The following is a 57507-nucleotide window of genomic DNA, read 5'->3' as shown; positions in this document are numbered from 1 at the left end:
CGTCATGGCGATCCCCGGCGACAACCGAAGGTGGGCTCAATCGCCGGACGACTGCCCTCGGCGTGGAACCTGGGGCGACATCGCGGCCTCGGCCTCCGCTCTGGCGTCGCTCACCGCGGCGGCAGCCTGCTTCCCGGCCTCGTCGGCGGCCGCCGCGGCGTCGAGTGAAACCGTCGAGCCTGCGTCGAGTTCCGGAACCCGGCCTGCCCGCGAGGTGTCGTCGGCGTCGACGGTGCCATCTTCCTGGGGTCGCTCGGGTTGCGGAGAGGCCGCCGTCGACTGATCACCGAACGCACGGGTGACGGTCCGAACCGCCTCGGTCAGCTCTCCCGGGATCACCCAGAACGTGTTGTTGTCACTGCTCGCCAGGTGCGGGAGCGTCTCCAGGTACTTGTAGGCCAGGACCTTCGGGTCGGCGTTGTTGCGATGCACGGCCTGGAAGACGAGCTCCACCGCCTTCGCCTCGCCGTCGGCCCGCAGGATCATGGCCTGTTGCGTGCCCTGTGCCTCCAGGATGTCCTTCTGCTTCGTGCCTTCCGCGGTGAGGATCTTGGCCTGCCGCTCCCCTTCGGCGTGCAGGATGGCCGCGCGCTTGTCGCGCTCGGCCCGCATCTGCTTCTCCATCGCCTCCTTGATGGTGTGCGGTGGATCGATGGCCTTGATCTCGACACGGTTGACGCGGATGCCCCACTTGCCGGTGGCGTCGTCGAGGACGGCGCGGAGCCGGGAGTTGATCTCCTCACGCGAGGTGAGCGTCTCCTCCAGGTCCATGCTGCCGATGACGTTGCGCAGCGTGGTCACGGTGAGCTGGTCGATCGCCTGCAGGTAGTCGGCGACCTCGTAGGCCGCCGCCCGCGGGTCCGTGATCTGGTAGTAGAGCACGGTGTCGATGTTCACCACGAGATTGTCCTCGGTGATCACGGGCCTGGGGTCGGAAGAATAGACCTGCTCGCGCACATCGAGTTTGGTGTTGACGCGGTCCGCCACCGGCAGAACCAGGTTCAGGCCGGGTTGTAGCGTCCGGCGGTACCGGCCGAACCGCTCGATGTTGTAGCGGCGCGCCTGCGGAACGATCCGCACGGCGGAGGCCACGAGGAAGACAACAACGATGGCCGCCACAAGTATGGGGATGACAACTGGATCCACAGTGCCTCCGTCGCTATGTGTTCAGCCGTTCACGGAAGGAGCTCACGGGGGTAGACGATGGCCGTGGCACCCTCGATCTCCATGACGTCCACCAGCGCTCCCGCCGGGATGACCAGACTCTCGTCGAGGGCTCGGGCGGACCACTCCTCGCCGGAGAGTCTGATCAGACCGCGGGTCGCCGTGACCTCCTGCATGACCTCGGCCCGCTTGCCGATCAGCGCGTCACTGCCCTCGCGGGTGAGGGGCTGCTGTTCCATGTGTCGCAGCGCAACAGGACGGACGAGGACGAAACCCGCTGCCGCCGCCAGTGCGAGAGCCACGAACTGGCCGAGAAGGCCGACACCGACGCCCGCGACCACAGCGGCGACCAACGCTGCGCCCGCCAGCAACCCGAAGACCAGTGTCAGGGTGAAGAACTCCGCGACACCCAGCGCCGCGGCAGTGAGCAGCCATACGAACCACGGCATCGAATCGCCCTCCTCTTGGGGCCCTCTTTACCAAGCTACCCCCCGTGACGCCGAGCGGAACAGTCAGGCGAGCCGCAGTCCGCCGAAGGCCGAACGACTGCCGTGATCACGCACGTCGTGAAGACGATCAGGGATCACGCATCCGTCAAGGCCACGACAACGGAACAGCTGGGGCGGTGACGCAGGGAGCGGCACCCGCACGTGCCCCACTCACATAGGCGGTCGTACAGCAGGTCGCACCAAGCCCCGGGACGAAGAGAGTGTCGGCCTGGACGAACCCCTCCATGGCCCCGGCGAAGGCCCGCGGCATCGGCGAGACGAGGCGTCCGGCCGCGGGCCGACCGACAGTCCGCGCGACGGCGCCCACAGCTGGGACTGCCTGGTACTCCCCGCCGTCCACAACCCGCGACGCGCATGGCACGTCAGAACAGCCGCCGCCACCAGGGGAGGGGCTGCACCAGACGTCCCTGGGTGCCCCACCTTGGGTGATCAAGCGCGGGGGCGGGGCGGGCCGAATGCATCGTGCCCACCGCCTGTGAGTCCAGGGAAGGCAGGGACGAGTGGTAGTCGATCACAGGCAGCCCGTCCGGCGGAAGTCGTGGCGGAGCCGGGGGGTACACGACCGTCGGTGGGTAACACCCGGACCGGACCGCCTCACCGCATCGAGGCAGACAGACGTGTCGTGCTCCCCTGCGACCGAACCACTGGTGCTTACTTGAGGGCATGCTCAGCGGAGTTCGCGCCCTTGTCCTCCCCGCCTCACAGCGCCGCTCGCTGGACGAGCTGACGCAGGACCTGGACCTGTCCTCGGGGGACACCAGGTCCAAGCGCTCGGCCTTCTGGACAATGCTGACGCTGTCGTCACTCATCGCGGCCGCCGGGGTCCTGACGGATTCGACCGCCACTGTGATCGGTGCGATGATCATCGCACCGCTGTCCACGCCGATCATGGGCATCGCTCTGGGCTCGGTGCAACGCCGGCGGATCGGAGCGGTCAGGGTCGTCCTGGCCGCCTGCGCGGTGGTGATCGCGGTCGGCGTGCTCTTCACCCTGGTGCTCCCCGACAACTACGACCTGCTCTCCAACAGTCAGATCTCGTCACGGACGTCACCGGGACTGATGGACCTGGTCGCCGCCCTGGCCACCGGCTTCGCCGGCGCGGTGGCGCTCGCCCGACGAGACGTCGCCGCCGTACTGCCCGGGGTCGCGATCGCCATCTCCCTCGTCCCCCCACTGGTCGTGGCCGGAGTCTGTCTGGGGCAACTGGCGGGATCACTCGCCCTGGGAGCGCTGCTCCTGTTCGTGTCCAACTTCTTCGCCCTGGTCTTCGGCGGCATGACGATCTTCGCCGCCCTCGGCTACGGCACTCAGGCCGACAAGGCCGCCGAACGGCCCACGCGCCGTACCTATGCCGCCATGGGCCTGCTGTTCGTAGTCGTGTTCGTACCGCTGGCGGTCAACACCGCGCTCACGCTCCTGATCAACTCCTGGACCAACCAGGCCAAGAGCACGGCGGAACAGTGGCTCGACGACACTCCGGGGGCGTCCGTCACCAGTGTCGACATGGCGTCCCGGACGATGTACATCCATGTCCGCGCGCCTGGAGACCTCCCGCCGGTGAAAGCTCTTCTCGCCCGTCTGGAGGGACGGATCCCGGACGGCATCCCGATCGTCGTGGACACCGCCCGGGGCCGGCGCATCGACGCTGGAAAGGTCGGCGGCTGAGCGTCGTACGACACTCGGGGCCACCCCGGCGGGAGCACCGCCGACGTACCGAGCGCTTCGGCCGACCCGCCGCGGCCGGTCCGCCGTTGACTCGGATTCAATTGCCCTGGTGGTCGGCCACACGATCGTACGGAGGGCAGGACGCCGGCCCCTCATGTTTCCCGGACGGACCCGCCTCAGGTGCCGACGCTGATCAGCCCTCGTGCCCCAAGAGCGCCGACCGAGATGAGCCGGCCAGGGATCCGGACCGACACGGGGATCGACGTCGATGTTCTGAAGGGGGTCGCCCCCTGCCGCATGCGGGCAGTTCAGGCTCGCAGCCACAGACGTCCAGGGCAACGCCGATGTCGCCGATCGGCGTCACGGCTCCACCAGATCGGCGGCGAGTTCGGTTCGCCAGTGGACGGACATCCGCTGGTGAAGGATCTTGGCGGCCGCGACGGGGATCGGCAGCTGTATGAACGCCCGTAGTGCCTGAGTCGCGTTCTCCCGTACGGCCCAAGCGCTGAGGTCCTGCTGGGTGAGGTGTCCGGGATCCCCGCGCCACGCGGGCTGCACCATCTGGCGGGCCACCCAGGTCTCTGCGGCCAGGGTGCGCATCCGCATGTCCAGAGGATCGTCGTGGGTGAGCGAAACGGTCTTGCCGCGGCGGATGGTCTCCAGGGCCGCCGTCACCTCCTCGTACGTGTCGACGCGGGTCTCCGCCGCCAGCCGGACCAACTGTGCCGTGACCGCTCTGCGCAGCCGGTGCGGCGGGGTGCGTTCGACGAGCTCCGCCAGGTCGAAGCCCCGTACCCGGGACACGGGTCGGCACTCGTCCTCACGGAAGTCGTCCAGGACCGGCAGCAGCAGGGCGCTGCTCAGCTCCGTGGCCGTGTCGTCCTCGGGGCGGTAGGTGATGCCGAAGTCCTTCGCCAGGTCACTCAGGAGGCGGGCGTACGCCGCAGTGGATCCTGGCCAGGGGTCCACACCGTGGTGTCGGGCCGTCTGTCCTCCGGGCAGCCGGACGTGGTCCTCACGCGGCGACTGGACGCTGCGTGCGGCTTCCGGGCGCTCTGCCCCGTCCGCGGTGACGGTGACACACGCCTCCGGCCCGCGCTTGGTCAGGGCCACCGCGCGGGTGCCGGCGGACAGCAGCCGCAGTACCTCCGGCCGGGTGAACTGGGCGGCGCCGGTCTCCTGCGTGGCATAGGCCCACCCACCCACGGCACCTACCCGCACCAGCGGCCGGTACGCCGCCCAGGGTGAGTCCGCCGTCTGTCGCGCTCGCTGCCGGTTGCGCGGCCGGACCGTGGCGGGGACGGCGTCCAGCCGACACAACAGCTCGGCCGGGGTGACGCCCTCCACGAAGACCACGTCCGGCTGGTCCGGAGGCGGTTGCGGGTGGGTGTGGGCGATACGGACGAAGGCGACGATGCCGGTTGCTCCTCCGTGCGCCGGTCCGGTGGGAACGATGTCGGGTGCGGCAGCGGCAGGAGGCTCCTGTTCCGGTTCGGCGGCCGCGGCGGCCAGGGCCAGCGGGGACACCGGGTCCGGGATGACGGACACCTCGTCCTCCCAGAGCAGCACGCCATCCACGGCCAGGGGCACGCGGCCGTTGAACATACGGCTGTTCTCCAGGGCGTCCGCGAAGTCGGCCAGCACGTGCCGGAGCGACGGCCATGGAGTGAAGGAAGGGGCGTCCTCGTCGAAGTAGCGGCCCACGCGACCGCGGTTCGGTCCGGCGCGGCAGGTGAGAAACAGCCCGTCGGAAGACTGCCAGCCGATGCCCAGCGTGATCAGCAGCCACTCCTGGCGCCAGAAGACCGCCAGCTCCTCTTCCTCGTCCTCTACCTCGGCCATACCGGCGCCGACATCGCGCAGGAACGTCGTGCTCCTCACGATGTCGGCGACGCCGGAGGGCGGCCCGTAGTACGCCAGTACCGGCGCTCCCTCCTGCAGTTCCACTCCGTCGTGACAGCGCAGCGACGCCACCAGGTCGGCGGGGAAGTCGACCTGGAGCGCGCGCTCGGCGGCTTCGATCTCCTCCGTGGATGCCGGAGGGCACAGCCGGGCGTGGCTGAGGGGAGCGTGCCGGGCCAGCCAGAGGTCGATGCGGGCCCAGGACTCTTCGACGGCGGGGATGCTCATGGGACCGGACCCTACGGCTCGCCACTGACAAGCCGTAGGGCGCGAACTCGCCCAGTGCCGCCCAGGTCCTTCCATACCCGCACCGGATTGTCAGAGGTGCCTGGCACACTGCGGAGCCATGTCCTCGAACGATCGTTTTCGCACCACGACTCCTCGCGCGCTGCGCGACCCCGTCACCCTGAGTACCCGCCTGGAGGCCGTCCCCACGGAACCGCGCACGCGTCCCCTCAACGAGTGGGTGGAGAAGCTGCGCGAGCGACTGGGCGACGGTGAGTCCGTGCCGTGGTTCGACCCCGCTTCCGGAGGAGTCGAGGCCCGCAGCCTGTTCCTGCTGGAGGCACCGGGCCAGAAGTCCGTCGGCGAGGAGGCCGGGCTGCGCCGGACGGGCAGCGGCATCATCTCCGTGGACAACGACGACCAGACGGCGCAGAACTGCTGGACGCTCCGCTCCGAGTCCGGTCTGCCGTACCAGGAGTCCCTGCACTGGAACATCGTGCCGTGGTATCTGGGCAGCGCCGATCGCATCGCCGCGCCCGGACAGACGGAGATACAGCGCGCGGCGCCCTTCCTGCACGAGGTGATCTCGCTGCTCCCCGCACTGGAAGTGGTCGTGCCGATGGGCCGCAAGGCGCAGGCCGGCTGGGCGGCGTACCAGGCGCGGTACGCGCCCCAGGTGCACACGCTTCCCACCTGGCATCCCAGCCCTCGGGTGTTCGCCTCCAGGCCGGCTGCCCGCGACGAGATCCTGGAGGTGCTGCGCCGGGCGGCGAAGCTGCTGGGCACCGCCTGATCGTCGGGGCGGCGCGGCCCCTCCTGGCCGCGCCGCCCGCCATGTCATGTCCGGGGTGTCAGGTCAGGGGCGAGCTCCCTTCCTTCCCGCGTTCGTCGCGCCCGCCGTCGTCTGCGGAAGGCGAGGACTCCCCCGCTCGCCACCCCGACTATCGCCGCCACGAGAGCGGCTGTCGCGGTGGTGGGGTCGAGCCCCGCCACGGTGTCCGACCTGTCCACGGCGCCGGGTGCCGGCAGGTCGAGGTCGGCGCACTCGGACGGCGGCTCGGCCGGCCCGGTCCCGTCCACCGCTTCGAACTGGAACGCGCTGGACTGAGTGTCACCGTCTGCGGCGGTGATCCGGTAGCTGAGGGTGATCACCCCCGTGGGCAACGGGGTGACCGCTGCGCAGGCGGTTCCGCCTCCGGTCACGATCGGCTGCCCGACCGCGAGAGCCGTACCGTCCGGGCCGACCAGACCGATCTCGGGCGCGGCGCCCGACTTCAGGTCGCTGAACGTCAGGGCCACGACATCGGTCCCGGTGGCGACCCTGGCGCCCGGCGCCGGGGTGGCGTCCTTCAGCGCGGTGTGGGCGTGGACCGGCGCGCCGCCGCACAGCAGCAGAGCACCCGCGCAGCCGAGCGGGCCCGCCGCCCTCAGAAGTCGAAGTCCGCGCATGTGATCCGGTTGTCCATCGCTTCGGTGGGGTGGACGACGACGGCGACCGCGCCCTCTTCCGTCTTGCGGGAGTTGTTCACGGTCGTCATGCCCTTCCCGGACTTGTCGGCGGTGAACATCAGGTGGATCTCGTTCGGGGGCGTGGTGGCGCCGCCCTTCTCGAACTGGAAGTGCTCCCCGCCGTTCTCTGCCGAGCAGTGCTGGGCGTGCAGGTGGGCCATGTAGGAGGCACCGGGTTCGAGGCCGGTCAGGGACACGGTCACGGTGGTGCCCTTCGAGCCCTGTGCCAGCCAGGCGGTGCCCTCGACGTCGTCCAGGCCGGGCGGGCGGGTGTCGAGCAGCTTGAAGGCGCCCTTCACCACCGTTGCTCCGGGGATCTTGTCGGCCGGAGTGGCGGAGGGATCCCCCATCGCCATGTCGGACATACCGTCCATGCCGTGGGCGGAGGACGAGGGCGAGGGCGAGGATCCGGTCTTCGCGGAGGCTTGGTCGGACGACGCGCCGCCGCAGCCCGACAACAGGAGGGCGGTGGTGGTCAGCACGGCGCCGACCACGGCGAGGCGAGGTCGCCGGTGGGCGGACAGGGGCGGCCTCGGACCGCTGGACGCGGGCGCGGAGATGTCATGAAGCATGAGTGGAAACTCCCGATCGGTGGGCGGGCCACGGTCCCTCGCGCGGACGCGGCTGCGTCGACGGCCGTCGAGCAGGCACGCGTCGGGCAGAGGAGACACATGGACCGGAGCGAACGGGCCGACACCGCGAACTGGCATGTCGGCCACGCGTCTGCCCCGGCCCTGTCCTGTCCCGCGAACGGAAGGGAAATCAGCCGAGAGGCAGACGGAGAACTACGGATCCGATGCCCGGCGGCGGCCCTCTGCGCACCACCGCATGTCTCAACAGGGCGGGGCTGCTTCGCGATGTCTCCGCCCAGTCCTCGCATGCCCACGGCGTGGGCGCCCGGAGTTCCAGTGCGGGGTGGGCGAGCACACCACAGATCCGCCGCAGCGGCGTGAAGAGCAGGGCGGCGAGGGCCCGGCTCACCTGATGGGCCGCTGCCTCGCCCCGCCAGAGCCACAATCCGCACACCAGCGCGGCCAGTAGATGCGCCAGGAGCATCCCGATTGAGCCCTGTCCGAGGACGGTCGCGTGGAGCATCGAGCCGGCGGACGTGCCCGCCGTCCCGGGATGATGCATGACCGGACCGGAAGCCGAATGACCCATGTCCATGACCAGCCCGGAACGCGAGAACATCCGCGCGTCCATGACTGGCACATGACCGGCCGTCCCCACACCGCCGGGCCCTCGGGTGAGTGCGTGGGCCAGGTCGAACACCAGGTGCAGCAGCGCTTGAGCGGCGACGGTGACCCCGACCACAACGGCTGCACGACGCTCCCGGGCGGTCAGCCACCAGCCCTGGGCAGCCGTCAGGGCGAGCCCCGAGCCGACCGCCCACCACGGCAGGACGTCACCGGACATCAGCGCGTGTCCCAGCGCCGTGGTCGCCACACAGACGGCCGCGAAGACACCGGACCGCAGCAGGCGCAGGACACCGGGGCTCTCCACACGCCATACCGAGCGGCCTCCCCGGCACGCTGCGCCGCGGTGGCACGTGCGGTACATCCGGCAACTCCTCGAACCGATGGGCTTCTGGTTCCATACGAACGAGACTCCGGTCCCGTTCACGCCGGTGCGCGACACACGGCGAATCGTCCGTGTGTACGTCTACGAGGCAGAGTTGTACGCTGCAAAGGTGGTTGGGGACAAGTATTTCTTCGGGCAGTACGAGCTGGACACCACTCGGATCCAGCTCCGGCGATCAGGTGAGCCGGTCCATGTGGAACCGCGTGCTCTGGACCTGTTGTGTCATCTCGTCCGGCACCGGGACCGGGTGGTGCCGAAGAACGAACTGCTGGACGAGGTGTGGGGGGACCGCTTCGTCAGCGAGGCCGCCCTCACCACGGCGCTGCGGACCGCGCGTCTGGCCGTCGGCGACACCGGCAGTGCGCAGCGGGTGATCCGCACCGTGCACCGGCGCGGCTACCAGTTCATTGCACCGGTGACGGCCGGGGAGCCCGACTCGGGCCGAGGACCCGTGGTGGTGGGCACCACGGCCGACGGTCCCGGCGACGCCGCCCATCAGACGATCCGGTTCTGCCGGACCGACGACGGCGCGCGCATCGCGTACGCCTCCGTGGGTTCGGGCCCGCCCTTGCTCAAGGCGGCCAACTGGATGACCCATCTCGACCTCGAGTGGACGACCCCGCTCTGGTCGCACTGGCTCAGCGGCCTCGCGCGCGGGCGCCGGCTGATCCGCTACGACGAACGGGGCTGCGGCCTCTCCGACTGGGTGGTTCCGGGGTTCTCGTTCGACCACTGGGTGGACGACCTCGAAACCGTGGTGGAGGCGACGGGGCTCGACCGCTTTCCGCTGCTCGGCGTGTCACAAGGTGCTGCGGTGGCGGTCGCCTACGCCGTACGCCATCCGGAACGGGTCAGCCGGCTGATCCTCGCCGGGGCCTACGCCCAAGGACGACAGGTCCGGGCGCAGGGTGAGGACGAGGCGCAGGAGGCGGCTCTCGACCTGGATCTGGCACGGGTGGGGTGGATACACCAGGACCCCAGATTCCTCCGGGTCTTCGCCTCCCAGTTCCTGCCCGAGGGCACACCGGCGGACTGGGAGGCGTTCACCGCGTTCCAACGCCAGACGACCTCGCCCGCCAACGGGGTGCGCTTCCTTGAGGAGTTCGCCCGTATCGACGTGTCCGACATCGCCCATCGGGTGACCTGCCCGACGTTGATCGTCCACTCCCGCGACGACGAGCGTGTGCCGGTGTCACAGGCCAGTGAGCTGGCCGCGCTCATTCCCGACAGCCGGCTTGTCCTGCTCAAGAGCCGCAATCACCTCCTCACGGCCTTCGAGCCGGCCTGGGACGAGTTCCTCGCCCACGTCGACGCCTTCCTGGCCGAGTGATCCCGAACGGTCCGCTGAGGGCGGCGCCCTCATGTCCCCCTCAGGAAAGCCTCAGACCTCCGTCAAGCATCGGCCCGGTGGCCGGCCCGATGCTTGAGAGGTGCCGGGCGGACCGGGAGCGGCAAGAGCCCGCGACGGCCCGGCGCTCACCTCAGACACGGGACACGAAAGAGAAGGACGGACCATGCGCATCACCAACACCAGGATGTCCGGCACGACGCGGACTCGTCGGGGGCTGGCGCTGCTGATCGCCTCGGGAGCCGGGCTCGGCTCCCTGCTGCTGGGCACGGTTCCCGCACAGGCGAACGACACCACCAAGCAGGTCTCGGCCGACGGCCAGTCGGTCGTGTTCGCCACGAGCGACAGCAGCCGCAACGTCAGCGGCAGCGTCGAGTTCACCGTGAACGCCGACGGCAACTGGCAGATCACGGGAACCGGGCACAACTCCAACCTCCTGGTCCGCACGATCCACTGGACCTGCGACCTGACCTGGGACGCGGCGGAGGTCTCGCACGCGACCGGGAAGAAGGCCGTGCCCGGCAAGAAGACCCGCACCGTCAGCTCGGCCGCGTACGACCCGGACATCCAGGCGGACTTCGCCGACATCGCCGACCACGGCAGGGCCGACTGCGACATCGTGATCGGCTGACCGGAACGGCCTGGCAAGACCGCCGGACACGATGAGATGACGAGGGCCGCCCGGTCTCACACCGGGCGGCCCTTCGCGCGTGCCGGACGACGGCGGCGGGAGCTGCCCTCCGGACTAGTCGGCGAGGAAGGTGTCGAGATGGGAGAGGAAGGTGGGCCAGGCGGGATCGGCCGCGGTGAACAGGTGGTTGCGGCCTTCGAGAAGGATCAGCCGGCTGTCGGGGATCAGAGAGGCCAGTTCCAGGGCCTGGGAGACCGGGACGCGCGCGTCGTCGCGGGAGTGAATGATCAGCGTGGGGCAGGTCACGCGATGGGCTATGTGGGAGACGTCGATACGGGCGAACTCCTCAATGAAACGGAGCCCGTTGGCCGGCGAGGTCGTCTGGCGTTGGTAGGCGGCGAACGCGTCCCACTCCGCGGGCGTGGAGTCGGCGAGGAACTGCGAGGCGAAGTAGCGCAGGAAACTGCTGTCCTGGGAACGCCATCCGGCGCGGGCGATGTTCAGGTCCACTTCCGCGGCGTCGCGCTCGGCGTCGCTCCGGGCCCGGATCAGCTGTCCCCGGGCGTAGGCCGCGGTGAGCACCAGTCGGCTGACCCGCTCGGGATGGCGCGCGGCGTAGGCGACCGCCACGGCGCCGCCCTGTGACACCCCGAGGAGGGGGAAGCGGTCGAGGCCAGCGGCACAGACCACGGAGTCGAGGTCGTCGACCAGGTCGTCGAGGGTGAAGCCGACCAGCTCCCATTCGGAGAGCCCGCAGCCCCTCTCGTCGTAACGGATGAGCTGTCGACCGCGGGTGAGGCCGTCGAACCAGTGGGCCCACATCGGGGTGGTCCGGTCGAGGTCGAGGTGGGTCATCCAGTTGGCGGTCTTCACCAGGGGCGGACCGTCGCCGGTGGTGGCGTAGGCGATGCGGGTGCCGTCGACGGACCGGCAGAACCGAATGACCTCGTGGTCCGCCTCTGTCGCCGTCGTGCCCGACACGGCGACGGGCGCGGCGGGCGGAGCGGCGGAGGCGACCGTGGCCTGCCCGACGAACTGGTAACCGCGCCGTCGCACCGTGCGGATGAGGTCCTGCCGTGCGCCGGTGTCGCCGATCGCCTGGCGGGCGGTGCGCAGGCAGGTGGCGAGTGCGGCCTCGCTGACGGCGCGGCCGCGCCCCATGAGGCCGATGAGCTCCGGCGTGGGCACGACGCGGTCGCGGTGCCGGACAAGATGGCAGAGCAGATCCACCGCTTGGGGCTCGACGCGGACCTGCTGTCCGTCGTGGCTGAGCCGACGGCGATCCGTGTCCAACTCGTACTGTCCGAAGAGATAAACCGCGCCGTCCACACCACAGACTGTATATCCGGCGTCTGTCCGCACGGGAGCAGGCCGCGCGGTTCAAATCGCCTGTGAGCCAGCGCTGTTGGGGTACAAAAAACACCACCCAGCCATCACCGCACCGACTCACGCTCCCGCAACCGGCGCCGCAGGATCTTGCCGGAAGCCGCCTTCGGCACAGCCTCGATGAACTCGACCCGGCGGACCCTCTTGTACGGAGCGACCTGGCCCTCGACGTAGGCCATCACCTCGTCGGAGGTGACCGACGCCCCGGGTGCCGGCACCACGAACGCCTTGGGGACCTCGTTGCCCTCCTCGTCGCTGACGCCGATCACCGCGGCGTCGGCGATGCCTGGGTGGTTCACCAGAAGCGCCTCGATCTCGGCCGGCGCCACCTGGTAACCCTTGTACTTGATCAGTTCCTTGACCCGGTCGACGATGAACCAGTTGCCGTCCTCGTCGACCCGGCCGATGTCACCGGTGTGCAGCCAGCCGTCGGCGTCGATCAACGCGTCTGTCTCCTCCGGCCGGCCGAAGTACCCCTTCATCACCTGCGGACCCCGGATCCACACCTCACCCGGTTCGCCGACCGCCACATCCAGCCCCGAGATCGGGTCGACCAGTCGCGCCTGGGTCGACGGCAGCAGGTGCCCCACGCAGGCGACGGGCTCGTCGAGGTTGCCGTCGGCATGGAGGTGCGAGGCGGGGGACAGCTCGGTCATGCCGTACGCCTGCCCCACCTCCACTCCCAGCCGGGCCACCACCGCCGACTGAACTCCGGCGTCGAGCGGCGCCGCGGCGCAGATGACACGCCGCAGATGCGACAGGTCCAGGTTCCCGACCGCGGGGTGCTTGGCCAGCGCCAGCATCACCGGCGGGGCCACGTACGCGTGGGTGATCCGGTCGCGCTCCAGACTCGTCAGGAACGCGTCCAGATCGAACCGCGCGTGCACGTACACCGTCGCACCGCGGTGGAGCGCGTTGTTGACCAACGCGGTCAGCCCGAAGATGTGGAAGAACGGCAGTATCGCGATGACGCGGTCGTTCTCCTCGATCCGGTGCAGGGCGTTCATCTGCACGAGGTTGGTGCACAGGTTGCGATGGGTCAGCATCACGCCCTTGGGCACACCCGTCGTGCCGCTCGAGTAAGGCAGCACGGCGACGTCCGTGGCCGGATCGATTTCGAAGGCGGGCACGACGCCGTCACCGACCAGTCCCAGCACCGGAGGGTGGCCGTCCGCCTTGTCACAGACCAGGATCTCGATCTCCCGGCCGGTCTGCCGCCGGACCAGTTCGACCGCGTCCCGCGCGGTCTCGATCAGCGCCGACACACTGACCATCAGCCGAGCCCCGGCGTCGATCAACTGCTTGGCGATCTCGGCCGGCAGGGCCAGCGGCGACAGCGTGGTCACCGTCCCGCCTGCAGCGGTGGTGGCGTAGAGCACCACCGGGAACAGGATCGTGTTCGGCGAATGCAGCGCCACCACATCCCCCTTGCCGATGCCCGCGGCGGCGAAGCCCGCAGCGAGCCCGCGGACCAGGGCGGCCAACTCGCCATAGGTGAGCGTCCGTCCGCTGGAGGCGTCCACCAGGGCGGGCCGGCTTCCGCGTCGGGCGGCCTCGCCGAGCACCCACTCATGGAGGGGACGATCGACTGGGGCGACGTCTGGATACCTGCTCTGATGGATCATCACATCTCCGTATTGCTCGACACGTCGTGTGGGCTGGGCCTGGCCGTGGCGCCCGGCCATGCGCATGGGCCTCGAAAGCGAACGGCCGACCGAGCGACCACCTCCTCCCCAGGTCGCTTTCGTCGGCCCGAGGGCGTCGAGTGGATCACCCGTCCCTGTCCCCCACGTGCCCCGTCCAGCCTGCGCGAACAGCCTTGCAGGTCCGTCGCGGCGCACAGGCCTCCATCGTGGGGCACACCACCAGGCCTCCACTTGGTGGAACTCTGAGGGTTCCCTGAGGAGTCATGAGGGCAACCGCGCCCGGACGGGGCCGGTGGATTCCGAGCGGCTCGAGGCCGCTCACGTGAGCGCCGCCGGCGGCGATGCCTTCACGAACCCATCGAGGCTGCGCCCGCGGCGGCATGAGTGCCCGGCACGTGGGTCCGTAACGGCGCGTTCGGTTTCCGGAAGGCGCCGCAGGCAGGAGGTGACGCTCCGTCGGACTCGCCATATGAATGATCTTGGGACAGTGCGTATTTTCTACTAGCTTGTAGAGGAATCCGACATCGCTGAGTGTGAGTGGGCCGGACCAGTGCGGCGCCGCCGCGCCGCGAGAGCACCCGGTCCCCGTCACACCCTCGCACCACTGCCATCCCGAGGTGACACTTGCGCCTGAGAATGCTCCGTACGAAGAAGGTCACAAGGGCTGCCGTCGTGGCCCTCGTCTGTGCCTCCATCTGCCTGCTCGACGCCTCCCTCGCGGCGGCCGCCGACGGGGATCCCGCGACACTCTCCGCCGATCCGCTGGCCACCTGGCAGACCAACGGCATCGTCTGGTCGCTGGCTTCCGCGAACGGTGTCGTCTACGTCGGCGGCACCTTCGACTCGGTCCGTCCGCCGGGCGCGGCCCCTGGTCAACGAGAGGTGGCACGCCGCAACTTCGCCGCGTTCGACGCGAAGACCGGCAAGCTGCTGCCCTGTGCCCCTTCGTTCACCGGGTACAGCCACACCGTACGCGCAATGAAGGCCTCGCCGGACGGTCGCGTGATGTACGTGGGCGGATCCTTCGACAGCATCGGATCCCAGCGCGTGGCCAACGTGGCTGCCCTCGACACCGCAGACTGCTCCGTGCGCAAGGGATTTCATCCGGCCGTGTCCGCCACGGTCCGGGCCATCGAGACCACCGACGGCGTGGTCTACCTGGGCGGTGACCTCGGCCGCGTCGACGGCCAGACCAGAAACCGCATCGCCGCCGTCAGTCCCGAGGGCACGCTGCTGCCCTTCAGGGCAGACCTCGACCGTCCGGTGCGCGCCCTGTCTGCCGCGTCCTCGCACGGCAGGCTCTTCGTCGGAGGCGACTTCGAATCGGTCAACGGGCAGGCCGCCCGCTCGCTGGTCGCACTCAGCCCCACCAGCGGCGCGACGGTGCTCACCTTTCCGGGCTGGTTCCCGCCCCAGTCGTCGGTGAAGACGATCGCCCAGGACAGGACCCGCTTCTTCGTGGGCGCCGAGGGGCACGGGCCGGGCATCTACGACGGCCGGATCGCGGGGCGGCTCACCAGCGGCAGCATGGTGTGGAACGACACCTGTCGGGGCGCCACCCAGTCCGTCGTTCCCTACAAGGGCGTGCTCTACAGCGCGTCACACGCGCACGACTGCAACGAGACGCCCGGCGGGTTCCCCGAACGGGCGGACCGGCAGCACCTGCTGGCCCAGTCGGTCGAGAACCGCAGGATCCTGCACTGGTTCCCCGACACCGACGGCGGGCTCGGCGAGGAAGTGGGGCCCCGTGCCCTGGTCGTGGCGGGGGGTGTCCTGTGGGTGGGAGGTGAGTTCACCAAGGTCAACGAGGAACCGCAGCAGGGTCTCACCCGCTTCGGGAGCCGCGACACCGGAGCGCCGAAGGTGCCGGCCCTCTCACTGTCCTCGGCCGCGCCCGGCAAGGTCACGCTCGCCTGGCGCGCCACATGGGACCGGGACGACGCGTCGCTGACGTACCGGATCTACCGGGACGGGAAGCTCGTCGCACGGCAGACGAAGCGGTCCACCTACTGGGACCTTCCGAAGATGACCTACACCGACTCGGTGAAGCCCGGCACGCGTCACCGGTACAGCATCGACGTATCGGACGGGACGAACACCTCGCCCAGGTCTCCCTCCCTGACCGTGACCGTGCCGAAGAGAGCCACGACGAGCGCGGCGACCGCGCCCGAGGACGCCACCAGGCGGGTGGCGGGCGGAGGAGCCGGCGAGACATCCCGTCCCAGGCCCGCCATGGAGCCGGTGACCGGCCAGACCGTGACCACGCCGTCGCAGGCCACCCGGTAAGGGGCTGGTGACATGCGCCGGATTCGCGTCCGGCGGCCACGAAAGGGGTGCGGCTCGTGCCGTACGGCCAATCCCTCCCGGTATCGATCAAGCCCTGCCGGATGTGCCGACTGGAGGAGAGGGACGAAGTGACAAGGTGGTGCGGGCCCGGGCGTGTGGCCAGGGCGATCGCGGCGGCCGTGGTGGCCGCGTCCGTGTGCGCGGCGTGCGGAAGTGACGCACCCACGCCTGTGGAGCGAGAAGAGTGTGTGCTTCCGCCTCGTGCGCTGACGGTCGAAGACCTGCCCGCCGAGTCCTCGGTGATCGCCTGTGCCGCCGTCGGACGCCTCGTCACCCACGCCGGTACCGGCGTGACCGTCCCCGAACCCGGTATGAAAGCCGCCGTCGACGCCCTGACGGTGAACGGATCGGCACACGGCTTCACCCTGGAGGTCGACGCCGACGGCAGGATCTCCTACGACCTGACCGACACCGCGGCCGCAAAGCCCGCCCCCGCGGCCGCTGCCCCGGCCCGTGCCGACGGGGCGTGTGATGACGGCGCCTACGCCACCGCCGGCCGCAAGAAGTACGGCACGTACCAGTGGTTCCTCGGCGACGGCCCCCTGCCCGGCGGCCTCTCCCGCGCCGACGCCCGCCGGGCGTTCGAGGAAGCCATCACCACCATCACCACGAGCCGCAACGACTGCGGACTCGCCGACAAGGTCAGTGCGAAGGCGAGGTACGTGTCCCGGACCGGCCGCAGGGCCGGCATCGACCGCAGGGGCCACTGCACCGCACGCGACGGGCTGAGCGTCTGGGACACCGGGGACCTGGGCGGCGATGTCGTCGCCCTGACCTGCTCGTGGAGCCGTCGGATCCCCGGGCGTCCGGACGCGCTGCGCGAGGCCGACGTCCGCTTCAACGTCGACGACTATGTCTTCACGAACAGTCCCTCCGCCCACTGCACCGACGCGTACGACATCCGCAGCGTCGCCACACACGAGGCCGGCCACGTCTTCGGTCTGGCCCACGTCGGCCCGGGACACGAGGGCCTCACCATGTACCCGACGTCGTTCGTCTGCTCCACCAGCGCCAGGACTCTCGGCCGGGGAGACGTCCTCGGATTGCGTGCCCTGTACTGACCGGCCTGCGAAGAGGGCGTGGCTCAGGTGCTGCAGAGCCGGTCATGCCGTACCGCTCTCACGGTCGTCCCGCTCGGTTCCCCGGCCGGCCGACCGCTCCGTGCCCGAGTGCGGGGCGCTGTCCGGGGTGAGCGTCTCGCCCTGGACGATCCGGGGAGTGCGACCTGCTTCCGTGCCGTCTCTGGGGTCCCGTCCTGCCTGTCCTGTGAGGGCGGTGATACGTGGATCGGCGCTGAGCGCAGGAGCGGCCGGCGGCGCGCCGAGCGCATGCGGCAGCGTCCCGCGGTCGAGCAGCGCCTGCTGCCGGACCAGGCGAGGCCGTTCCTCGCGGGCCTCTGCGCAGGACGGGCCGCCGTGTCACCGCCCCGCGGTGCGTTCGAGGGTGACGAGAGCCATCAGGGTGCCCTCCGCAATGGGCGTGGGTATCCCGCCCGTCGTGACGAGGGAGTGGGGCATGATGCCTGTCCACCGCAGCGAGTGGGAACACGGTGCCCAACGCCGGCAGGATCGCGGCGGGCGCGGCGAAAATGGGCAGGGGCAGAACCACGAGCGCGGGCATCACACCACCGTCGTCGCTCGAGCCGCTCCGGGTTCAACTGCCGCCCGTACGGCGAGGTAGGCGCCGCACGGGTCTGCGGCCGCCGTGCTCGTGTCGGCAGCCTTGAACGCCCCGGTGCTCCGTAGCGCCCGGTCCGGCACCGCCTCGAAGTCCGCGAGGTTCTCGCACGGGAGGAGCGGGTCGCGCATCGCCCGGGCGACTCAGACGTTCACCCCGAAGTCGGAGGCGATGCCGGCCAGTCCGGAGGCGTAGCCCTGGCCGACGGCACGGAACTTCCAGTCCTGGCCGTTGCGGTAGAGCTCGCCGAAGATCATCGCGGTCTCGGTCGAGGCGTCCTCGGACAGGTCGTAGCGCGCGAGTTCCTGGCCGTTCGCCTGGTTGACGACCCGGATGAACGCGTTGCGCACCTGACCGAAGCTCTGGCCGCGGTTCTCGGCGTCGTGGATGGAGACCGGGAAGACGATCTTGTCGATCTCGGCGGGCACCCCGGCCAGGTCCACCTTCACCAACTCGTCGTCGCCCTCGCCCTCGCCAGTGAGGTTGTCGCCGGTGTGCTCGACGGACCCGTCGGGGCTGCGCAGGTTGTTGTAGAAAACGAAGTGCTGGTCGGACGGCACCTTGCCGGAGGCATCGAGGAGCAGGGCGGAGGCGTCGAGGTCATAGTCGGTGCCGGTGGTCGTGCGAACGTCCCAGCCCAGTCCGACCAGGACCGCGGCCAGACCGGGCGCCTCCTTGCTCAGCGATACGTTGCCGCCCTTGGACAGGGAAACTCCCACTGCGTACTCCTCCTCCGCCTGCGCGACCCGCCCAGTAGGGCACGGGATCATGAATCTACACCACTGTAGAGAGAGTGGACCTGGCTTCTGCAATCCTGAGGAGGCACTCCGGTCATCGCTACGATGTCCAGCCGGGGAACCGGCGGCGACGGAGAGGAGACAGGGCGTGACGGATCACCGGCAGCGTCCCCGGCGGCGGAGGCAGGGCGAACTGGAGGTGCTGGTCCTGTCGGCGCTGCGGGAGTCGGACGGCCCCGCGACGGCCGGTTGGGTGCAGGAGCGCCTGGGCGGCGGTCTCGCCTACACGACGGTGATCACGATCCTGACCAGGCTGTTGGCCAAGGGGGCGGTCACCCGCGAGCGTGCGGGGCGGTCCTTCGCCTGGACGCCCGCGTCCGACGAGGCCGGTCTGGCCGCGCACCGCATGCGTCGGGTGCTGGATGCCGAGCGGGACCGCGAGGCCGTGCTGGCCAGCTTCGTCACCGGCCTGGGCCCCGACGACGAACGGCTGCTGCGCGAACTGCTCGCCGCGCCTGGCGACGGAGGGGAAGACTGACGCCTCATGGGGGTCTTCGTCTTTCTGCCGCTCTTCCTGCCGCTCACGGCCTGGCCGGTCGCGCGGCTGGCCGAACAGCACCTTCACCCGCGCACCGCGACCCGGCTACTGACCGTCGTGGCCGCCGTGATGGCGGTGTGCAGCACGGTGTGCCTGGGGCTGCTCATGGTCGTGGGCACCGCCCAACTCCCCGGCAACCCGCTCCCCGACGGCTGGTCGGACCCGGAGGTGCGCAAGGCCGTCCCCTACGACGGGATCGCCGGCCGGCTCGCCATCCCCGCGCTGTGCATGGTTGCCGTGGTCTCCGGGCGGACCCTCTGGCGGCACAGCCGGGTCCACCGCCGCGCCCACCGGGCGCTCGCCGGGCTGCCCGGCACGGAGGTCGCGGTCCTGCCCGACGAGACCCCGTACGCGTACGCCCTGTCCGGCAACCGCGGTCGAGGTGACCGCAATCGCCGCGACCGCAATCATCACGACGGCGTCCGTCGGGACCGGATCGTGGTGACCACCGGCCTGCTGGACCATCTCGAACCCGCCGAGCGGCGCGCCCTGTTCGCTCATGAGCGCGCCCACCTCGCCGCCCGCCACCACCGTCACCTGCTCGCGGTCCAACTCGCCGCCCAGGCCAACCCGTTCCTCCGCCCGCTGAGTTCGGCCGTGGCTTATACCACCGAGCGCTGGGCGGACGAGGACGCGGCCCAGGCGGTTGGCAGCCGCCGTACCGTGGCCCGGGCGATCGGCAAGGCCGCTCTTGTCTCCCGGGGCACGCCGACGCCCACGCTCGCCGGGTTCGCGGCGGCGCCGGGGCCGGTGCCGCGCCGGGTGAGGGCCCTGCTCGGCCCCGCCCCGGCGGCACGGGACTGGCCGTCGGTCTTCACCACTGTGGGTCTCGCGGTATGGGGCGCCGCCGCGGGGACAGCCGTGTCGGCGATGTCGTCGGCGAACTCCGCCGTGACCATGCTGCTCATCCTGCGCGCCGCCACCCCCCTCTGACCCGGCCGGACGGCTGTTAGGCATGGTCGACCACACGGCCGGTCCGGCAGCCGGTCCCCACGAAGACGAGGATCGCGAGCAGGCAGACGAGAAGCATCAGCCGGCTGGTCAGGATGCTCGCCAGAGCGAGTCGCGCCTTTCGCCGTCAAGTCGGCGACCACGGGCGCGTGCGACATGTTCGTCAGGGACGGAGAGCACCGCGCACAGGCCGTCGACCGGGCGCTCTCGGCGCTGCTCACAACCCGCTCTCCCCCGAGGTGTTCGTGCTGGTGTGATTCCAGGAGGGGTTGGTACACCGCGTCGTGGGACGCTGAGCGTCGTGCCGGAGCGGCGCACAGCGCGTCCCGCCCGACACGACGCCTGCGGCCCGTCAGAGGTCGAACTCGTGCGGCGGCAGATCAAGGGTGAAGCAGGCTTCCCGTACGACGGCCTGCTCGGTCTTGTCGAAGTCGCCGTCGGCCCCGCCGATGACGATGCCGATCTGGATGACGGCCCGCGCCTCGGCCGGCTTCTTCTTCGCCTTGGCGATCTCCTGCAGCACGCTCACCTTGCCGAAGTCGAAGTCGGCCGTCAGTTTGTTCAGATTGTCGTCAAAGCGCCGCTGAAGGTCTGCGGCGTCGAAGTTCTGGAGCACCTCGTTGGTGGCGATCAATTGGGCGACGCGGCGCCGCTCGGAGGGGTCGATGGTGCCGTCGGCGGCGGCGACCAGAGCGCACATGGCCATGCTCGCGTCGCGGAAGGCACCGCTCTTCAGGTCGTTCTTCTTCGCCACGAGCTGCGTCTGCATCGTCGACGCGGATTCCTTGATGCGGTCCCACAGGGCCATGCGAACTCCAGAGGGTCGAGCTGGATCGATATCTCTACGTCAACGTAGAAACTAGCCGCTGGGCGGAAAGGTTCCGCCGTGTTCCGTCAGTACTCGCCCCCGTCTTCCTCGTCGCCCTCAAAGAAGTCCCTGACCTCGTCGACGTCTTCGGCCGCCACCATGCCACCCACCACACCGACAGCGACGCCGGCCGCGCCTGCCGCGACGACGGTGCCCATGCCGGGGCCGGATCGGCGCCCGTCGTCGTGGTGCCCGTCGTCCCCGTGGCCGCCGCCCTGTCCGTAGTGGCTCTCGTGGCCGTACTCGCTGAAGGAGCCGTGCGAGCCGTATGAAGCCCGATGTGCGACCAGCTGCCGCATCCAGCCGTGGACCTCCGCGTTCCAGTCGCGTACGTCGTGATGGCCGACGGTGAAGCGGGTGAGCGCGTCCCGGCCCTCCGAAAGGAAGCCGCCCCGCTTGTCGGCCTCCACGACGACCTCCACACTGCCGGGGTTCGCGAGGAAGGTCACCTCGATCTCGTTGACCTGGTGGGCGTACCGCGGGGCCGGGGTGAGGTCGATCTCCTTGTAGAAAAGGGGAGCTGCTGGCCGGTACCCCCGATCCGGCCATACTCCAGGTCGGCCGACTTGAAGCCGAAGCCCAGCTGGCCGAAGGGGACTCGAGAGGGGCCTTTCGACCTCGCGGTCGTCGTGGCCGCGGGTGGGCCGGCCGGCCCACCTTGTTCCAGGGCGGCCAACACACGAATTCCACGGCTCCACCACATTGCGCGCATGCCGGCGGCTAGGATCCCGCGCGGGTGAGCCGGGAAGTCTGGTCGGCGCCGTAGCCGCCATGCCCGAGGATTCCCGTGAACAGCGCCACCCACTGCGTCGTACTCGGTACGGCCACCGTCATAGTCCTGCCACTCGTCCTTGCGGTGTTCCTCGGGTGGACTCCGCCCCTGCCGCGCCGGGACTCCGGTTCGCCGCGACTTCTCGCCGCGGTGGTGGCGGCAGGGTACGGGGCCGTGGTCAGCGAGGCGCTGCCACGCCTGGTCGGAGCGGCTCGGGACGTGGTCGTCGTGGGTTCGTGCGTCGCCGTGACTCTGGCGGTGGTCGCCTTCGCGCTCGGCATCGCCTATGACCGCACGTCCCAACGGAGTCGACCAGGGGACGAGGCGGCAGTCCGCGGACCATGACGGCCGCCCTGCCCGCACGGCTCTGCCCGTGGAGGCGCCGGACGCACGCCGTGGCGCACCACCACCTCGTCCCCTTTCGGGTTTCGGTCAGGTGCGTCGCGTGCGGGTGGTGGTGTAGACCGCCCCGGCTCCGATGGCGACCGCCAGAGCCGCACCGCCGGCGATGAGGCCGACCGGGGCGCTCGAACCCGTCTCCGCGAGCGGCGGGGTGCTGCCGCTGGGCGAGGGCTCGGGAGTTGCGGGCGGCGTGGACTCGAGCGGCGGCACGTCCGAAGTCGTGGTCGGGGTGGTGGCGGACGGCTCCGGGGTGGTGGGCGGAGTCGTCTCCTCGGCAGGAGGTGTGCTGTCGGCCGGGCCGGTCGGGGTGCCGGGCGTGGTCGGTGTGGTCGGCGTGTTCTCGGAGGGGGTCGGGCTGGGTGTGCCGGGTTCATCGGGGGTGCAGGGTTTGTCGCCACCGTTCCAGGCGGCGATGAGATGGTAGGGCGTGACCACGCCGTCGGGCTCGTAGGGAACCGGGCCGTGCCCCTCCTCCGACTTGCCGTCGTAGATGACGTCGTCGCCGTAGAGGTCTATCTGTCCGTAGCAGTCGGGCGTCTTCACGCTCAGCTTCTGCCAGGTCCGCTTGGCGTCCTTGGAGTCGGCGACATCCGCAGCGGCCAGGTAGACCGTGGCCTTGTCGACGAGTGTCTGGTGGCCGGAGGTGTACCAACTGGACCCTTCGGTGGTGTACTCGGCGAGGGAGACCGGGTATCTGCACCCGTCGCCGACCGTCTGGCCGGGGGCGAGGCGCACCTCGACGGCGCCGGGGGCAGTGTCCCAGAGGTGGAACCCGCCTTGCGAGGTCCAGTCGGCCCCCACGCGGTTTCCGTCGCCATCGACGATGCGGTACTGGACGGTGGCGGACTGGCAGCCGGTCGTTGTCGTGGCTCCGGCCGCGGTTGCCGTGAGCACGGGCAGGGCAGCCGTGGTGAAAGCGGTTGCGGCGAGCGCAGCCAGAGTCCTGTGGTGTTGTGGACGTGACAAGTTTGCCTCGGGAATTTCGAGTGGGTGGGGGGTGGCCGGGTGCGCGTGGCGCCGGGACAGGCGTAGTTGGCGGCAGGCTGCTGACGCCACTCGCGTCACTTCGCTCACTTCAGGCACGGCGAAGCGACCTGAATTCTTGCCACTGTTCACAACTCCCGTCAATTCTCCACGGGTTCACCACAGGATGTGTTGTTCACGAGTCGCCGTCGTAGTCGGAGGCGCCCCTCCGGGGCGTGGCCCGTGGCCGTCGAAGTGCCGGGCTCAGTCGACGGGCTGCAGCGGGCGGGACGGCCAGTTCAGGAGACGGGCTCCCAGTGCGGCGGTCTGGAGGGTGTAGCGCTCGTCGGGGAGCGCGGGGTCGTAGCCGGTCAGGGTGCGGATGCGGGCAAGGCGGTACGTCACGGCCCGGACGCTGAGGCCGAGGCGTCGTGCGGTGACGGTGTGGGCGCAGCCGCTGTCGAAGTAGGCGGTCAGGGTGCGCAGGAGGGGGCCCGGTCCGCCGCGTGCCTGTTCCAGGCCGCCGAGCACAGTGGCCACGAGGTCCGTGATGGCGGCCCGGTCCCGGCCCAGGACCTGGAACACCAGCAGATCGGCGGCGTGGATCACACGCCGGGGCAGGGCGAGCCGATCGGCGAGTTCCAGGGTTTCGAGGGCCTCGCGAAAGGAGCGGACGACGCCGTTCGCACCCGGCCGTGGACGGCTGACGGCGATCAGGGGATGCCGGACCGCCGACCTCGTGACCGCTTCGGCGAAGGCCTCACAGGCCGCCGGGCCGCTTCCGCCTGCCACACAGACCAGCAGCCCGTCCTTCGCCGTGACCAGGCAGCCAAGCTCGTACCGGCGGGCGGACATGGCCTCGTTCACGTAACGGGTGCCGGGTTCAACGGCGGTGAACGGGGTCTTGGCGCGGGCCACGGCGACGCGGTGCGGCCCGGTGAGCTGGAACCCGATGCGGTGGGCCTGCTCCGCCATGCGGCCGAGGTCGCCCGGGCCGCGCAGCAACTCGTCGATGAAGGCGTGGCGCGTCTCCTTCTCGCGGCGGATCGCCGCGCGATGGGCGGATTCGTAGCCCTCGGTAAGGGCGACGGCCACGTCGCGCACGAGCCGCACCACGTGCGCGGGTGTGACCGGAGCCTCCGGACCCGCGGCCGGCCGGGAGGCCTGGCACTGTGCTCTGAGATGGGCATCGATGACTTCGTGCAGCGGCGTGCCGGACTCGGCGGCATGTGCCCCGGTCGCGTGCAACCGGGTGCGGTCTTCGTCGTCGAGACCGCCTACTCGGAACAAGGCCAGGAGCGGCACCCGCTGGTGCGGCTGTCCGTCCGCCGCGTCGCATGTGGGGGGTTCGCTGCTGTCGGTCATCGCGGGCCCTCCGGATTGTCCGCTCCCTGAAGTGATTTTACCGTTGCTTTGCCGTGGGTCGGCAAGGAGGGACGCTCCCAGCTGTCCGCCGATGACCGGCTGGACTCGGGGTTGCGCAGGTCAGCCGGGTATGACGTGTTCAGTGTCACGAGCATCGACAACCGACCGGGAGTTCCTGTGCGCGCACGCGACCTCGCCCAGCCCTGTGCATCCATCGGCATCGGTGACGCCCTCGCCCTGGCCGCGGACCTGCTGGTGGGGCAGCGGTTGTCCGCGCTGCTGGTCGTCGACGGCCAGGGGCGTCCGGTCGCTGTGCTGCGTGCGGAGCAGCTGATCGGAGCGTGTCTGCCCCGTTACCTTGAGCAGGATCCGCTACTGGTCCGGGTGATCGACGAACCGCACGCCGACCGCCTGTGCGTGTCCCCGCCCGAGCTGCTGGTCGCCGACTGTCTCCCACCGGGCCGTACTCGCCAGTTCTCCGTCGCCCACGACTGCACCGTTCTGGAGGTGGCCGAGCTGATGGCCCGGACCGGCTGTCCTGTGGTCGCCGTGCAGGAACGGAGCACCCACGGTACTTCCCGGTACGTCGGGGCGGTCACCGCCGCCCTGTTGCTGGCACACCTACGGCAGGACGCCCCCGCGTGAGGAGTCCGCGCACCGCCAAGCGAGACACGACGATGAGCCCCGCACCCGACCGCGCCCGCACCGTTCTCGGCCGGCTTCCCGTGCCCGAACGCAAGGCCGTCGCGCACGCCCTGCGCACCGAGACCGTCGGTGGCATGCTGCTCCTGGCCGCCGCGACCGCCGCCCTCGTCTGGGCGAACTCTCCACTGCGGCAGTCGTATCAGGCGGTACGCGACAGCCACTTCGGCATCCCCGCCTGGGGACTGGACCTGTCCGTCGCCCACTGGACGGCCGACGGCCTGCTGGCCGTGTTCTTCTTCGTCGCCGGGGCCGAGCTCAAGCGGGAACTCGTCGCCGGTGACCTGCGCAGTCCGGCCACCGCCATCCTTCCGGTGGTGGCCGCCGCATGCGGCATGGCCGTTCCCGCCCTCGTCTACGGGGCCGTCGCGAGCGCGGGCGGCGGCACCTGGAACGGCTGGGCCGTGCCCATGGCCACCGACATAGCTTTCGCGCTCGGCGTGCTGGCGGTGATCAACACACATCTTCCGTCGGCGCTGCGTGCGTTCCTGCTCACTCTGGCGGTCGTGGACGACCTCGGCGCGATCCTGGTCATTGCCGTGTTCTACACCGTAGGCCTCAACCTCGCCGCCCTGGCGGGAGCAGCCCTGGGGCTGGGCGTCTTCTACTGGCTCCACCAGCACAGACGCGTCCACGGCTGGTACTGGTACCTCCCGCTCGCCCTGACCATCTGGGCTCTCACCCACGCCGGTGGCGTGCACGCCACCGTCACCGGAGTCGCGATGGGTCTCATGCTCCGCACCGATGGCCGTCACCGGCCGGTGAAGGGAACCCTCGAACACATCGTCCATGTCGCCCGCCCCGTCTCCGCCGGGCTGGCCGTCCCCCTCTTCGCCCTGTTCGCGGCCGGTGTCACCGTCTCCGCCGACAGTCTGCGCGCCGTCCTCGACCGTCCCGAACCTCTCGGCGTCGCCCTGGGGCTGCTCCTCGGCAAGACCCTGGGCATCTTCTGCGGGACCTACCTGGCCGTCCGCTTCACCCGTGCCCGCCTCGACCCGGCGCTCGCCTGGGCCGACATCCTGGCCCTGTCCGTCCTGGCTGGCATTGGCTTCACCGTCTCCCTCCTGCTGAGCGAACTCGCCTACCCGGAGCCCGCCCAGGCCGACTCCGTGAAGGCTGCCGTGCTCCTGGGTTCCCTCGCCGCCTCCCTGCTCGCCACCGTGCTGCTCAGGATCCGCAACGCGAGATATCGGGCCCTGCGCGACGAGGAGAACCATGACCCGGGGCCCGGCAGTGAACCCCGGCAGGAGCGGTTCAGCGGCCCGCCGACCGGTGCCGCGGCCTCCGGCAACCGGAGAACCTGAGGCTCGTCCCGCTGGATGCGCCCCCTCCGGGAGTCACCGGGTCCCGCTTGCCCACGCCTGTTCAGCCCTCGCCGACCGGTTGACAGGTTCGAGCGCGCACGAGGACCGGCCGGACCCCGGGCGGTCGCGGCACGGCCTCACCCGAGGAACGACGCGGTCGCGGCAAGGCCGGCCACCAGGAGCAGCAGGGGGCCCAACGGCAAGGCGCGGTCGCCGCGTGGGCTCTCCTCCGTGGGGCGCAGCTCTGGGTGGGCGCACAGGGCGCTGATCTCCTCGGCCATGCGGACGTACGCCGGAGGTGAACCCCGTCGGGAGCCGTCCTCCGGTCGGGGCAGGCCGGGGAGCTGCCAGGTTCTGCCGTCCGTGAGGCGGATCCTGACGCTTCCGTCACGGGTGTGGACCGCCGACGCCAGGTCCTGCCAGGGAACGTGGCGGGCCGTCCAGGCCCCGGTCAGCCACAGACCGGCCCCGTCGGCGGTGACCCGCCAGTTGAGCAGCGTGGCTGCCGGGTGGATCAGCACCAGCAGACCGAGCAGAGCGACGACGTGCTCGTCGGGCCCCCCGGCGGCCAGCCTGCCGCTGAGTGCCTTGGCCCCGAGTGCGATACATGCCGCCATCGCCCCTCCGAGTGCTCTGGCCGGTGTGCCGGGGCCCCAGCGCACCGGTTCGCCTGCCGCCCGCAGGGAAGCAGCCGCCCAACCGATACGCGAGGAGCCGCAGGGGACGGCGCCTGGTTCGACGGCTGGGGCCTCCGGCGCGGGGCCGGCGCCAGCCAGGCGCACCGGCTCCACAGTGCGTAGTACCACCGGAGTCCCGTCCCCGACGGTCGTGACGAACACGAGCTCGCCGCGCTCGTACGGCTCACCGAACATGACTGCCTGGCGCAGCCGGGTGTCGGCGTCGAACAGGTCCTCGTCGAGGGCTGCTCCGCCGGTGACACGTCGGCCGACCGAACCGTCGGGAGGTCCCGGCGGCGAGGCGGATTCACAGAAGCAGGAGAACCGCGGGGTACGGCCCCAGGTGTCGTCGGCCGTGTAGACCCAGTTCCGGCCGCGGTGGTCGGAACGGAGCAGCACCCGCAGCGCGGGCACCCCTCGGCGCAGCCGTACCACGCGGCGGCGGATGATCACGCCGGTTCCCAGCAGGACCAGACCGGGAAGTCCGACGGCCGTGGCCAGCAGGTGCGGACCGAACGGGTCGTACGGTTCGTTGGCCGGGCGCCGCCATCGCCCGTCCTCCAGCACGGTGAGCGCGCTGCCGACCCGGTAGTGGCCAGGGCGTGACACGTCGAGCGAGAGACGCCTGCCGTCACCGGTCCGTACCCGCACAGCCCTCGCTTCCCTGTCGACGACCTCGACCGACGTGCGTACCGCCCGCGCCGTATGCCGTTCGTCCTCGCGAACCCCGGCGAGCCCCACGATGCCCGAGCCGGCCGCCACTGTGGTGAGGAGCGCTCCGACCGCGATCCGGGTCGTCCCCCGCCGCACCCGATCCGCCGCCCCGGGTGGCCGGTGCCGCACGACGGCCGCCCAGGCCACCGACTTACGCTGACGACGCCGGGCGGCCAGCCGGGACCAGGCCGCGCCCCCGCCGAGGACGAGAGCGGCGAGGACGCCCAGCTGCGCCGTCCCTGTCACGGCCCCGTCGAACAGCGAATCGGGCCACACCAGAAGAACGGCCAAGCACAGTGTGGCCACCAGCGCGATCTCCGGTAGCCACACGTACCAGTACAGCAGGCCCAGGATCAGGCCGACCTTGATCATGTCGCAGAGGTCGGGACCGCACGGGGCCGAACCGCCGCACACCGGATCCGGCTCCACGACGACCGCCGCGCCCGCTGTGAACAGTAGCCCCAGCACGGACCACAGCGGTCTCGCCCACTTCGCGGGACGGTTCCGTCCCCACCCCCCGGCATCCGTGGACAGCCAGGACGCGACACCGGACGGAAGCAGACCGGACGGCATCGGGACAGGGGGCTTCGGCACGCAAGGATTATGCGGGACTTGCCTGCCGACCGCGGAAGCCGCCCACATCCCGTCAGACCAGCGCCCGGGGGGTACCAGGGCGAACCGTCGTCCACAGCCGACAGTGTGCGTCCGTGTCGCGGCTCCTGAGTCCTCCGGCGACCGGAGCGCTGTTCTTCGCCGTGTGGACCTCGCTGATCGGGGCTCGGATCGCGTGCCGATTCGGCATGTGGCGTATCACCGTGGACCGTGAAGGGATCCATGTCCGCCGCATGTGGTCCCGGCCTCCGGCGCCATGACGCTGATCGCCGGCGTTGTGCCAGGCCCCGCGAAGCACCCGGGGCGGGCGTGTTCTGGCCACCGTGGCCCGCTCGTCTCACGTGGTGTTGCCGGAACCCGGCAGCTTCGAGCGTCTGCCGTGCCCGCAGGTGATCTGTTGAAAACGAGTCAAGGACATGTAAGGTTCCCAGCGGTGTGCCGGGAAGCCTGGTCGGCGAGCAGGGATCAATCTCTCTTCCGATCGGGGGTGGCCGCCATGGTGCTCGTGGTGGTGTTCGGTGCCGCACTGCTGATCGCGGTGCTGCTGTCGGGCCTGGCGGCACGGACGGTGCTCTCCACCTCGTTCCTCTTCCTGGTCGGCGGCGCGCTCGTCAGTGACGGGTTCCTCGGGCTCATCCACATCACGCCGGACAGCGAGATCGTGTCCGTCACGGCCGACCTGGCGCTGTTCGCGGTGCTGTTCACCGACGGCATGCACGTCTCCCTGCCCAAGCTGCGCGCCAACTGGAAAAACCCGGCACGTGCCCTGGGCCTGGGCATGCCGCTCGCGTTCGTCTTCATGGCCCTGGTCACCCACTACCTGGTGGGGCTGGACTGGACGACGTCGTTCCTCGTCGGAGCGGTGCTCGCGCCGACGGACCCGGTATTCGCGTCGGCGATCGTCGGACGTGCGGAGGTCCCGGCCAAGCTGCGGCAGCTGCTGAACGTGGAGAGCGGCATCAACGACGGACTCGCCCTGCCCGTGGTCCTGATGCTGATCGCCGCCGCCGGCCGGGCCGCGGACAGCGCGGAGGCGTCGCCGGGGAAGATCGCCCTGGAGCTGCTGCTCGGTCTGCTCTTCGGCGTCGTACTGCCTCCGCTCGTCAACGGTCTCGTACGGTTCCGGCCGCTGGGCGCGGAGCCGAAGCTACAGCCGCTGCTGCCGCTGGCGACCGGCATCATCCTGTACGCCGCCTGCCACCTCACCCACGCCAACCCCTACCTCGCCGCCTTCTCGGCGGGCGCGGCTCTGGCGCACGTGTCGCCGGAGGCGAAGACGTCCTTCGCACCGCTCGGCGAGGCGCTGGCGGAGCTGGCGAAGTTCGCGGCGCTGCTCGTGTTCGGGGCGCTGCTGACCCCGCGGCTCTTCGGTGCCCTGTCCTTCGGCGGCTATGTTGCGGTCGTTCTCGCCATCGTCCTCATCCGCCCCGCCTCGTTGCTGATCTCGTTGCTCGGCACCACGATCTCCCGGAAGGAGAAACTGGTGGCGGCCTGGTTCGGCCCGAAGGGCTTCGCCTCGGTGGTCTACGGCCTGCTCGTCCTGCAGTCCGGCATTCCGCAGGCCGAGGAGGCGTTCACGCTCGTCGCGGTCTGCATCGCCTTCTCGATCATCGCGCACAGCTCCACCGACGTCCCGATCGCGCGGGCCTTCGACGTCGACGAGCTCGTCGGCATCCCGGACAAGGACCAGCCCGCCACCGTTGCACCGAAGGAGAGCCCCCTTGACACTCGCGCGTGACCTGGTCCGCCCCTACACGACCGTCCGCGTCGACGACGACGCCGAGGAGGCGGCGCGACTGCTCGTGCGCGAACGGCTGCCCGCCCTGCTCGTCCTGGACCAGGTGGGATTTCCGTACGCGATCGTCCCCGCCACCCAACTGCTCACCGCGCTGATGCCTGAGCCCGGCAAGGCAGAGCCTCCACCGGCCGTGACGACCCCTGGAAGCTCCGCCGACGGCGCCTGGGGGCCCCTCTCCGGGCGGGCGGTCGCCGACTGGCTGCCCCGGCGCCGGGCCACGCCCGGCCTCGTGGATCCGGAGAGTTCCCCCTTGGAGATCACGGCCCTCATGACACGCAAGGACTGCCCCGTCGTCGCGGTGATCGAGCGCGAAGGCGGCGCTGTCTCGCTGCTCGGCGCGATCACCGCGGACGTCCTGTTGGCGCATTTCATCGGAGGACCGTGAACGGCCGGCAGGGCTGGGCGACAGTCGTCGTCTTCGTCGGCGCGTGCGGCCTGATCATCAGCGAGGAGATCCACCGTGTCGCCGTCGTGCTCGGCGGTGCCGGGTCATGCCGGGCGACCGACGACCGGTCGGCGTACCGCTCCGAGCACAGCGGATCGACTGGAACGTCAGCGTCCTGAGGAAGACCAGCGTGTTCGAGTACCTGGCGATCTGGATCCGGTGCCGTTCTCGTCTCTGTCGTCGGTTGGCGGCTCGCAGGCTGTACAGGTGTGGCACGGGCCGTGCTCGCCGGGGTAACCGTCGCTCGCATCACCGACCTGACGGCCCACGCGGACAACGCCGGCCCGGATTCCCGATGTCAGCGTTTCTTTCCCATCGCGTCCTTCTTCGGACGTGGGTCGGCGTCGCCCGCTGAATCCCCTCCCAAGCGCGTTCCCGTCTCGTCGATGGGCACGGCGGCCGGTGCCGACCCCGTCGGGTCGGGCGTCGGCGGCCCCGCGGAGGGTCCCGCACTCGCGCCGACGTCCGCGCCCGAGTCGGCGCTCGGAGACGTCGCGGAACCGCCACCCGATGCGAACCAAGCCGGCGCCGATCAGCACGGACACGAGGAACAGGGCGGCCGCCGCGAGGATGCCGACGGTTCTCGGGCGCCGACTCCCGGCCAGGGCGCCCACGCGTCGCCGACGCACAACGCGGGTGGCGTGGTGCGCTGTCGGCAGCCGGTACGTCGTACTCTCGTCCGGCTTCGTCGTCACCACGCGCGCGGTGGGAGCAGTGAAGGACTCGAAGGCGTCGAGGGCCGGCAGGGGCTGCGCGTCCCCCCGCCAGGATTCCGCCTTGAACCAGTCGGCGATCTCCCGGGCGGTGGGGCGGTTCTCGGGCCGCTTGGCGAGCATACCGAGCAGGTAGTTCTCGAAGGCGGGCGGCAGGTCGGTGACGAGCTGGCGGGGTGGCGTGGGCGGGGCGTCGACGTGCAGGTAGAGCAGGGTGGTGGCGCTGTCGGCGGTGAACGGCGCCTGCCCGGTGAGGAGTTGGTACAGCACACAGCCGAGGGAGTAGACGTCGGAGGCCGGCCCCGCCTGCTGGCCCAGGGCTCGCTCGGGCGCCAGATAGAGGCCAGTGCCGACGATCTGGCCGGTGGCGGTCAGCCCTGCGCTCGGATCGTCGAGGAAGCGGGCGATGCCGAAGTCGGCGAGCTTCAGGGTGCCGTCGGCGTCGCGCAACAGGTTGCCCGGTTTGATGTCGCGGTGGACAACGCCCTGCCGGTGGGCCGCGGCCAGCGCCGCTGCGGCCTGCGCGGCGATGACGGCCGCCCGCTCCGGCGCGAGGCGGCGGCCGTCGGACGTCTCGTCGGCGAGGCTGCCGCCGGCGACGAACTCCATGACGAGGTAGAGCCGCCCCTCCCAGGAGCCGAAGTCGAGGACGCCCACGACGTGCGGATGGCTCAAGGAGGCGGACGTCTGTGCCTCCATCTGGAACCGCGCGGCGGCCGACGGGTCGGTCCGCTGGGCCAGCAGCAGTTTCACCGCCACCGTACGACCGAGCAGCTCGTCGGCCGCCCGCCACACCTCTCCCATTCCGCCCCGGCCGACAACCGATTCCAGCCGGTACCGATCAGCCACCAGCACGCACTCACCCACCCCTGTCCAGACCTCGCCCCGGCTCAACAGTCCGTCACATGATCAGACTATGGCGTTCGGTGTGCCATGACGGGCCTGGTCGGTGTACGTCACCCCTCGTCCTCGGGCCACCCGAGCAGCCGGGCGCCGATCACCGCGGTCTGCAGGGTGTAGCGGTGGACGGGATCGCCAGGGTCGGCGCCGGTGAGCTTGTGGATGCGCTCAAGACGGTAGGTGAAGGCCCGCACGCTCAGGTTCAGTCGCCGGGCCGCCTCGGCGGCGACGCAGCCGGCGTCGAAGTACGCCGTCAGCGTCTCGACGAGAGGCCGGGCACCGCCCCGCGCGGTCAGCAGCGGGCCCAGGGTGTTGTCGACCAGGTCGGCCATGGCCTGCCGGTCGCGGGTCAGGACCGGGTAGACGAGGAGGTCGGCGGCACGCAGCACCGGCTCGCGGATCTGCAGCCGGTCCGCCAGGTCGAGGGCGTTGAGGGCCTCCTCGTAGGAGTGGACGACGCCCCCGGCACCCGGATGCGGGCGGCTGATGGCGACCTGCCCGCCCTCGGTGGCCGCGTACGCCTGCTTGGCGAAGAACGCCAGTACGTCGTCCTGGTCGCCCGGCGCGATACAGATCAGCCGGCCGTCCTTGGTGGTGAGCAGGATGCGCCGATCGCCGAACCTGCCCACCACGGCGCTCTCCACCTGCCGGGTGGCCGGGTCGGTCTCCTCGACGGGCTTGCGGCCCTGCGCGACGGCGACCGCGTGGGCGCGGGAGAGGAGCAGACCGAAGCGTTCGGCCCGTTCGGACAGGCGGCCGAGGTCGCTGCGGCCGTAGAGCAGGTCGTCGATGAACTCCCGCCGCATCGCCTCCTCCTGCCGTACGGCGAGTTGCTGGGCCCGTTCGTGGCCTTCGGCGAAGGCGTCGATCGCCTGCTCGACGGCGGCGAGCGCGCGATGACCCGGCGCGGCGGAGAGGACCGGCCAGATGTCCCGGGCCACGGCCAGGTGCCTGCGCACGACGGCCCGGAGCCCGAAGCCGGCCTCGGCGGCGCGCTCCCCCTGCGTCCGCAGGGACTCCAGCTCGTCCCGGGTGAGGCGGCGACCCGTCGCGCACACCTCGGTCAGTGTCTCGGCGTACCCCTCCAGATACTCGTCGGGGACCTCCCGCCCTGTCACGCGTCCTCCCGTGTTCCTGGCGCTCTGCCGACGCGTCTTTGACGCGGGCTGAACAAGACTGGCAGATGCGCGGCGGATCACGGGACCGGCAGCGGACGAGCGCGGTGCCTGGGTGCGTCGTGCGGTGTGCTGTTGATCCACCAGAGCACTGCCCACCCGCGCCGCCTAGGATGAACCGCACAGGCCGAACCTGGGCGCTCGTCAGGGCGCCCCCGCACGCGAGTCGCCGGAGAAGACGCTCACGCCGAGAGAAGGGGTCAGCCATGGGTGCGCCACGCCTCAGCAGTACGCCGCTGCCGGGCATCGGGGTCCGCTACGACCTGACGACCCGGGAGAGCCGACGCCTGTCGGTGGTCGCGCACCGGGACGGGCAGCGGACGATCAGCGCGTACAGCAAGGACGATCCGGACGCGTGCGCCCTGTCGGTGCGGCTGACCGCGGAGGAGGCGGCCACGCTCATCGACGCGCTGATGCCGGCCCACCACACACCGAACCTGCTGTCCACCACGGACCTGGGGCTCGTGGCCGAGCGGATCGAACTGACAGGGGTCTCGCGCTGGAACGGGCGCCTGCTGGGCGAGACACGGATGCGTACCGAGACCGGCGTCTCCATCGTGGCCGTGCTGCGCCGCGCCGAGGCGATCCCCTCGCCCACGCCCGACTTCCGGCTGGCCGGAGGCGACACGCTCATCGTCATCGGGACCCGCGAAGGCGTGGAGGCGGCCGCCACGATACTCGGACGGGAGTGACCCGCCATGCACTCCTCCGCCGTCTTCCTGATCGAGTTCGGCTGCATCATCCTGGGCCTCGGGCTGCTCGGCCGGTTCGCCGGGCGCTTCCGGTTCTCGCCGATACCGCTGTACCTGCTGGCCGGGCTCGCGTTCGGCGAGGGCGGGCTGCTGCCGCTGGGCTCCAGCGAGGACTTCGTGGCCGTCGGCGCCGAGATCGGCGTCATCCTGCTGCTGCTCATGCTGGGCCTGGAGTACACCGCCAGCGATCTGGTCTCCAACCTGAAGACCCACTACCCGGCCGGTCTCGTCGACGCCCTCCTCAACGCCCTGCCCGGTGCGGCGACGGCCCTCCTGCTGGGCTGGGGGCCGGTCGCGGCCGTCGTCCTGGCCGGTGTCACCTGGGTGTCCTCCTCGGGCGTGATCGCCAAGATCCTCGGTGACCTGGGACGCCTGGGCAACCGGGAGACCCCGGCCATCCTGAGCATCCTGGTCCTGGAGGACCTCTCCATGGCGGTCTACCTGCCCATCGTCACCGCCCTGCTGGCCGGAGCGGGTCTGGCTGCGGGCAGCGTGACCCTCGCCGTCGCGCTGGGCGCGGCCGTCCTCGTGTTGGTCCTCGCGGTCCGCTACGGCCGTCACATCTCCCGCTTCGTCTCCAGCGACGACCCCGAGAAGCTGCTGCTCGTCGTGCTCGGCCTGACCCTGGTGATCGCCGGGCTGGCCCAGAGGCTGAACGTGTCCGCCGCCGTCGGTGCCTTCCTCGTCGGCATCGCCCTGTCCGGCGAGGTCGCCGACGGTGCCCACAGTCTGCTGGCACCGCTGCGGGACCTGTTCGCGGCGGTGTTCTTCGTCTTCTTCGGCCTGCACACCGACCCCGCCAGCATTCCGCCCGTCCTGCTGCCCGCCCTCGCCCTGGCCGCCGTCACGGCCGCCACGAAGATCGCCACCGGCTACTGGGCCGCGAGGCAGGCCGGTATCGCCTCCAAGGGGCGCTGGCGGGCCGGCGGGACCCTGGTCGCCCGCGGCGAGTTCTCGATCGTGATCGCCGGGCTCGCCGTCACCGCTGGAATCGAACCGGCCCTCGGCCCGCTGGCCACGGCGTACGTCCTGATCCTCGTCATCCTAGGCCCACTGACCGCCCGCTACACGGAACCCCTGGCCACCCGCCTGCTGAGCCGGCTCCGCCCGCGGGTGACCGCGGTTCCCCCGGACAGCACGCCCAACGGGACGCGAGAGAGGTACGAGACCCTGGACGACGCCGACACCGTCGGACACGCGTGACGCCGGCACACCGTGGTCACGTTCACGCTCAGAAGGTCCTTCCACCCCACCGCAGGTCGGCCTGCCTCCATTCCTCTTCCCATTGGCGCATACGCCGACGGTCAAGGACGCCACGGCCGACGGCTGCGGCCCCCAGGACGGCCGACGTCGCCATGGACGCGGCGAGGACGCCCGTCGCCGTTGCCTGCAGCACTCCGGCCGAAGTGGACGGCGGCCGGGCCGTGAGCCGGCCCTGCGTGTCTGTCCAGACCATGATCCGGGTGCCGGCCCGCAGGCCGGGCTCGACCCGGGTCCGGTCCGTACGGGACGCACCGTCGGGGCCGGTCCAGCGCACGCCGACCCACACGGGAGCGGTGCTCACCCGGCTGCTCGACCGGGGCTCGGCATTCTCCAGGAGGACGGCGGAGACCCTCTGCCGCTCAGTCCGCTGCCGCTCCAAGTGCTCCGCCGACGCGGCCCCCGCCCACACCCCTGCCAGCGCGGCGGCGGCCACCGCGCACAGCCACAGGACGAGCACGAGCCAGGCTTCGACGACGTCGGTGGGCCGCTTGAGCGGATTGCGTCGCCACCGCCACCATCGCACCCGCGTACCAGGTGTTCTCGCCATCGACCCACACCCCCTGCGCCGAGAGAACCGACGGCTTCTTCTTCCAGTGTGCCCGCTCGGCCGTCGGGGGAGCGCGCCCGTCGCCCCCCTCGCTGACGTGGCTGCCCGCTCGTACGGGCAGCCCGACCGATGCCAAGGGTGGCCATGGGCAGGTGGGTCAGGCCAGAGCCGAGACCGCCGACAGTGTGGAGGCGATCAGGGACACCAGGCCCGGCACTCCTCCGCACTTCTCCTTGATCTTGCCCAGCAGGCTCTTGGCCACGGCTCGGCCTTCAGGGCTGTCCAGGGGCTGCTCGCTCACCGTGTCCAGGAAGCCGACGCACAGGGCGTAGTCCCTGATGCTGCCCCGTTCGCTGTCCATGCCCTGCCGGATCCGGCCCAGCAGTGCGGCTATGTCCTGTAACTCGTTGCGGCTGCCGGAGTTGTCCTGGGTCTGGTTCGACTGGTAGGCGCCCGGCTGGTTCTGCACGTTCTGCATGGATCCGTTGTTCTGGATGCCCGAGTTGGTGCCTGAGGGCTGCTGCGGTTCCTTGCGGCTGAACATCACTTCGCTCCTCCTGACGACTGCTGGGAGCCCACCGCTCCCGGCTGGTTCTGCACGTTGCTCATCTCGCCGGTGTTGATGACGCCGCTGTTGAGAACCACTGTGATGCGTTCCCGGTAGGCGCCGGTGTCGACGTTGTGTCCGACCAGGAAGCCGTCGACCGAGGCGAGGACCCGGCCCTGCATCATCTCGATGTACCGGCGGGCGTCGTCGTACTGGAGCATGTCGTCCATGTGGCGGGTCGAGTACGCCTCGCGCAGGCTCACCGGCCCCGTGCCGGGATCCTGTTCGGGCTCCTGGTCGCCGGCCCTGGCCCGTTTGAACAACCGGACCACGAACCAGCCGGTGTCCACGGCGGCGAGATAGGCGGTGCGCCGCTGCCAGGCCCACCCCGACGCCGACGCCTTCTTCTCCGCCTCGCGCAGGACGGGGTGGACCGGGTTGACCACGTGGGGGCGGACGACGACCCGGAGGTAGTGGTTCTCGTAGGCGAATCCGACGAACAGCGAGGCAACCAACTCACCGTCCCAGGAGGTCATCCGCGCGCACAGGAACCGCCGGGCGACCTTCGGCGCCCGCTGGGCGTCCGCGGCCCGCACTCCATCGCGGGCCAGGGAGACCAGCCCCTCCCACCGGTCGGGTGTCAGCATCTCCCAGCGCTCGGCGGAGATCGCCGCGACCCCGAACACCTCCTGCGCGCTGTCGGGATGGAAGTCTCGCAGCGGGGCGATGGGACGCTGCAGCTCACGGGCCACATGCGCGTGCAGGTCGTCCGGGGTGAACTCGACCACCCCGGACCCCGTGTGGGCTCCGGTCAGCAGGTCCGCCACACTCGGCGGGATCCTCGAAGAACCGCTGTCGCCTTCGTCGCCCGCGTCGTCGTCCCGCGACCTCGCAGGCATCACGTCGATGCCGATCTGGGTCTCGAACCAGACCTTGCCGGCGCCGACGAAGTGGTAGCGCGCCCCCGAGCTGCGCACCTGGTTCCGGTACGGCACGACGTCCCCGTACGACGCGTCCCGGATCCGCTCCACCGCGTCCTGGAACCGGCGCGGCACCTCGGCTCCCCACGCCTCGCCCCCGTGGTCGTCGAACACCGTGCGCAGGCGCCGCTGGGCGAGTGTCCGGTCGGTCCAGAAGGCCGCCCACAGCCCGGCCAGCACCACCAGCGGCGCGAGGTAGGCGACGGGCGTCCACGCACACAGCCCTGCGGCCCCGCAGGCCAGGGCCATGAGGATGCGACGCAGCCACAGCAGCCGCTGGGCCTGTGCGCACGCCGTCAGCACTGCCTCCAGGTCGAATCCGTACGACGGTGCCGGCCGCCCGTCCGCCACCACACGGCGGCGCACCCAGCGCACGTACTCGTGGCCGACCACCACCCTCGGCTGCTTGGGTGCGGTCGGCTCGTCATCGGTGAGCAGTCTCGCCATCGCGGTCTTCTCCCCGGAGAGGGCTTCTTTGGCCGCCTTCTCCAAGCGCCGCTGCCGCACCTTCCTGGGAGTGAGCCTCTCGCGCATCTGTCTGGCCTGCTTCCGTCGCCACTTTTCGAGGTGGTCGGCGAACTCCCGGGCCCTGTCCGGCCGCAGATGTGCGGCCGCGCAGAGTAATCGTGTGGGTTCGGTCATCCCGTACGTGCCGGCCCGTCCGTCGCCATTCGTTGCCTGCCGCGGCACCGCCGGAACCTTGAGCAACGCCCCGGCACTGTCCGCGGATCTTATGAACTCCGTGTCCATGCACCCCCCGTCCCTCGGCAGGACGAACGATCGTGCCGCACCCGGCCGGGTTCTGCATACCCCACCGCCGCACCTTCCCGGACACCGGCCTGCGGAGATCTGTCGTCGCCCGGCATCAAGAAGGCATCAAGACTGCCGGAGCACGGCAATGCGCAGGCAGGCAGGCCCCGTTCAAGATGGCGGTGACAGAGGCAGGGAATTCGGGAGCTCGCTTCGGGGGTGAGGACATGGGACACGTCGTCGGCACCGCCGTGCGGTTCCCCACGGTCCTTCTCACCTCCGCTCTGGTGGTCGTGCTCGCCTTCTGGCTACTGGTTCTGCTGGGCCGAGTCGGCGTGCGCGACTTCGACGCCGACGCCCCGTCGCTGGCCCGCTCTCTGAGCGGGATGCCGGTCGCCGTCGCGGCAACTGTCGCGATCCTCGGCGCCTGGCTGGTCAGCCTCACCGGAACGGTGCTCGTCGACCTGGCCGGCCTGACGGGACCTGGTGGCGCCGCGGCCCGTGTCGTACTGCTCGTGGTGTCCGTGCTCGCCGCCCGGATCGTGGCCCGAAGGTGCGCGGCTCCTCTCGTCAGGCTGTTCCTCGGCCACACCCGGCCACGCCGACGGGCAGTGGCAAGCAGCGCGCCGTACGACCCCGGCAGTGCCGACGCCTGCGGCTGAGCCGTCCGAAGACCCCGCCGCACACGCCCGCAGCCGAGCGGGCTGTCCCGCCTCGCCGTCGAGGCGTCAACTCCGCGCAGACTTCAAGGATTTCGTATGGATGCCATCACCGTGGGCTTCAGTGTGCTCATCGTCGCCTGCCTGCTCGTCGTGATCGCCGTGCTGTTCGTCGTCTCCCGGTTGTTCCGCAAGGTGGAGCAGGGCAAGGCCCTGATCGTCTCCAAGCTGCGGAAGGTCGACGTGACCTTCACCGGGCAGGTTGTACTGCCCGTGCTGCACAAGGCCGAGGTGATGGACATCTCGGTGAAGACGATCGAGATCACCCGGGCTGGCAAGGAGGGGCTGATCTGCCGGGACAACATCCGCGCCGACATCCGGATCTCGTTCTTCGTGAAGGTGAACAAGACCGTCGAGGACGTCATCAAGGTCGCCCAGGCGGTCGGCACGGCGCGGGCGAGCGACCAGAGAACGCTGCAGGAGCTGTTCCACGCGAAGTTCTCCGAGGCGCTGAAGACGGTCGGCAAGCAGATGGACTTCACCGACCTCTACACCAAGCGCGAGGAGCTGCGGTACCAGATCATCGAGCTGATCGGCGTCGACCTCAACGGCTACCACCTGGAGGACGCGGCGATCGACTACCTGGAGCAGACGCCCCTGACGCAGCTCGACCCGGCCAACGTCCTGGACGCGCAGGGCATCCGGAAGATCACCGAGCTGACGGCCGTGGAGCATGTGCGCACCAACGAGGCCCAGCGCACCGAGGAGAAGGAGATCACCCGGCAGAACGTCGACGCCCGCGAGGCCATCCTGGAGCTGGAGCGCCGGCAGGCGGACGCCGAGATCAAGCAGCGGCGGGAGATCGAGACCGTACGGGCGCGTGAGGAGGCCGAGACGGCCCGGGTGATGGAGGAGGAGCGGCTGCGGGCGCAGTCGGCGTTCCTGAGGACCGAGGAGCAGCTCGGGGTGCAGCGGGAGAACCAGGCCCGTGAGGTCGCCGTCGCGCAGAAGAACCGTGAGCGGGTCATCGCCATCGAGAACGAGCGCATCGAGAAGGACCGGCTCCTTGAGGTCATCGCCCGGGAGCGCGAGACCCAGCTGACGCAGATCGCCGCCTCGAAGGAGGTCGAGGGCGAGAAGCGGGAGATCGCCGAGGTCATCCGGGAGCGGGTCGCGGTGGACCGTACGGTCGCCGAGCAGGAGGAGGCCATCAAGAAGCTGCGTGCGGTCGAGGAGGCCGAGCGTGGCCGACAGGCTGTGATCATCGCCGCCGAGGCGGAGGCGCAGGAGAAGCTGGTCAAGGACATCAAGGCCGCGGAGGCCGCCGAGCAGGCCGCCGTCCACCGCGCAGCCGAGGAACTCACCCTCGCCGAGGCCCGGTTGAAGTCGGCCGACCTCGACGCCCAGGCCAAGCTGCGGCTCGCCGAGGGCGTACAGGCCGAGGCCGCCGCTGAAGGGCTCGCGGCGGTCCAGGTACGGGACAAGGAGGCCGAGGTCGTCGAGAAGGCCGGCCGTGCGGAGGCCGAGGCGGCCGGGGCGCGGATGCGGGCCGAGGCGGAGGGCGCGCGGGCGAAGGCGCTTGCCGAGGCCGAGGGCATCGGCGAGAAGCTGAAGGCGGAGGCGGCCGGTCTGACGGAGAAGGCGGAGGCGATGGCCGCGCTCGACGAGGCGTCCCGCGGCCACGAGGAATACCGGCTGCGGCTCCAGGCGGAGAAGGAGATCCGGCTGGCCGGACTGGACGTGCAGAAGCACGTCGCCGAGGCACAGGCCACGGTGCTCGCCACCGGGCTGGAGAAGGCCGACATCAACATCGTCGGCGGGGAGTCCGTCTTCTTCGACCGTCTCGTCTCCTCGATCTCGCTCGGCAGGAGCGTCGACGGGTTCGTCCAGCACTCCGAGACCGCCCAGGCTCTCGCGCGGCCCTGGCTGGACGGTACGTCGAGCTTCACCGACGACCTCGGCCGCGTCCTCGGCTCGGTCTCCACGGCCGACGTGCAGAACCTGACCGTCTCCGCCCTGCTGATGAAGCTGATGCAGACGGGCGGAGCCGACTCCGGCGCACTGGAGCAACTGCTCAGCAGGGCCGGCGAACTGGGTGTCGCCGACACCTCGCTCGCCGCGCTCAACGGCAGCGCCAAGGTCTGACAGACGGCGGTCCGGAGCTGCCGCACAGGGGACGGCAGCTCCGGACCGCATTTTCTCCTTCCGACTTCCTGAGAGGGATCCCATGACCACCGGCCTGGACACCGGCACGTACGAGGTGCTGCGCGACCGCCTCACCGCGCAGGCCGCGGAACTCGCCCGCCGCGCCGAGGAGCTGAACGCCCGCCGCACCGAGGAGTTCGGCTCCACGCGGCTGGAACTCGCCGGCACCGAGCGGCTGCGCACCGAGCACACTTGCGTACCTCGGGACATCGTGTCCGTGGGCGACGTCCTGCTCTTCGGCCACAACGTATTCCTCGGCCGCGGGTCGGAGACGACCGTGGGTGACATCTTCGCGCTGCACGACCGGGACCTGAACCGGCTGCCCGACGACGCCGTGCCCGGCCTGCTGGACGACCCCGCCTTCGTCCGTGAGTTCACCGCCCTCTACCGCTACTACCGGCAGGCCCACCTCCTCCAGCTCCGCCGTGTCGACGGCAGGCTGCTGGCCGTCTTCCAGACCGGCGAGCAGGCCGGCGACATCCGCGTCCTGCGCTGGGCCGTGACCGACGACGCCCAGGTGTCCTTCCTGGACGCGCGGGGCGAGCGCGACCACGTCTTCCCGTCCGCCCACGACTTCGCGTGGACGCCGACGTCCCGTGAGGACCATGTCCTCGGCCGCCACCCGCACGTCTCCATCGAGGGCGAGGTCTTCGTCGAGACCGTCGGCGGCACCCTCACCGTCAAGGTCGAGAACAACACGGGGACCGGCGAGGGCGTCCACTCCGAGCCCGTCGACGAGCCCCTGCAGTCCCTCGCCGACGCGGACATCGCGTACGCGCGCGTGGGGGCCCTGATCCTGCTGCGCATCCGCCCCTACAACGAGGACACCGACCGCCACCTGGTGTTCAACACGCTCAGCAGGTCGGTCGTCCGCATGGACGGCATCGGGCAGGGGTGCCGCCGGCTGCCGGAGGACCAGGGCATCGTCTTTCCCGGCGGCTACTGCCTGGCCGCAGGCACGCACAAGACGTTCGAAGGTGTCGACTCCAAGGGGCTGGAGTTCGAGCGGGCGGTCCGCTCGCCCAACGGCGAGGACGTGCTGTTCGCCTTCCACGCGCGCGTGGAAGGACGCAGCCTGCTGCTGCCCTACAACATGATCCGCAAGGAGGTCGCCACCCCGCTGTCCTGCCACGGCTGGGCCCTGTTCGACGACGGCGCGCTCGTCGTCCTGCGTGCCGACAGCGACGAGCCGCAACGCGTGCACCCCGTCCAGCTGTGGGACTCCCCGTACGTCTCCGACACCCACGCCGCCGCCAAGCCCGTCGGCACCGGCCCGCTCGCCCGCGTCGGCAACGCCGACCTCGTGCGCGGCATCTCCGACTGCCTGTCCATCACGCGCGCCGTCACCGAGACCACCCCGACGAGGGAGATGTACGAGGCTCTGGCCGCCGCGTGCGTCCGGGCGGCGGACTCCTACCATTGGCTGGGCGAGCCCGCACTCGGCGATCTGCACGAGCCGCTCACCCAGGTGCGCGCCACCGCGGAGCAGGTCTTGGCCGAGTTCGAGACCGTCCAGGCCCTCACCCGCCAGGCCGCCGAGACGCTGGTGGAGGCGGCGGCGAGGGTCGACGCAGTCGTACGACGTCTGCGAGGCGAAGCACCCCGCAGCACCGCCGCCTGGGTCACCGGACTGACCGAACTGAGGCACGCCCAGGGGCACCTGCTCACCCTCAAGGACATGCGGTACGCCGACGCCTCCCGCATCGACGAACTCGCCACCGACGCCGCGGCCGACCTCGCCACCTTCGGGCAGCGGGCCGTCGCCGACCTCGCCCGCGAGGACGCCTTCATCGGCCACCAGAGCGACATCGAGCAGCTCGTCGCCGACGCGGAGGCGATCACCACCGTCGCCGAGACCGCTCCCGTCGCCGCCCGCCTCGACGAACTCGCCGACGGACTGCGCACGGTCACCGAGGTCGTCACCGGTCTCGACATCGGCGACGCCACCGTCCGTACGTCCATCCTGAAGCGCATCGCCGGGGTCCTCGGCGGCGTCAACCGAGCCCGCGCCCTCCTCGACGGCCGTCGCCGCGCGCTCCTGGACCGTGAGGGACGGGCCGAGTTCGCCGCCGAGTTCGCCCTGCTGGGTCAGGCGGTCACCGGCGCGCTCGCCGTCGCGGACAGCCCCGAGGCGTGCGAGGAGCAGCTCGCCCGCGTCCTCGTACAGGTGGAGAACCTGGAGTCCCGGTTCGCGGAGTTCGACGACTTTCTCGGCGACCTCGCCGACAAACGCGACGAGGTCCACGAGGCGTTCTCCGCCCGCAGGCAGACCCTCGCCGACGCCCGCGCCCGCCGCGCCGAACGCCTCTCCGAGTCGGCGTCCCGAATCCTGCGGACCGTCGCCCCCCGCGGAGGCACGCTCGCCGACGCGGACGCCGTCACCACGTACTTCACCTCCGATCCCCTCGTCGTGAAGGTCCGCCGCATCGCCGACGAGCTGCGCGAACTCGGCGACCAAGTCAGGGCGGAGAATCTCGACGCCCGCCTCAAGGCCGCCCGTCAGGAGGCCCTGAGGTCCCTGCGCGACCGTACCGACCTGTACACCGACGACGGCCGCACCTTGCGTCTGGGCAGCCACCGCTTCGCCGTCAACAGCCAGCCCCTCGACCTCACCCTCGTCCCGCATGGCGACGGTCTTGCCTTCGCCCTCACCGGCACCGACTACCGCTCCCCCGTGACCGATCCCGACTTCGCCGCGACCCGCCCGTACTGGGACCGGAACCTGCTGTCGGAGTCGCCGGAGGTCTACCGCGCGGAGCACCTCGCCGCCCGGCTGCTGGACGAGCACGGTCCCGCGGTGCTTGCGGGGGCCGACCTGCCCTCCCTGGTCCGGCAGGCGGCGGAGGCCGCCTACGACGAGGGATACGAACGCGGTGTCCACGACCACGACGCGGCCCTGATCCTCACCACCCTCCTGCGCCTGTACGAGAACGCGGGACCACTGCGTCACGAGCCCGCGGCCCGTGCCGCCGCCCAGCTGTTCTGGGCCCACGTCACGACCGCCGAGGCCCGGCAGGACTGGCGGCGGCGCGCCGTCTCGCTCGCCCGCGCCCGGGACACGTTCGGCGTGACTCCCGCGATCGACGACCTGCGGGCCGAGCTGGCGGAGACGATCGGCACGGCTGCAGCGGCCGCCTATCTCTTCGAGGAGCTGACGAGCGGCCCCGACGGCTTCGTCATCAGCACCAGTGCCCGCACGCTGCTCGACAAGTTCCACCGCACGGTCGGCACGTCGGCCTACGACGACGACCTCGCCGCACTCGGCAACCTGGCCGCACGCAGGCAGCTCGTCGAGGCGTGGCTCTCCTCGTACACCGCCGCGACCGGCACGGACATCACCCCCGGCGACCTGGCCGAAGCGGTGGCCGCCGAACTCTGCCCCGGCCTGACCCGCTACGAATCCGACGCGCCGCTGACCGAGACGGTCGCAGGACTGCTCGGCGCTCATCCCCGCATCACCGACCGGCCCCTGCCCCTCCGTATCGACGAGTTCCTCGCACGCACCCACGCGTTCCGCACGCACGACGTTCCCGGTCACCGCGCCTACCAGCGCCGCCGTACGGAGTTGGTGGCCGCCGAGCGGGCTCGCCTACGACTGGACGAGTACCGGCCGCGGATCACGTCGTCGTTCGTCCGCAGCAGACTCATCGACGAGGTGTATCTCCCGCTGATCGGAGACAACCTCGCCAAGCAGCTCGGCACCACCGGTGAGTCCAGTCGCACCGACACCGGTGGCCTGCTGCTGCTCATCTCCCCGCCCGGCTACGGCAAGACGACCCTCATGGAGTACGTCGCCGACCGCCTCGGCCTCCTCCTCGTCAAGGTCAACGGACCCGCCCTCGGCCACACCGTCACCTCCCTCGACCCGGCCGAGGCCCCGAACGCCACAGCCCGCCAGGAGATCGAGAAGATCAATTTCGCGCTGGAGACGGGCAACAACACCCTCCTGTACCTGGACGACATCCAGCACACCTCGCCCGAGCTGCTGCAGAGGTTCATCCCGCTGTGCGACGCCACCCGCCGTATCGAGGGCGTCCGGAACGGCGAGCCCCGCACCTACGACCTGCGCGGAAAGCGCTTCGCGGTCTGTATGTCCGGCAACCCCTACACCGAGTCCGGCGCCCGATTCCGCATTCCCGACATGCTCGCCAACCGCGCCGACATCTGGAACCTCGGCGACGTCCTCACCGGCAAGCAGGACGCCTTCGCGCTCAGCTTCGTCGAGAACGCCCTCACCGCGAACCCGGTCCTGGCCCCGCTCGCGGGCCGCGACCGGACTGACCTGGACCTGATGATCGGGCTCGCGCAGGGCGAATCCACGGCCCGGGCCGACCGGCTCACCCACCCCTACGCACCGGCCGAGCTGGAACGGATTCTGGCCGTCCTACGCCACTTGCTCAGAGCCCGGGACACGGTGCTGGCGGTCAACAGCGCCTACATCAGCTCGGCGGCCCAGTCGGACACCACGCGAAGGGAACCGCCCTTCCAGCTCCAGGGCTCCTACCGCAACATGAACAAGATCGCCCAGCGCGTCCAGCCGGTCATGAACGACGCCGAACTGGCCGCGTTGATCGACGACCACTACACGGCCGAGGCCCAGACGCTCACCAGCGGCGCGGAGGCCAACCTGCTGAAGCTGGCCGAACTACGCGGCACCCTCACGTCCGAGCAGGCCACCCGCTGGGCCGACATCAAGATCGCCCACGTCCGGGCGCAGACCCTCGGCGGCCCGGAGGAGGACCAGCTCGCCCGGGCGATCGCCGCCCTCGGACTCCTCGCGGACAGGATCGCCGCCGTGGAGTCCGCCATCGACCGCGCCGCCGACCCCCGCCGCCTCATGGCCAACCCGACGGCCCGACACGCGGCCCGGCCGGCGACGAGTGACGAACGTCCGACCTGAGCCGGTGCCACCACGGGAGCGGTGCCCCTGGCTGATTGCCGCGTCTGCCCTCAAGCGGTGTCCGATGCTCCCGCCACCCTGAGGAGTTCGTGCAGAAGATGCGAGGCCGTGATCACGCCCAGCAGATGGGTGCCCCCTTCCCCGTGCCTTCCCTTCGCCGCCGCGACCGCCACGAGCGGGCTGCGCAGCCGCGCCATCAGCGCTGCCACCTCCAGCGCGGTGTCGTCCGGACCGGCGATGGGTGGCGGGGCTGCCTCGCGGGGCAGGCAGTCTCCGACCCGGCGGCCTGCCAGGGCCTGGCAGAGGCGGTCGGCGTGCCTCTCGTCGACGACTGCCGCGAGTGTCGGGTCCTCGATGACGTAGGAGGGCACAAGCACCTTGATCATCTGGGAGGCGGGAAGGACCGCCTTCGGCTCGCCCTGCTCGTCCACAACCAGCAGCCCCGGCAGCTTGTGCTCGGCCATGAGCCTGGCCGCCTCCAGGGCGTCGCTGCCGACGCTCACCATTTCGTACTCGACCGCCAGGTCCCGGGCGCGCATGGCGGGCTCCTCGTCTGCTGGGAAGATTGCTGTACCCACCGTCTTACGTCATCGGTGAGCGAGCCAGCTCATTGACGCGAAACATACGCGGCGGCACCGGAAGAACCAGCGCGAGGGGGAGATCAGGCCGCGGCCCGGCCGACGGGACGCCATCAGGGCTCCTCACCGATGCCCTGGTCACGGGCCTGCGCGGACGCGGCGCCCCGCCGGAACCGGTCACCGAGCTGCGACCCGGCGATGAGCCCGGCCGCGAAGAGCAACAGACCGGCCTCCGCCACGGGCAGGAGGAACATCGCGTCCCCTCCGACCAGCCCGCCCCACCGTCCCAGCGGGACGATCAGCCCGCCGAGCCACATGACCAGGAGGGCCACGCCCCGGACACGGATGCCCCAGGAAGTCGTACGGCTGCGGACCCGCTTGGGCGCCCAGCCCTGCAGCGAAGCGATCGACAGAGGCAGCACGAAGGCGGACCAACCGACCACCCACACCCACAGGAACACGTCCAACACTCCCTCTTCGCAGCGGCTCGGAGACACCGCCGGCATTCATCCCCAGAGGCCCGGGCGATCGGCAAGCGCCCGGGCTCACACCCTTGCCCGTACCGACGTCAGCCGGTGATCTCGATCTTGCCGTTCGCCTCGGCGGACGCCGCGGCCTCGGACTGCGCACCACCGGCCCGCTGCGTGATGGTCTTCAGCAGTTCGGCAAGGTCGACGCCAGTGGTGGAGCTCAGCAGCTCGACGCCCTGGGCGACGTTGTCGGCGACCGTGCGGGACAGCTGCGAGGCGCCGTCGGTGGAGATGACGGTCATCTTGTCCACGGCGCTGAGCGGCTCGGACGCCTTGGCGACGACCTGCGGCAGGACCTCGACGAGCATCTGCAGCACCGCCGCGTCACCGTACTGGGCGAACGCGTCGGCCTTCTTCCGCATGGCCTCGGCCTCGGCGGCGCCCTTGGCGCCGATCGCGGCGGCCTCCGCCTCACCCTCGATACGCACCGCTGCGGCGAGCGCCGCGCGCTGGGCCTTCTCTCCCTCACTGGTCAGCCGGGCCCGCTCGGCGGCCGCCTCGGCCTCCTTGACCAGCGCGATGCGCCGGGCTTCGGCCTCCTGCTCGGCCTGGTAGCGGGCGGCGTCGGCGGGCTTGCGGACCTTGGTGTCCAGCTCGCGGTCGGTGAGCGCGGCCTGGCGCTCGGCGACCTTCTCCTGCTCGGCGAGCACCTCCTGGCGCCGGGCCGCCTCGGCCAGCGGGCCGGCAGCAGCGGCACGGGCGGCGGCCTCGTCGGTCTCAGCCTTGATCTCCGCCTGCTTCAGCGCGAAGGTCCGTTGCGCGACGGCGATCTCCTCCTCCGCCTTCAGCCGGGCCTGCTCGGCGGCCCGCCGGGCGACGGCCTCGGCGATGTCGGCCTCCTGCTTGGCACGGGCAGCCTCGGGGCGTCCGAGATCCTCCAGGTAGGAGCCCTCGGTGGTGATGTCCTGGATCTGGAACGCATCCAGGACCAGACCCTGCCCGGACAGGCTCGCCTCGGCCTCCTCGGCAACCTGGCCCGCGAAGGCGGCGCGGTCACGGATGATGTCCTCGACCGACATCCGGCCGACTATGGCGCGCAGGGCGCCGGAAAGCACTTCCTGGGTGAAACCGACGATGCCGTCCTGCTGCATCAGAAACCGCTGCGCAGCGGCCCGGATCGAGTCCTCGGTGCCGCCCACCTTGACGATCGCGACACCCTCGAGGTGTGCCTTCACACCGCGCAGGGTGACCGCGCCGCGCACCGCGACCGGGATGTGCCGCGAGGACAGGTCAAGGGTGAACTTCTGCTGCACGAACGGAACGACGAACACACCGCCGCCGACCACGACCTTCTGGCCGCTGTTGTCGGTGAAGACCCGGCCGGTCTCCGGGTCGGTGGCCTTCTTGCCACGCCGGCCGGTGACGATGAACGCCTCACTCGGGCCGGCCACCTTGTAACGGGTGATGACCACCAGGCCGAGCAGGACGAGCAGGACGACGACTCCCACCACGGCGAAGACGACTGGACTCATGGTGAATTCCCCTCAGCCCTCCCAGGGGACGGCGGATCGACACGGGTTCGTGTGAAGGAACGTGCGGAACAGGCACCGGCGGCGCGGTGCGACGAGAACGGCTGTGAGCTGCGGTCGGTCAGCGCTCCACGGGGCGTACGGACACCGCAGTCTGCGACAGAGTCCCCTCGACCCAGACATCGGCTCCTCGGGCCACGGGCGTCGGACTCTTCGCGGCGAGTTTCACCAGTTGGCCGGCCAGGTGGACCAGCACCTCGCCGTAGCCGTCGGCCGGAATCGCCGTCACCACGGATCCCGGAGCGCCGATCAGGTCGTCGTCGCGCGGAGCCGCACCGGACCGGTCACGCAACAGCACTCGGCTCAGGCGGTACGCCAGCCAGCCGGTGACGACGCCGGCCGGCGTACCGATCGCGGTCGCCCCGACCGTGCCCACACCCGTGGTGCCCATGGCGATAGCCCCGGCGAAGCCGAGCATGGACACGAATCCCGCGATGACCGGAAGCGAGAGCAGCCCGTCGAAGAGTCCTTCGAGGACGCCGTCGAACACGAGGGACAGCGCGAGGAGTACGACTCCCACGATGCCGAGACCGAGAAACCAGCCCACCTGCTCACACCTCCTCTCCTCCTCGTCGCCGTGCCGGTGCGTGCATGTTCACATGTGTGCGCGGCTCCTGGCATTGCCTGCACCCGGCAATCTTTATGTTCTCTTGATGCCGGACTCTGCAGACCGCATTACGTGACCATGAAGCAAGTCTCACGAGATCCGCGGGTGGCGGTGCGCCGCGCGTCCTCGGCCAACACAATGCCTGACCCGCGGCCCTGCACACCGCTGCCCCCTCAGAACAACGGGGCCGAGCCCATCTCCACACTGAACGCCACCGGGTCGCTGTCGAACCCGCGGACCACGCCATGGAACTCCCACGCGCCGGAGTCGTCCCTGGTGAACTCCGCGACGGTCCCAGCGGTGGATCCTGCGATCTGCGCGAAGTCGTCCTTCAGCAGCTCCTTGTACCCCTCGACGACCAGAACTCCGGCGTTCGACAGGTCACCGAAGGTCTTGGGGCCGCAGTTCTGGTGGATCGCCACCCCCACGACCACGCGCGCGAAGGAGGAGGCGAGGCGGTCGAGTTCCAGAGTCATCGCCTCGACGTAGCCGAGGCCTTGGCCGGTCCGGCTGTGCCGGCTCATGTTGATGGTGCCGTCCGGCGAACGGCTGTCGTAATGGACGATGTAGACCGGTGGCCCGTACGGCGCTTCCGCCGAGTAGGTCGCCGCAATGATGTCGAGGTGATGAGGCGGCTGACGCAAGGGACTCGGGTCCCACTTCAGCCGTACCTCGACCTTCCCCAGCCCCTTGTTACCGCTGCTCACCGTGCTGCTGCCTCTCCCGTTGCCGAGCCATCACGGGCTGTCCCCGCATGTCAAGTATGGTTCTTTGTCGCTCCGTTGATGCCTTCGGACTCCAGGCCTGCTGCCGACGGGATGTGTACACACGCAGTGGACGGCGGCGAGACTGGCTGTTCGAGCGGCACAGAGCCCGCGCGGCTCGAACCAGGGGCCGGTAGTTGAAGTCGACCACCTGTCCGACCTGAGCCTGATGCCCCGCTCCAAGGTCAAGGTCACCTTCAAGGCGCTGCGCCAAGTCGGCGTCGCACAGGCCGTGTACTGCCAGCAGGCACAAAACCTGCCGGTGACCGCTCCTCGGACCCGACAGCCGCTCTCGCCGCCCGGCGTCATGACATCCGATCATGCTTTTGACCTGCAACAACCCACCAGCGGGACAAAAGCAAGGCGCATTCGACCCGGGTTCGACCCCGACCCCCTCCCGGCGCGACAACGACCAACCTTGATCTGCAGCTATACGAATTCTGCCGCTGTACCAGCCGTATGCCGCCAAAGAGGCACCAGAGGAGCAAAAAAACGGACATATATCTCAATGAGATGGTCACCGATGAACGAGCCCGTGACCGCGGACAGACGGCATGACTGCTGTCTTTCTTCCCGGCGCGCAGCGGCACGGTGCCTCACATCAGCGCTCCCACCAGGGACTTTCCAAGCCCTCTTCCGTGACACGGAAGCCGTATTGCGCCCCCGCACAGCCCGTCCCGACGATGTCGCCACGACCCAAAGACGGGAGCCGAACACCATGCCGCACATCACCGCATTCGCCAGGAACCAGTGGTTCCCGGGGTGAGCGGCCAGCGAGATGCCCTCACCGGTGATCACTTCCATGGTCCACTTCAGGGCGCGATCGGCAATCGAGTTCAGTCAGAGCGGGTCGGCAGGAAGACACCTCGTACATGCACTTCCGAATGCGCCCGACAATCAAATGTCCACCACAGATCGACATTGGGCCACATTCAACGCCTGAAATGCCTGAATTTTCCGCATGGACAGTGGACGCGGACGATGATACGCGGGTCCAAGATCGACCCGGATTCGACCCGGACAGTTTGTCCAGCGAGTAAACATTGCCTCTGAGCTGCGGAAATAAAGAGCGGCAGACGAGTCGGGCTGTACGCCGGGTAATTTCGGTGCACCGCCCTGACCTGGGCTTATGAAGGCCGAAACGGCTGTGACCTGCTAGGACGGGTTGCAGAGGCGATCGGAGGCAGTCAGAGGGAAACGCTCTGATTCGACCCCGGTTCGACCCGGGCCACTCAGAGGCAGTCAGAGGCGATCCCTCTGATTCTGGCTCTGAGTGGACCTGAGTTGGCCGGCTCGGTCAAGGCGCCACCCTTGACGCCCTCCGCTTCGCCCTGGTCGAGCTGCGATGGGGACGCCTGCCTCCAGCGAGGCCAAAACACGAAAGCCCCCAGGATGGCCGTCCTGGAGGCTTCGTTGGCACCGATTGGAGGTCGGTTCCGGGCACCACCCGTGGTTTTAGCGGGCCTAGGTGGCGTCCATGTCTTTGCGAGACGACCCCCAGAATGCCATACGACGCACCCACTCCGCACTACTCACAGCAGGCTTCATCCCAACCAGAGGCAGTCACAGGCACTCAGACCCAGCGGCAGGGGCTCGCCCAGCTCCCGCGCACCGCAGCTGATCTGGTCCTCCTCGGAGACCTCACCGGTCGTTACGCGGCGGGCAGTTACAGCAAGCTCGATCGCGGCGGACGGGTCGTTCATCGCGAAGGCCGCCAGGGCATGGCCGAGCACGGCCACCGGATTACTGCGGCAATCGCCTGCCACGTTGCCCGCGCCGGGGGCACGGTCGACCAGCTCGCAGGTCTGCTCATGCATCCGGACCACGAGGGCGGCAGGCACACACAGAACATCGCACTGCGTTCCGGGCAGGCCCGAGCCCTGGCCTACCTCCATCGGGTTTGGAGCAGCGCCTGTGCAACCGTCCGCAACACAAAGGAGGTTGATTCTCGCCAGGACTCCTACGAGGACCTCGCCGCCCTTCGCGACCGTATCGAGGTCACCCCATGGCGTGGGGAGCGCGGACGTACGGCGCTGCGAGTGCTGCGGGCGCATCTCAACTTCGCAGAAGTCGCTGGCGGCCGTCTGCACGCCGCGAGCGAGCGCCAGACCGCAGAGGAGGCCGGAATCTCCCGGCAGACGCTGCGCAAGGCGTACGAGACCGTCCTGAAGCCGGGCGGGTGGCTCCGCCGGCTGCGGGTCGGACGCGGCAAGGAGGGCTCCTCCTGGTACCTCGGGAACGGTCCGGGGAGCGTCACACAGAAGGGGCTTTCTCGCTCACAGACCACTCAGTTCCCCCCCGCCCCAGCGCTTGAGGAGTGGTCCACCTCCGAGACAGCTCTTTCGGCCGACATCGACTCCACCATCGTCAGCCACCTGATGTCCCACGATGCCTTCGCTCACCTCGCGCTGGGCAGCTCGGCCCTCATGATCATCGGGGCCTTGCACGTGCGCTCGGCCCAGACAGTCGGCGAACTTGTCATCACCTCGTCCGTCTCCCGCGCCACTGTCTACCGGACCCTCCAACGCCTCGCGACTCACGACCTGGTGCAGCACGTCGGTGAGATCTGGACCCTGACCCCACGTGCCGTGGATGACTTCGGTAACAGCCCTCAGGAGGCTGTTACCGACCCAGAAGTCACGGCCTCGCACGGGTGGGACGTGATCGCTCGCCAATGCGGAACCACGGGCATCGCCGCGCGTCGAAGGGCGCTCCACGCTGCGGAACGCCGCGCCTATCGAGCGGTGTTGGAGCAGCTCGCAGAGCATCGCAGCAGGGCCGTGGTGATCGTCCGCGACGGCCGCCAGGTACTCGTCCCGTCGCCCCGCCCCGACGAGATCCCCTCCGCCTGGTGCACACCAGACGGACACGTCGTCGATCCGTCGACTGGTTGCGCAGCTTCCGACTGGCGGATCGCCACAGATGGACGGCTGATCCTCATCACCGCGGCTGACCAGCGCAGTTACGACGAGCTGTCAGCCGCCCATGCCGAAGCCCTCAGTGAATGGGAGTCCGCAGCATGACCTCACACGCCCAGAACACGCCTCCCGAGAGTGAACCGCCAAGCCCGCAGGCCTTGCGTGCGCTATACGAGTCCGGTGCCACGGTTGACGAACTCGTAGCCGATAGCGGGCTGTCGTATGGCACGGTCCTCAGAGGGCGGTATGTAAGTGCATAGGCGATTTGCCGTCACCTGAACGTGTGGCAGCACGGTATCCCGGCCGGTCGGCGGCCTCGGGCGTGCTGGGCTGAGCACCGTGAGCGAGGAGCGCAAGCCCTACAAGACTGACCTGTCCGACGAGCAGTGGGCGCTTGTCGAGCCGGTGATCGCCGCATGGAAGGCCGCACACCGCTCGGTCAGCGGTCACCAGGGCCGATACGAGATGCGGGAGATTGTCAACGCGCTCCTCTACCAGGGCCGCACCGGCTGCCAGTGGGACCTGCTTCCGCACGACCTGCCGCCGCGCGGTGCGGTGATGTACTACTTCACCAAGTGGCGCGATGACGGCACCGACCAGACCATCCACGACCTGCTGCGCTGGCAGGTGCGGGAGAAGGCGCGGCGGAAGGCGGACCCGAGTCTGGTGGTGCTCGACACCCAGAGCGTGCACGCGGCGGCTGGGGTGCCTGCGCAGTCGACGGGGTGTGATGCGGCAAAAAAAGTACCGGGCCGCAAGCGCGGCCTGGCCGTTGACGTGTTGGGCCTGGTGATCGCGGTGGTGGTGCTCGCCGCGTCGGTGCACGACAACGCCGCCGGCATCGCGCTGCTGGACAAGGTCGCCGGCGACACCGACACCGTTCAGAAGGCCCTGGTCGACCAGGGCTTCAAGAACGCCGTCGTCGCGCACGGGGAGAAGGTGGGCATCGAGGTGGAGATCGTCGAGCGCAACCCGGCGCAGACCGGGTTCGTGCCGATCCCCAAGCGGTGGATCGTGGAGCGCGCCTACGGGATCTTGATGCTGCACCGCAGGCTGGTGCGCGACTACGAGCACCTGCCGCGCAGTTCGGAGTCGCGGGTGTACTGGGCGATGACCGCGGTGATACTGCGCCGGCTGACCGGGGCCACCGCTGCGGCCTGGCGCAGCACATGACCGGCGGGGAGCTGGCTCTCGGGGCGGTACTGGCGCGGCTGGAGGAGCAGGAACGGGAGCTCGCCGTGCAGGCCGAGGCGACGAGGGAGCAGATCGCGCAGCTGACCGCACGGCTGGACGAACTCGGCCGGGCCGCCGAGGAGGTCCGGATCACCCGCAAGACACTGCTGGCGCTGCCCGATCCGCAGCCGCCCGCGCCGCCGGCGCCGAAGCTGCCGGACCATCCTGCCTACCAGCAGATCATGGCGGTGTTCGCCGCAGCCGACATGCCGCTGCGAGCGCGGCAGGTGTGTGAGGCGATGGACCTGGAGATCGCGCCCAACAACATCAACAACACCCGCCTGAAGCTCAAGCGGCTCGCCGAGCGCGGGATCCTGGTCGAGTCCGAGCAGGGCTTGTTCACCCAGCCGCGGCCGTAACCGCCAGGCGACGTCATGGCCGGTCCGCGCACCCCTCCCGAAAGCGCGAAACAGACATCAGGTCACGTACCGCCCTCTTAAGCACTTCTACACGACTCGGCTCGGCGCTTCCGGCGAGTTCGACCCCAAGACCGTGCAGGCATTGTCACGTCACGCAAAGTTCAACGAGACGTGGGACACGTACGCCCACCCCCCGCTAGCCGTCCAGGGCGTCAAGGTCAGCACCTTCGGATCCTTGTTCGCAGCATCCTGACTGGCCCTCTCCGGGGCGCATCATCTGCGTTGCGGGGACTTGACCTGACCCGACCTCGTTATGCAAGACTGAACACCAGTTCGAAGGCTCCCCAGTGCAGCACGAGGGGGTACCGGTCCGTGGAACGATCGGTGCACCCGATTCGACCCCGATTCGACCCCGTAAGTACCGGCAGAGTGGACCACCTCTCTGACCAGGGAAGATGGGGTGCAACGGAGGCCGTCAGTTATTACTGGCGGTAGTGATAGAAGCCCTCGCGCCCCCTGACGTCACCGACCTCCGTGTCGGCGACGACGACACCGGCGAGACCGCTCGGCGCGTCGAGGAGTGCGGGGGTGGACCGGGTGCCGGGCTGGGCGGCGGACGAGGTGACAGTCATTGGATTCCTCCTTGTATTGATTCGACTGTCCATGCTTGACTAAATCTCTGTCAATATTGATTGAATCAACGTATGTCTTCTGTGGATACGGTGACCCCCATGCGTGATCACGAACCCGCCCCCGGCCCCCCGGACCGACGGCTGAGCACCAAGGAGGCCGCCGAACTGCTCGGCGTGAAGCCCGAGACCGTGTACGCGTACGTGAGCCGCGGCCAGCTGAGCAGCAGGCGCACGCCCGGCGGCCGGGGCAGCACCTTCGACGCCAAGGAGGTCGAGGTGCTCGCGCGGCGCAACAGGCGGGAGAGCGGTGGGAGTCCCGGCTCGGGTGGAGAGCTGACCGTACGGACCCGGCTCACGTTCATCGACAAGGTCCGGTACTACTACCGGGGCGTCGACGCGGCCGAACTGGCGGCCCGGCACTCGTACGAAGAGGTCGCCGAGTGGCTGTGGACCGGCCGGAATCACCCCGGCGCCGCCTTCACCGCCCCCCTCGCCTCCGCCGAAGCCGCCCGCCGCGCGGTCGACGCGCTGCCCGAACACAGCGGCCCCACCGACCGGTTGCGGGTCGCCGCGGTCGCCGCGGCCGTCGCCGACCCGCTGCGGTTCGACCTGGCCGAGGAAGCCGTGCTCGGCACCGCGCGCATCCTGATCCCCACCCTCGTCACCGCCCTCCCTCCCCTGCACCCCACCCACCGCGACGAGGGCCCGCTGGCCCGGCGCCTGTGGGCGCGGCTCACCGTGCGCCCCGTGGACGAGGCGAAGCTGCGGGTCCTGGACACGGCGCTCGGTCTGCTCGTCGACCACGACCTGGCCGCCTCCACGCTCGCGGTGCGCGTCGCCGCCTCGGCCCGCGCGCACACGTATGCGGCGGTCTCGGCGGGACTCGGCGTCATCGAGGGGCCCCTGCACGGCGCCGCGAGCGGGCTCGCGCACCGGCTGCTGGACGAGGTGCTCGACCTGGGCGACGCGGGCCCGGTGATCGCCCAGGAGCTGCGGGCAGGCCGCCGCATCCCCGGCCTCGGCCACCGGCTCTACCCCGGTGAGGACCCACGCGCGCGTGCCCTGTTCGCCCTCCTCGAGGAGATCCCCGAAGCCGCACCCGCCCTGGCCGCGGCGCGCGACATCGTGGCCACGACCGCCCGCCACACCCCGCTGCACGCCAACGTGGACCTGGCACTCGGCGTCCTGACCGCCTCCTTCGGCATGAAGCCCTCGGCGGGCGAGACGATCTTCGCGGTGGCCCGGACGGCGGGATGGATCGCCCACGCCCTGGAGGAGTACGGCGAGCGGCCCCTGCGGATGCGTCCCAGCGGGCACTACGTGGGGCCGAAGCCGCCGCAGCACGTCCCCGACTAGGAGTTCGTCCTGGCGTACAGGCACGCGCGCGGAGCCGCCCGCACAGCCGCGCCCCTGGGACTCCACAGCCATCCACAGCCACCATGGGAGGTACTGCGCGTCAAGTCAGGTTAGGCTCACCTCTGTGAGTACGTGCGCGACCGACTCGCGGAACCTCGGCGAGCCCATGCCCGGAACCGCGGCCACCGCCTCGACCTGGCTCCTGCTGGAGCAGGCCGGTCCGTGGGGTGCCAAGGCGCTCACCTCGAGCCACCTGGACCCCGTACTGGGCCGAGCCCTCGAAGCCGCCGCGAAGGACACGGGCGTCCGCATCGCGCTCATCCGCCGCCCGGGCCGGCACGCCGACCCCGGGATGCCGCCCCCCGTACGGCATGTGTTCGCGGCCCACACCGCTCCGGGGAACGTCTGGCTGCACACCGCCACGACCACCGACCCCACGCGGCTGCTCGACCTCGACTTCACGGCACTCGGCCGGGGCGACCACCGCAGCTTCGACACCGCGCTGCGCGGCGGGCCGCACACGGGCGATCCGCTCGCCCTCGTCTGCACCAACGGCAAGCGCGACCGTTGCTGTGCCCTCCTGGGCCGCCCGCTCGCGGCCGAGCTGGCCGCCTCGGGCGTACAGGGCGTGTGGGAGGTCACTCATCTGGGCGGTCATCGCTTCTCCCCGACGGTTCTCGTCCTGCCGCACGGCTACGTGTACGGCCGCGCCGAGGCACACACCGTCAAGGAGGTCCTGCACGGCGTGCAGGAGGGGCGGGTCGTCGTGGACGGGTGCCGCGGGCGTTCGGCCTGGGAGCGGCCCGGACAGGCGGCGGAGCTGGCCGTGCGCCGGGCGACCGGCGAGGAGCGGGCCGGGGCGCTCGACGTCGTCCTCACCACGGGCGAGGCGCCGCGCTGGGAGGTGACCGTCGCGCACACCGACGGGCGCCACTGGCGGGTCGTGGTGGCTCAGGGCGCGTCGCTGCCGCCCCGTCCGGAGAGCTGTGGGGCGTCGGTCCTCGGGTCACCCGCGCGGATGGACGTGGTGGCGGTGCGCGAACTGGCGGTGGCGGTGGCCGGCTGAGACAGCCGCTGAGACAGCCGCGTCCACAGTGGATCGCGCCCCGCGCG

Annotated in this window: 51 protein-coding genes and 1 pseudogene; 25 read left to right on the top strand and 27 right to left on the bottom strand. The window is 70.3% G+C overall.

Annotation, left to right across the window (positions count from 1 at the left end; translation table 11 throughout):
- Nucleotides 1–36: 36 nt before the first annotated feature.
- Together ACLZN2_RS11175 and ACLZN2_RS11170 are read right to left on the bottom strand one after the other, a co-directional pair.
- A complete protein-coding gene (locus tag ACLZN2_RS11175; protein ID WP_416978219.1) occupies nt 37–1146 on the bottom strand; it encodes an SPFH domain-containing protein in 1110 nt (369 codons plus the stop codon).
- A 29-nt stretch (nt 1147–1175) separates the two neighbouring features.
- Complete coding sequence (locus ACLZN2_RS11170) at nt 1176–1613, bottom strand: NfeD family protein (protein WP_416978218.1); 438 nt, start codon at nt 1611–1613, stop codon at nt 1176–1178.
- Nucleotides 1614–2336: 723 nt separating this feature from the next.
- Between ACLZN2_RS11170 and ACLZN2_RS11165 the strand changes: the two genes are divergently transcribed.
- Entirely contained in the window at nt 2337–3338 is a 1002-nt protein-coding gene (locus tag ACLZN2_RS11165) for a TIGR00341 family protein (RefSeq protein WP_416978217.1), read from the top strand.
- A 360-nt stretch (nt 3339–3698) separates the two neighbouring features.
- Here ACLZN2_RS11165 and ACLZN2_RS11160 read toward each other — a convergent pair whose 3' ends face one another.
- The gene (locus tag ACLZN2_RS11160) at nt 3699–5468 is read right to left on the bottom strand and encodes an SMI1/KNR4 family protein (RefSeq protein WP_416978216.1); all 1770 of its coding nucleotides are present in this window, start codon (nt 5466–5468) and stop codon (nt 3699–3701) included.
- Nucleotides 5469–5586: 118 nt separating this feature from the next.
- Here ACLZN2_RS11160 and ACLZN2_RS11155 point away from each other — a divergent pair, with 118 nt between their 5' ends.
- The gene (locus ACLZN2_RS11155; RefSeq protein WP_416978215.1) at nt 5587–6258 is read left to right on the top strand and encodes a uracil-DNA glycosylase; all 672 of its coding nucleotides are present in this window, start codon (nt 5587–5589) and stop codon (nt 6256–6258) included.
- Between the two features lie 44 nt (nt 6259–6302).
- On the opposite strand, the gene ACLZN2_RS11150 is transcribed toward ACLZN2_RS11155, so the two are convergent.
- The 3 genes from ACLZN2_RS11150 to ACLZN2_RS11140 all read right to left on the bottom strand — a co-directional run bounded on the left by ACLZN2_RS11150 (nt 6303) and on the right by ACLZN2_RS11140 (nt 8477).
- Nucleotides 6303–6914, bottom strand: a complete 612-nt coding sequence (locus tag ACLZN2_RS11150; RefSeq protein WP_416978214.1) for a copper resistance CopC family protein — start codon at nt 6912–6914, stop codon at nt 6303–6305.
- The gene (locus ACLZN2_RS11145; protein WP_416978213.1) at nt 6893–7546 is read right to left on the bottom strand and encodes a superoxide dismutase family protein; all 654 of its coding nucleotides are present in this window, start codon (nt 7544–7546) and stop codon (nt 6893–6895) included. Before ACLZN2_RS11145 ends, ACLZN2_RS11150 begins: the two co-directional genes overlap by 22 nt.
- A 190-nt stretch (nt 7547–7736) precedes the next feature.
- Nucleotides 7737–8477 (bottom strand): hypothetical protein, encoded by a 741-nt coding sequence (locus ACLZN2_RS11140; RefSeq protein ID WP_416978212.1) that lies wholly within the window; start codon nt 8475–8477, stop codon nt 7737–7739.
- Between the two features lie 187 nt (nt 8478–8664).
- Between ACLZN2_RS11140 and ACLZN2_RS11135 the strand changes: the two genes are divergently transcribed.
- Together ACLZN2_RS11135 and ACLZN2_RS11130 are read left to right on the top strand one after the other, a co-directional pair.
- Nucleotides 8665–9885: an alpha/beta fold hydrolase gene (locus ACLZN2_RS11135; protein ID WP_416978211.1), complete on the top strand. Its 1221-nt coding sequence runs from the start codon at nt 8665–8667 to the stop codon at nt 9883–9885.
- 184 nt (nt 9886–10069) lie between these two features.
- Nucleotides 10070–10534, top strand: a complete 465-nt coding sequence (locus ACLZN2_RS11130) for a hypothetical protein (RefSeq protein WP_403834284.1) — start codon at nt 10070–10072, stop codon at nt 10532–10534.
- A gap of 114 nt (nt 10535–10648) precedes the next feature.
- Here ACLZN2_RS11130 and ACLZN2_RS11125 read toward each other — a convergent pair whose 3' ends face one another.
- On the bottom strand, nt 10649–11863 hold the full coding sequence (locus tag ACLZN2_RS11125) for an alpha/beta fold hydrolase (protein ID WP_416978210.1): 1215 nt from the start codon (nt 11861–11863) through the stop codon (nt 10649–10651).
- A 104-nt stretch (nt 11864–11967) separates the two neighbouring features.
- Nucleotides 11968–13545 carry an AMP-binding protein gene (locus ACLZN2_RS11120; protein WP_416978209.1) on the bottom strand — a complete coding sequence of 526 codons (1578 nt, stop codon included), beginning with the start codon at nt 13543–13545 and terminating at the stop codon, nt 11968–11970.
- Nucleotides 13546–14238: 693 nt separating this feature from the next.
- Between ACLZN2_RS11120 and ACLZN2_RS11115 the strand changes: the two genes are divergently transcribed.
- Both ACLZN2_RS11115 and ACLZN2_RS11110 read left to right on the top strand, forming a co-directional pair.
- Complete coding sequence (locus tag ACLZN2_RS11115) at nt 14239–15852, top strand: fibronectin type III domain-containing protein (RefSeq protein ID WP_416978208.1); 1614 nt, start codon at nt 14239–14241, stop codon at nt 15850–15852.
- 248 nt (nt 15853–16100) lie between these two features.
- Nucleotides 16101–16973: a matrixin family metalloprotease gene (locus ACLZN2_RS11110; protein WP_416978207.1), complete on the top strand. Its 873-nt coding sequence runs from the start codon at nt 16101–16103 to the stop codon at nt 16971–16973.
- A 558-nt stretch (nt 16974–17531) separates the two neighbouring features.
- Here ACLZN2_RS11110 and ACLZN2_RS11105 read toward each other — a convergent pair.
- Both ACLZN2_RS11105 and ACLZN2_RS11100 read right to left on the bottom strand, forming a co-directional pair.
- Nucleotides 17532–17720, bottom strand: coding sequence for a hypothetical protein (locus ACLZN2_RS11105; protein WP_416978206.1), 189 nt, complete (start codon nt 17718–17720; stop codon nt 17532–17534).
- A gap of 12 nt (nt 17721–17732) precedes the next feature.
- Complete coding sequence (locus ACLZN2_RS11100; RefSeq protein ID WP_416978205.1) at nt 17733–18308, bottom strand: TerD family protein; 576 nt, start codon at nt 18306–18308, stop codon at nt 17733–17735.
- A gap of 166 nt (nt 18309–18474) precedes the next feature.
- On the opposite strand from ACLZN2_RS11100, the gene ACLZN2_RS11095 reads away from it, so the two are divergent.
- Nucleotides 18475–18864: a BlaI/MecI/CopY family transcriptional regulator gene (locus ACLZN2_RS11095; protein ID WP_416978204.1), complete on the top strand. Its 390-nt coding sequence runs from the start codon at nt 18475–18477 to the stop codon at nt 18862–18864.
- 6 nt (nt 18865–18870) lie between these two features.
- Nucleotides 18871–19857, top strand: a complete 987-nt coding sequence (locus ACLZN2_RS11090) for a M56 family metallopeptidase (RefSeq protein ID WP_416978203.1) — start codon at nt 18871–18873, stop codon at nt 19855–19857.
- 370 nt (nt 19858–20227) lie between these two features.
- Here the strand turns inward: ACLZN2_RS11090 and ACLZN2_RS11085 are convergent, their stop codons facing one another.
- Nucleotides 20228–20683, bottom strand: a complete 456-nt coding sequence (locus tag ACLZN2_RS11085; RefSeq protein WP_416978202.1) for a tellurite resistance TerB family protein — start codon at nt 20681–20683, stop codon at nt 20228–20230.
- Between the two features lie 86 nt (nt 20684–20769).
- Nucleotides 20770–21332: pseudogene (locus ACLZN2_RS11080) on the bottom strand (sporulation protein); the annotation flags it as partial.
- Nucleotides 21333–21530: 198 nt separating this feature from the next.
- Between ACLZN2_RS11080 and ACLZN2_RS11075 the strand changes: the two are divergent.
- Nucleotides 21531–21860 carry a hypothetical protein gene (locus ACLZN2_RS11075; protein WP_416978201.1) on the top strand — a complete coding sequence of 110 codons (330 nt, stop codon included), beginning with the start codon at nt 21531–21533 and terminating at the stop codon, nt 21858–21860.
- An 87-nt stretch (nt 21861–21947) separates the two neighbouring features.
- Here ACLZN2_RS11075 and ACLZN2_RS11070 read toward each other — a convergent pair whose 3' ends face one another.
- Nucleotides 21948–22811, bottom strand: coding sequence for a hypothetical protein (locus ACLZN2_RS11070; protein WP_416978200.1), 864 nt, complete (start codon nt 22809–22811; stop codon nt 21948–21950).
- Nucleotides 22812–23144: 333 nt separating this feature from the next.
- Entirely contained in the window at nt 23145–24245 is a 1101-nt protein-coding gene (locus ACLZN2_RS11065) for a PucR family transcriptional regulator (RefSeq protein WP_416978199.1), read from the bottom strand.
- A 177-nt stretch (nt 24246–24422) separates the two neighbouring features.
- Here ACLZN2_RS11065 and ACLZN2_RS11060 point away from each other — a divergent pair, with 177 nt between their 5' ends.
- Nucleotides 24423–24890 carry a histidine kinase gene (locus ACLZN2_RS11060; protein WP_416978198.1) on the top strand — a complete coding sequence of 156 codons (468 nt, stop codon included), beginning with the start codon at nt 24423–24425 and terminating at the stop codon, nt 24888–24890.
- Nucleotides 24891–24922: 32 nt separating this feature from the next.
- Nucleotides 24923–26251, top strand: coding sequence for a Na+/H+ antiporter NhaA (gene nhaA / locus ACLZN2_RS11055; RefSeq protein ID WP_416978197.1), 1329 nt, complete (start codon nt 24923–24925; stop codon nt 26249–26251).
- A gap of 137 nt (nt 26252–26388) precedes the next feature.
- Here nhaA and ACLZN2_RS11050 read toward each other — a convergent pair whose 3' ends face one another.
- On the bottom strand, nt 26389–28236 hold the full coding sequence (locus ACLZN2_RS11050; protein WP_416978196.1) for a hypothetical protein: 1848 nt from the start codon (nt 28234–28236) through the stop codon (nt 26389–26391).
- 514 nt (nt 28237–28750) lie between these two features.
- Between ACLZN2_RS11050 and ACLZN2_RS11045 the strand changes: the two genes are divergently transcribed.
- The 3 genes from ACLZN2_RS11045 to ACLZN2_RS11035 are packed head-to-tail and all read left to right on the top strand — an operon-like array spanning nt 28751 to nt 30616.
- On the top strand, nt 28751–29992 hold the full coding sequence (locus ACLZN2_RS11045) for a cation:proton antiporter (RefSeq protein WP_416978195.1): 1242 nt from the start codon (nt 28751–28753) through the stop codon (nt 29990–29992).
- Complete coding sequence (locus ACLZN2_RS11040; RefSeq protein ID WP_416978194.1) at nt 29976–30437, top strand: CBS domain-containing protein; 462 nt, start codon at nt 29976–29978, stop codon at nt 30435–30437. Before ACLZN2_RS11045 ends, ACLZN2_RS11040 begins: the two co-directional genes overlap by 17 nt.
- Nucleotides 30434–30616, top strand: coding sequence for a hypothetical protein (locus ACLZN2_RS11035; protein WP_416978193.1), 183 nt, complete (start codon nt 30434–30436; stop codon nt 30614–30616). The genes ACLZN2_RS11040 and ACLZN2_RS11035 overlap by 4 nt, the downstream gene beginning before the upstream one ends.
- Here the strand turns inward: ACLZN2_RS11035 and ACLZN2_RS11030 are convergent.
- Together ACLZN2_RS11030 and ACLZN2_RS11025 are read right to left on the bottom strand one after the other, a co-directional pair.
- Complete coding sequence (locus ACLZN2_RS11030; protein WP_416978192.1) at nt 30605–32065, bottom strand: serine/threonine-protein kinase; 1461 nt, start codon at nt 32063–32065, stop codon at nt 30605–30607. The genes ACLZN2_RS11035 and ACLZN2_RS11030 overlap by 12 nt on opposite strands.
- A 101-nt stretch (nt 32066–32166) precedes the next feature.
- Nucleotides 32167–33228, bottom strand: coding sequence for a PucR family transcriptional regulator (locus tag ACLZN2_RS11025; RefSeq protein WP_416978191.1), 1062 nt, complete (start codon nt 33226–33228; stop codon nt 32167–32169).
- Nucleotides 33229–33491: 263 nt separating this feature from the next.
- On the opposite strand from ACLZN2_RS11025, the gene ACLZN2_RS11020 reads away from it, so the two are divergent.
- On the top strand, nt 33492–33977 hold the full coding sequence (locus ACLZN2_RS11020) for a cation:proton antiporter regulatory subunit (protein WP_416978190.1): 486 nt from the start codon (nt 33492–33494) through the stop codon (nt 33975–33977).
- A gap of 6 nt (nt 33978–33983) precedes the next feature.
- Nucleotides 33984–35240 carry a cation:proton antiporter gene (locus ACLZN2_RS11015; RefSeq protein WP_416978189.1) on the top strand — a complete coding sequence of 419 codons (1257 nt, stop codon included), beginning with the start codon at nt 33984–33986 and terminating at the stop codon, nt 35238–35240.
- 28 nt (nt 35241–35268) lie between these two features.
- Here the strand turns inward: ACLZN2_RS11015 and ACLZN2_RS11010 are convergent, their stop codons facing one another.
- The 3 genes from ACLZN2_RS11010 to ACLZN2_RS11000 form a co-directional block, all read right to left on the bottom strand.
- The gene (locus ACLZN2_RS11010; protein WP_416978188.1) at nt 35269–35847 is read right to left on the bottom strand and encodes a hypothetical protein; all 579 of its coding nucleotides are present in this window, start codon (nt 35845–35847) and stop codon (nt 35269–35271) included.
- Nucleotides 35848–36004: 157 nt separating this feature from the next.
- Entirely contained in the window at nt 36005–36391 is a 387-nt protein-coding gene (locus tag ACLZN2_RS11005) for a hypothetical protein (protein WP_416978187.1), read from the bottom strand.
- On the bottom strand, nt 36391–37908 hold the full coding sequence (locus ACLZN2_RS11000; RefSeq protein WP_416978186.1) for a hypothetical protein: 1518 nt from the start codon (nt 37906–37908) through the stop codon (nt 36391–36393). The genes ACLZN2_RS11005 and ACLZN2_RS11000 overlap by 1 nt, the downstream gene beginning before the upstream one ends.
- A 443-nt stretch (nt 37909–38351) precedes the next feature.
- Here ACLZN2_RS11000 and ACLZN2_RS10995 point away from each other — a divergent pair, with 443 nt between their 5' ends.
- From ACLZN2_RS10995 to ACLZN2_RS10985, 3 genes are all read left to right on the top strand, one after another.
- A complete protein-coding gene (locus ACLZN2_RS10995; protein ID WP_416978185.1) occupies nt 38352–38786 on the top strand; it encodes a hypothetical protein in 435 nt (144 codons plus the stop codon).
- Between the two features lie 96 nt (nt 38787–38882).
- Entirely contained in the window at nt 38883–40928 is a 2046-nt protein-coding gene (locus ACLZN2_RS10990) for an SPFH domain-containing protein (protein ID WP_416978184.1), read from the top strand.
- 82 nt (nt 40929–41010) lie between these two features.
- Complete coding sequence (locus tag ACLZN2_RS10985; protein WP_416978183.1) at nt 41011–45888, top strand: DNA repair ATPase; 4878 nt, start codon at nt 41011–41013, stop codon at nt 45886–45888.
- 50 nt (nt 45889–45938) lie between these two features.
- Here the strand turns inward: ACLZN2_RS10985 and ACLZN2_RS10980 are convergent, their stop codons facing one another.
- The 6 genes from ACLZN2_RS10980 to ACLZN2_RS10955 all read right to left on the bottom strand — a co-directional run bounded on the left by ACLZN2_RS10980 (nt 45939) and on the right by ACLZN2_RS10955 (nt 51713).
- Entirely contained in the window at nt 45939–46427 is a 489-nt protein-coding gene (locus ACLZN2_RS10980; RefSeq protein WP_416978182.1) for a CBS domain-containing protein, read from the bottom strand.
- A gap of 152 nt (nt 46428–46579) precedes the next feature.
- The gene (locus tag ACLZN2_RS10975; RefSeq protein ID WP_416978181.1) at nt 46580–46927 is read right to left on the bottom strand and encodes a hypothetical protein; all 348 of its coding nucleotides are present in this window, start codon (nt 46925–46927) and stop codon (nt 46580–46582) included.
- Nucleotides 46928–47034: 107 nt separating this feature from the next.
- On the bottom strand, nt 47035–48468 hold the full coding sequence (locus ACLZN2_RS10970) for an SPFH domain-containing protein (RefSeq protein WP_416978180.1): 1434 nt from the start codon (nt 48466–48468) through the stop codon (nt 47035–47037).
- A 118-nt stretch (nt 48469–48586) separates the two neighbouring features.
- Nucleotides 48587–49072, bottom strand: a complete 486-nt coding sequence (locus ACLZN2_RS10965; protein WP_416978179.1) for a hypothetical protein — start codon at nt 49070–49072, stop codon at nt 48587–48589.
- Between the two features lie 233 nt (nt 49073–49305).
- On the bottom strand, nt 49306–49839 hold the full coding sequence (locus ACLZN2_RS10960; protein ID WP_416978178.1) for a TerD family protein: 534 nt from the start codon (nt 49837–49839) through the stop codon (nt 49306–49308).
- A 1601-nt stretch (nt 49840–51440) separates the two neighbouring features.
- Nucleotides 51441–51713 carry a hypothetical protein gene (locus ACLZN2_RS10955; RefSeq protein ID WP_416978177.1) on the bottom strand — a complete coding sequence of 91 codons (273 nt, stop codon included), beginning with the start codon at nt 51711–51713 and terminating at the stop codon, nt 51441–51443.
- Here ACLZN2_RS10955 and ACLZN2_RS10950 point away from each other — a divergent pair.
- The 4 genes from ACLZN2_RS10950 (at nt 51708) to ACLZN2_RS10935 (ending at nt 54406) form a co-directional block, all read left to right on the top strand.
- Nucleotides 51708–52919 (top strand): hypothetical protein, encoded by a 1212-nt coding sequence (locus ACLZN2_RS10950; RefSeq protein ID WP_416978176.1) that lies wholly within the window; start codon nt 51708–51710, stop codon nt 52917–52919. The two genes, ACLZN2_RS10955 and ACLZN2_RS10950, sit on opposite strands and share 6 nt — an antisense overlap.
- Nucleotides 52901–53074, top strand: coding sequence for a hypothetical protein (locus ACLZN2_RS10945; protein WP_416978175.1), 174 nt, complete (start codon nt 52901–52903; stop codon nt 53072–53074). The genes ACLZN2_RS10950 and ACLZN2_RS10945 overlap by 19 nt, the downstream gene beginning before the upstream one ends.
- A 79-nt stretch (nt 53075–53153) precedes the next feature.
- Nucleotides 53154–53987: an IS5 family transposase gene (locus ACLZN2_RS10940; RefSeq protein ID WP_416978174.1), complete on the top strand. Its 834-nt coding sequence runs from the start codon at nt 53154–53156 to the stop codon at nt 53985–53987.
- Nucleotides 53984–54406, top strand: a complete 423-nt coding sequence (locus ACLZN2_RS10935) for a hypothetical protein (RefSeq protein WP_416978173.1) — start codon at nt 53984–53986, stop codon at nt 54404–54406. The genes ACLZN2_RS10940 and ACLZN2_RS10935 overlap by 4 nt, the downstream gene beginning before the upstream one ends.
- Nucleotides 54407–54888: 482 nt before the next feature.
- On the opposite strand, the gene ACLZN2_RS10930 is transcribed toward ACLZN2_RS10935, so the two are convergent.
- Entirely contained in the window at nt 54889–55038 is a 150-nt protein-coding gene (locus tag ACLZN2_RS10930; RefSeq protein ID WP_416978260.1) for a hypothetical protein, read from the bottom strand.
- Nucleotides 55039–55137: 99 nt separating this feature from the next.
- Between ACLZN2_RS10930 and ACLZN2_RS10925 the strand changes: the two genes are divergently transcribed.
- A complete protein-coding gene (locus tag ACLZN2_RS10925; protein ID WP_416978172.1) occupies nt 55138–56394 on the top strand; it encodes a citrate/2-methylcitrate synthase in 1257 nt (418 codons plus the stop codon).
- Between the two features lie 124 nt (nt 56395–56518).
- Complete coding sequence (locus ACLZN2_RS10920) at nt 56519–57460, top strand: sucrase ferredoxin (protein ID WP_416978171.1); 942 nt, start codon at nt 56519–56521, stop codon at nt 57458–57460.
- Nucleotides 57461–57507: the final 47 nt, after the last annotated feature.

Origin of the sequence: Streptomyces sp. T028, assembly GCF_048159505.1 — a bacterium.
Taxonomy (GTDB): Bacteria; Actinomycetota; Actinomycetes; order Streptomycetales; family Streptomycetaceae; genus Streptomyces.
Note: the sequence above shows the minus strand (reverse complement) of the source record. Positions and strands in the feature narration are given on the sequence as shown.

Bases quoted from the DNA above. Each gene is read 5' to 3' on its own strand.
- ACLZN2_RS11150 (WP_416978214.1), bottom strand. From the start codon at position 6,914: ATGCGCGGACTTCGACTTCTGAGGGCGGCGGGCCCGCTCGGCTGCGCG.
- ACLZN2_RS10930 (WP_416978260.1), bottom strand. From the start codon at position 55,038: ATGACTGTCACCTCGTCCGCCGCCCAGCCCGGCACCCGGTCCACCCCC.
- ACLZN2_RS11155 (WP_416978215.1), top strand. From the start codon at position 5,587: ATGTCCTCGAACGATCGTTTTCGCACCACGACTCCTCGCGCGCTGCGC.
- ACLZN2_RS11020 (WP_416978190.1), top strand. From the start codon at position 33,492: ATGGGTGCGCCACGCCTCAGCAGTACGCCGCTGCCGGGCATCGGGGTC.
- ACLZN2_RS11160 (WP_416978216.1), bottom strand. From the start codon at position 5,468: ATGAGCATCCCCGCCGTCGAAGAGTCCTGGGCCCGCATCGACCTCTGG.
- ACLZN2_RS11170 (WP_416978218.1), bottom strand. From the start codon at position 1,613: ATGCCGTGGTTCGTATGGCTGCTCACTGCCGCGGCGCTGGGTGTCGCG.
- ACLZN2_RS10980 (WP_416978182.1), bottom strand. From the start codon at position 46,427: ATGCGCGCCCGGGACCTGGCGGTCGAGTACGAAATGGTGAGCGTCGGC.
- ACLZN2_RS11085 (WP_416978202.1), bottom strand. From the start codon at position 20,683: ATGGCCCTGTGGGACCGCATCAAGGAATCCGCGTCGACGATGCAGACG.
- ACLZN2_RS10990 (WP_416978184.1), top strand. From the start codon at position 38,883: ATGGATGCCATCACCGTGGGCTTCAGTGTGCTCATCGTCGCCTGCCTG.
- ACLZN2_RS10945 (WP_416978175.1), top strand. From the start codon at position 52,901: ATGGGAGTCCGCAGCATGACCTCACACGCCCAGAACACGCCTCCCGAG.
- ACLZN2_RS10970 (WP_416978180.1), bottom strand. From the start codon at position 48,468: ATGAGTCCAGTCGTCTTCGCCGTGGTGGGAGTCGTCGTCCTGCTCGTC.
- ACLZN2_RS11130 (WP_403834284.1), top strand. From the start codon at position 10,070: ATGCGCATCACCAACACCAGGATGTCCGGCACGACGCGGACTCGTCGG.
- ACLZN2_RS11145 (WP_416978213.1), bottom strand. From the start codon at position 7,546: ATGCTTCATGACATCTCCGCGCCCGCGTCCAGCGGTCCGAGGCCGCCC.
- ACLZN2_RS11105 (WP_416978206.1), bottom strand. From the start codon at position 17,720: ATGCGCGACCCGCTCCTCCCGTGCGAGAACCTCGCGGACTTCGAGGCG.
- ACLZN2_RS10950 (WP_416978176.1), top strand. From the start codon at position 51,708: ATGCATCCGGACCACGAGGGCGGCAGGCACACACAGAACATCGCACTG.
- ACLZN2_RS11005 (WP_416978187.1), bottom strand. From the start codon at position 36,391: ATGTTCAGCCGCAAGGAACCGCAGCAGCCCTCAGGCACCAACTCGGGC.
- ACLZN2_RS11120 (WP_416978209.1), bottom strand. From the start codon at position 13,545: ATGATCCATCAGAGCAGGTATCCAGACGTCGCCCCAGTCGATCGTCCC.
- ACLZN2_RS11165 (WP_416978217.1), top strand. From the start codon at position 2,337: ATGCTCAGCGGAGTTCGCGCCCTTGTCCTCCCCGCCTCACAGCGCCGC.
- ACLZN2_RS10935 (WP_416978173.1), top strand. From the start codon at position 53,984: ATGACCGGCGGGGAGCTGGCTCTCGGGGCGGTACTGGCGCGGCTGGAG.
- ACLZN2_RS10985 (WP_416978183.1), top strand. From the start codon at position 41,011: ATGACCACCGGCCTGGACACCGGCACGTACGAGGTGCTGCGCGACCGC.
- ACLZN2_RS10955 (WP_416978177.1), bottom strand. From the start codon at position 51,713: ATGCATGAGCAGACCTGCGAGCTGGTCGACCGTGCCCCCGGCGCGGGC.
- ACLZN2_RS10995 (WP_416978185.1), top strand. From the start codon at position 38,352: ATGGGACACGTCGTCGGCACCGCCGTGCGGTTCCCCACGGTCCTTCTC.
- ACLZN2_RS10925 (WP_416978172.1), top strand. From the start codon at position 55,138: ATGCGTGATCACGAACCCGCCCCCGGCCCCCCGGACCGACGGCTGAGC.
- nhaA (WP_416978197.1), top strand. From the start codon at position 24,923: ATGAGCCCCGCACCCGACCGCGCCCGCACCGTTCTCGGCCGGCTTCCC.
- ACLZN2_RS11000 (WP_416978186.1), bottom strand. From the start codon at position 37,908: ATGCGCGAGAGGCTCACTCCCAGGAAGGTGCGGCAGCGGCGCTTGGAG.
- ACLZN2_RS11065 (WP_416978199.1), bottom strand. From the start codon at position 24,245: ATGACCGACAGCAGCGAACCCCCCACATGCGACGCGGCGGACGGACAG.
- ACLZN2_RS11010 (WP_416978188.1), bottom strand. From the start codon at position 35,847: ATGGCGAGAACACCTGGTACGCGGGTGCGATGGTGGCGGTGGCGACGC.
- ACLZN2_RS11045 (WP_416978195.1), top strand. From the start codon at position 28,751: ATGGTGCTCGTGGTGGTGTTCGGTGCCGCACTGCTGATCGCGGTGCTG.
- ACLZN2_RS11090 (WP_416978203.1), top strand. From the start codon at position 18,871: ATGGGGGTCTTCGTCTTTCTGCCGCTCTTCCTGCCGCTCACGGCCTGG.
- ACLZN2_RS11015 (WP_416978189.1), top strand. From the start codon at position 33,984: ATGCACTCCTCCGCCGTCTTCCTGATCGAGTTCGGCTGCATCATCCTG.